The 56,231-nt window shown below is 55.9% G+C and carries 55 protein-coding genes (1 of these 55 running past the window's edge); 32 read left to right on the top strand and 23 right to left on the bottom strand.

Going from position 1 to position 56,231, the window contains the following annotated elements; genetic code table 11:
• Positions 1-454, bottom strand: partial view of an amino acid ABC transporter substrate-binding protein gene (locus ACQZ51_RS12680; protein ID WP_042616442.1) — the 5' portion only. The gene continues 320 nt to the left of window position 1, outside the view; 454 of the gene's 774 nt are visible here — the first part of the coding sequence; its start codon is at positions 452-454; its stop codon lies off the left edge, out of view.
• A gap of 347 nt (positions 455-801) precedes the next feature.
• Between ACQZ51_RS12680 and minC the strand changes: the two genes are divergently transcribed.
• Genes minC through minE form a run of 3 tightly spaced genes read left to right on the top strand, consistent with a single transcriptional unit; the run spans position 802 to position 2,635 of the window.
• A complete protein-coding gene (gene minC / locus ACQZ51_RS12675) occupies positions 802-1,533 on the top strand; it encodes a septum site-determining protein MinC (protein ID WP_448777676.1) in 732 nt (243 codons plus the stop codon).
• Positions 1,534-1,565: 32 nt separating this feature from the next.
• Complete coding sequence (gene minD, locus ACQZ51_RS12670) at positions 1,566-2,378, top strand: septum site-determining protein MinD (protein WP_042616440.1); 813 nt, start codon at positions 1,566-1,568, stop codon at positions 2,376-2,378.
• Positions 2,375-2,635 carry a cell division topological specificity factor MinE gene (minE, locus tag ACQZ51_RS12665; protein ID WP_042616439.1) on the top strand — a complete coding sequence of 87 codons (261 nt, stop codon included), beginning with the start codon at positions 2,375-2,377 and terminating at the stop codon, positions 2,633-2,635. The genes minD and minE overlap by 4 nt, the downstream gene beginning before the upstream one ends.
• A gap of 58 nt (positions 2,636-2,693) precedes the next feature.
• Here the strand turns inward: minE and ACQZ51_RS12660 are convergent, their stop codons facing one another.
• Positions 2,694-3,899 carry an MFS transporter gene (locus ACQZ51_RS12660; RefSeq protein ID WP_448777674.1) on the bottom strand — a complete coding sequence of 402 codons (1,206 nt, stop codon included), beginning with the start codon at positions 3,897-3,899 and terminating at the stop codon, positions 2,694-2,696.
• Positions 3,900-4,013: 114 nt separating this feature from the next.
• On the opposite strand from ACQZ51_RS12660, the gene ACQZ51_RS12655 reads away from it, so the two are divergent.
• On the top strand, positions 4,014-4,859 hold the full coding sequence (locus ACQZ51_RS12655; RefSeq protein WP_448777672.1) for an AraC family transcriptional regulator: 846 nt from the start codon (positions 4,014-4,016) through the stop codon (positions 4,857-4,859).
• A 4-nt stretch (positions 4,860-4,863) separates the two neighbouring features.
• Here ACQZ51_RS12655 and ACQZ51_RS12650 read toward each other — a convergent pair whose 3' ends face one another.
• The gene (locus ACQZ51_RS12650; RefSeq protein WP_448777671.1) at positions 4,864-5,763 is read right to left on the bottom strand and encodes a choline sulfate utilization transcriptional regulator; all 900 of its coding nucleotides are present in this window, start codon (positions 5,761-5,763) and stop codon (positions 4,864-4,866) included.
• Positions 5,764-5,856: 93 nt separating this feature from the next.
• Here ACQZ51_RS12650 and ACQZ51_RS12645 point away from each other — a divergent pair, with 93 nt between their 5' ends.
• Both ACQZ51_RS12645 and betC read left to right on the top strand, forming a co-directional pair.
• Positions 5,857-6,810, top strand: coding sequence for a choline ABC transporter substrate-binding protein (locus ACQZ51_RS12645; protein WP_448777669.1), 954 nt, complete (start codon positions 5,857-5,859; stop codon positions 6,808-6,810).
• A gap of 15 nt (positions 6,811-6,825) precedes the next feature.
• Positions 6,826-8,340, top strand: a complete 1,515-nt coding sequence (gene betC / locus ACQZ51_RS12640; RefSeq protein WP_448777667.1) for a choline-sulfatase — start codon at positions 6,826-6,828, stop codon at positions 8,338-8,340.
• 506 nt (positions 8,341-8,846) lie between these two features.
• Here the strand turns inward: betC and ACQZ51_RS12635 are convergent.
• Together ACQZ51_RS12635 and ACQZ51_RS12630 are read right to left on the bottom strand one after the other, a co-directional pair.
• Entirely contained in the window at positions 8,847-9,851 is a 1,005-nt protein-coding gene (locus ACQZ51_RS12635; protein WP_448777665.1) for a methyl-accepting chemotaxis protein, read from the bottom strand.
• Positions 9,852-9,992: 141 nt separating this feature from the next.
• On the bottom strand, positions 9,993-10,256 hold the full coding sequence (locus ACQZ51_RS12630; protein WP_448777663.1) for a PAS domain S-box protein: 264 nt from the start codon (positions 10,254-10,256) through the stop codon (positions 9,993-9,995).
• A 63-nt stretch (positions 10,257-10,319) separates the two neighbouring features.
• On the opposite strand from ACQZ51_RS12630, the gene ACQZ51_RS12625 reads away from it, so the two are divergent.
• The gene (locus ACQZ51_RS12625; protein ID WP_448777661.1) at positions 10,320-12,152 is read left to right on the top strand and encodes an ATP-binding protein; all 1,833 of its coding nucleotides are present in this window, start codon (positions 10,320-10,322) and stop codon (positions 12,150-12,152) included.
• Positions 12,149-12,859 (top strand): response regulator transcription factor, encoded by a 711-nt coding sequence (locus tag ACQZ51_RS12620; RefSeq protein WP_448777660.1) that lies wholly within the window; start codon positions 12,149-12,151, stop codon positions 12,857-12,859. Before ACQZ51_RS12625 ends, ACQZ51_RS12620 begins: the two co-directional genes overlap by 4 nt.
• Before the next feature lie 8 nt (positions 12,860-12,867).
• On the opposite strand, the gene ACQZ51_RS12615 is transcribed toward ACQZ51_RS12620, so the two are convergent.
• From ACQZ51_RS12615 to ACQZ51_RS12565, 11 genes are all read right to left on the bottom strand, one after another.
• The gene (locus ACQZ51_RS12615; RefSeq protein WP_448777658.1) at positions 12,868-13,431 is read right to left on the bottom strand and encodes a hypothetical protein; all 564 of its coding nucleotides are present in this window, start codon (positions 13,429-13,431) and stop codon (positions 12,868-12,870) included.
• 170 nt (positions 13,432-13,601) lie between these two features.
• Positions 13,602-15,422 carry an IucA/IucC family protein gene (locus ACQZ51_RS12610; RefSeq protein ID WP_448777656.1) on the bottom strand — a complete coding sequence of 607 codons (1,821 nt, stop codon included), beginning with the start codon at positions 15,420-15,422 and terminating at the stop codon, positions 13,602-13,604.
• Positions 15,419-16,024: a GNAT family N-acetyltransferase gene (locus ACQZ51_RS12605; protein WP_448777654.1), complete on the bottom strand. Its 606-nt coding sequence runs from the start codon at positions 16,022-16,024 to the stop codon at positions 15,419-15,421. Before ACQZ51_RS12605 ends, ACQZ51_RS12610 begins: the two co-directional genes overlap by 4 nt.
• A 13-nt stretch (positions 16,025-16,037) precedes the next feature.
• The gene (locus ACQZ51_RS12600) at positions 16,038-17,225 is read right to left on the bottom strand and encodes an MFS transporter (RefSeq protein ID WP_448777653.1); all 1,188 of its coding nucleotides are present in this window, start codon (positions 17,223-17,225) and stop codon (positions 16,038-16,040) included.
• Positions 17,225-18,547 (bottom strand): lysine N(6)-hydroxylase/L-ornithine N(5)-oxygenase family protein, encoded by a 1,323-nt coding sequence (locus ACQZ51_RS12595; protein WP_448777651.1) that lies wholly within the window; start codon positions 18,545-18,547, stop codon positions 17,225-17,227. Before ACQZ51_RS12595 ends, ACQZ51_RS12600 begins: the two co-directional genes overlap by 1 nt.
• A 280-nt stretch (positions 18,548-18,827) precedes the next feature.
• Positions 18,828-20,063 carry an MFS transporter gene (locus ACQZ51_RS12590; RefSeq protein WP_448778321.1) on the bottom strand — a complete coding sequence of 412 codons (1,236 nt, stop codon included), beginning with the start codon at positions 20,061-20,063 and terminating at the stop codon, positions 18,828-18,830.
• A gap of 2 nt (positions 20,064-20,065) precedes the next feature.
• Entirely contained in the window at positions 20,066-22,447 is a 2,382-nt protein-coding gene (locus tag ACQZ51_RS12585) for a TonB-dependent siderophore receptor (RefSeq protein WP_448777650.1), read from the bottom strand.
• Positions 22,448-22,557: 110 nt separating this feature from the next.
• On the bottom strand, positions 22,558-23,508 hold the full coding sequence (locus ACQZ51_RS12580) for a FecR family protein (RefSeq protein WP_448777649.1): 951 nt from the start codon (positions 23,506-23,508) through the stop codon (positions 22,558-22,560).
• 77 nt (positions 23,509-23,585) lie between these two features.
• Entirely contained in the window at positions 23,586-24,095 is a 510-nt protein-coding gene (locus ACQZ51_RS12575; RefSeq protein WP_448777647.1) for an RNA polymerase sigma factor, read from the bottom strand.
• 426 nt (positions 24,096-24,521) lie between these two features.
• Complete coding sequence (locus ACQZ51_RS12570; RefSeq protein ID WP_448777645.1) at positions 24,522-24,737, bottom strand: hypothetical protein; 216 nt, start codon at positions 24,735-24,737, stop codon at positions 24,522-24,524.
• Between the two features lie 25 nt (positions 24,738-24,762).
• The gene (locus tag ACQZ51_RS12565; RefSeq protein ID WP_448777643.1) at positions 24,763-26,721 is read right to left on the bottom strand and encodes a hypothetical protein; all 1,959 of its coding nucleotides are present in this window, start codon (positions 26,719-26,721) and stop codon (positions 24,763-24,765) included.
• Between the two features lie 334 nt (positions 26,722-27,055).
• On the opposite strand from ACQZ51_RS12565, the gene ACQZ51_RS12560 reads away from it, so the two are divergent.
• The 4 genes from ACQZ51_RS12560 (at position 27,056) to ACQZ51_RS12545 (ending at position 30,758) form a co-directional block, all read left to right on the top strand.
• Positions 27,056-27,472, top strand: coding sequence for a DUF4174 domain-containing protein (locus ACQZ51_RS12560; RefSeq protein ID WP_448777642.1), 417 nt, complete (start codon positions 27,056-27,058; stop codon positions 27,470-27,472).
• A gap of 287 nt (positions 27,473-27,759) precedes the next feature.
• Positions 27,760-28,737 (top strand): TRAP transporter substrate-binding protein, encoded by a 978-nt coding sequence (locus ACQZ51_RS12555; RefSeq protein WP_448777640.1) that lies wholly within the window; start codon positions 27,760-27,762, stop codon positions 28,735-28,737.
• Between the two features lie 121 nt (positions 28,738-28,858).
• Positions 28,859-29,473 carry a TRAP transporter small permease gene (locus tag ACQZ51_RS12550; protein ID WP_448777639.1) on the top strand — a complete coding sequence of 205 codons (615 nt, stop codon included), beginning with the start codon at positions 28,859-28,861 and terminating at the stop codon, positions 29,471-29,473.
• Positions 29,474-29,477: 4 nt separating this feature from the next.
• Positions 29,478-30,758 (top strand): TRAP transporter large permease, encoded by a 1,281-nt coding sequence (locus ACQZ51_RS12545; protein ID WP_042618760.1) that lies wholly within the window; start codon positions 29,478-29,480, stop codon positions 30,756-30,758.
• A gap of 149 nt (positions 30,759-30,907) precedes the next feature.
• On the opposite strand, the gene ACQZ51_RS12540 is transcribed toward ACQZ51_RS12545, so the two are convergent.
• Positions 30,908-31,348, bottom strand: a complete 441-nt coding sequence (locus tag ACQZ51_RS12540) for an RbsD/FucU family protein (protein WP_448777637.1) — start codon at positions 31,346-31,348, stop codon at positions 30,908-30,910.
• A 355-nt stretch (positions 31,349-31,703) separates the two neighbouring features.
• On the opposite strand from ACQZ51_RS12540, the gene ACQZ51_RS12535 reads away from it, so the two are divergent.
• From ACQZ51_RS12535 to ACQZ51_RS12470, 14 genes are all read left to right on the top strand, one after another.
• Positions 31,704-32,765 carry an ABC transporter ATP-binding protein gene (locus tag ACQZ51_RS12535; protein WP_448778319.1) on the top strand — a complete coding sequence of 354 codons (1,062 nt, stop codon included), beginning with the start codon at positions 31,704-31,706 and terminating at the stop codon, positions 32,763-32,765.
• 61 nt (positions 32,766-32,826) lie between these two features.
• Complete coding sequence (locus tag ACQZ51_RS12530; RefSeq protein WP_448777635.1) at positions 32,827-34,488, top strand: sugar ABC transporter substrate-binding protein; 1,662 nt, start codon at positions 32,827-32,829, stop codon at positions 34,486-34,488.
• Positions 34,489-34,577: 89 nt separating this feature from the next.
• Positions 34,578-35,687: a carbohydrate ABC transporter permease gene (locus tag ACQZ51_RS12525; RefSeq protein WP_448777633.1), complete on the top strand. Its 1,110-nt coding sequence runs from the start codon at positions 34,578-34,580 to the stop codon at positions 35,685-35,687.
• An 11-nt stretch (positions 35,688-35,698) separates the two neighbouring features.
• Positions 35,699-36,622, top strand: coding sequence for a carbohydrate ABC transporter permease (locus ACQZ51_RS12520; RefSeq protein ID WP_192064589.1), 924 nt, complete (start codon positions 35,699-35,701; stop codon positions 36,620-36,622).
• A gap of 8 nt (positions 36,623-36,630) precedes the next feature.
• The gene (rbsK, locus tag ACQZ51_RS12515; protein ID WP_448777631.1) at positions 36,631-37,551 is read left to right on the top strand and encodes a ribokinase; all 921 of its coding nucleotides are present in this window, start codon (positions 36,631-36,633) and stop codon (positions 37,549-37,551) included.
• A 230-nt stretch (positions 37,552-37,781) separates the two neighbouring features.
• Complete coding sequence (locus tag ACQZ51_RS12510; protein WP_448778317.1) at positions 37,782-38,753, top strand: sugar phosphate isomerase/epimerase family protein; 972 nt, start codon at positions 37,782-37,784, stop codon at positions 38,751-38,753.
• A 90-nt stretch (positions 38,754-38,843) separates the two neighbouring features.
• Entirely contained in the window at positions 38,844-39,908 is a 1,065-nt protein-coding gene (locus tag ACQZ51_RS12505) for a sugar ABC transporter substrate-binding protein (protein WP_448777629.1), read from the top strand.
• Positions 39,909-39,966: 58 nt separating this feature from the next.
• Positions 39,967-41,493 carry a sugar ABC transporter ATP-binding protein gene (locus tag ACQZ51_RS12500; protein WP_448777627.1) on the top strand — a complete coding sequence of 509 codons (1,527 nt, stop codon included), beginning with the start codon at positions 39,967-39,969 and terminating at the stop codon, positions 41,491-41,493.
• Positions 41,494-41,509: 16 nt separating this feature from the next.
• Positions 41,510-42,487: an ABC transporter permease gene (locus ACQZ51_RS12495; protein ID WP_042618768.1), complete on the top strand. Its 978-nt coding sequence runs from the start codon at positions 41,510-41,512 to the stop codon at positions 42,485-42,487.
• Positions 42,484-43,359 carry a MurR/RpiR family transcriptional regulator gene (locus ACQZ51_RS12490; RefSeq protein ID WP_448777625.1) on the top strand — a complete coding sequence of 292 codons (876 nt, stop codon included), beginning with the start codon at positions 42,484-42,486 and terminating at the stop codon, positions 43,357-43,359. Before ACQZ51_RS12495 ends, ACQZ51_RS12490 begins: the two co-directional genes overlap by 4 nt.
• Positions 43,356-44,243 carry a ribokinase gene (locus ACQZ51_RS12485; protein ID WP_448777623.1) on the top strand — a complete coding sequence of 296 codons (888 nt, stop codon included), beginning with the start codon at positions 43,356-43,358 and terminating at the stop codon, positions 44,241-44,243. The genes ACQZ51_RS12490 and ACQZ51_RS12485 overlap by 4 nt, the downstream gene beginning before the upstream one ends.
• 406 nt (positions 44,244-44,649) lie before the next feature.
• Positions 44,650-45,141, top strand: coding sequence for a TRAP transporter small permease (locus ACQZ51_RS12480; RefSeq protein WP_448777621.1), 492 nt, complete (start codon positions 44,650-44,652; stop codon positions 45,139-45,141).
• On the top strand, positions 45,138-46,418 hold the full coding sequence (locus tag ACQZ51_RS12475) for a TRAP transporter large permease (RefSeq protein ID WP_192064582.1): 1,281 nt from the start codon (positions 45,138-45,140) through the stop codon (positions 46,416-46,418). The genes ACQZ51_RS12480 and ACQZ51_RS12475 overlap by 4 nt, the downstream gene beginning before the upstream one ends.
• 32 nt (positions 46,419-46,450) lie before the next feature.
• Positions 46,451-47,431, top strand: coding sequence for a DctP family TRAP transporter solute-binding subunit (locus ACQZ51_RS12470; protein ID WP_448777619.1), 981 nt, complete (start codon positions 46,451-46,453; stop codon positions 47,429-47,431).
• A gap of 222 nt (positions 47,432-47,653) precedes the next feature.
• Here ACQZ51_RS12470 and ACQZ51_RS12465 read toward each other — a convergent pair whose 3' ends face one another.
• Positions 47,654-47,839 carry a hypothetical protein gene (locus ACQZ51_RS12465; RefSeq protein ID WP_192064546.1) on the bottom strand — a complete coding sequence of 62 codons (186 nt, stop codon included), beginning with the start codon at positions 47,837-47,839 and terminating at the stop codon, positions 47,654-47,656.
• Here ACQZ51_RS12465 and ACQZ51_RS12460 point away from each other — a divergent pair.
• Both ACQZ51_RS12460 and ACQZ51_RS12455 read left to right on the top strand, forming a co-directional pair.
• Positions 47,817-48,500, top strand: a complete 684-nt coding sequence (locus tag ACQZ51_RS12460) for a GNAT family N-acetyltransferase (protein WP_448777617.1) — start codon at positions 47,817-47,819, stop codon at positions 48,498-48,500. The two genes, ACQZ51_RS12465 and ACQZ51_RS12460, sit on opposite strands and share 23 nt — an antisense overlap.
• 21 nt (positions 48,501-48,521) lie before the next feature.
• Entirely contained in the window at positions 48,522-49,148 is a 627-nt protein-coding gene (locus ACQZ51_RS12455) for a histidine phosphatase family protein (protein WP_448777616.1), read from the top strand.
• A gap of 43 nt (positions 49,149-49,191) precedes the next feature.
• Here ACQZ51_RS12455 and ACQZ51_RS12450 read toward each other — a convergent pair whose 3' ends face one another.
• Both ACQZ51_RS12450 and ACQZ51_RS12445 read right to left on the bottom strand, forming a co-directional pair.
• Positions 49,192-49,356: a hypothetical protein gene (locus ACQZ51_RS12450; RefSeq protein WP_155398925.1), complete on the bottom strand. Its 165-nt coding sequence runs from the start codon at positions 49,354-49,356 to the stop codon at positions 49,192-49,194.
• 219 nt (positions 49,357-49,575) lie between these two features.
• Positions 49,576-50,091 (bottom strand): cupin, encoded by a 516-nt coding sequence (locus ACQZ51_RS12445; RefSeq protein WP_448777615.1) that lies wholly within the window; start codon positions 50,089-50,091, stop codon positions 49,576-49,578.
• Positions 50,092-50,253: 162 nt separating this feature from the next.
• Here ACQZ51_RS12445 and ACQZ51_RS12440 point away from each other — a divergent pair, with 162 nt between their 5' ends.
• Positions 50,254-50,562, top strand: a complete 309-nt coding sequence (locus tag ACQZ51_RS12440) for a hypothetical protein (RefSeq protein ID WP_448777614.1) — start codon at positions 50,254-50,256, stop codon at positions 50,560-50,562.
• A 24-nt stretch (positions 50,563-50,586) separates the two neighbouring features.
• Here ACQZ51_RS12440 and ACQZ51_RS12435 read toward each other — a convergent pair whose 3' ends face one another.
• The gene (locus ACQZ51_RS12435; RefSeq protein ID WP_448777613.1) at positions 50,587-50,826 is read right to left on the bottom strand and encodes a BrnA antitoxin family protein; all 240 of its coding nucleotides are present in this window, start codon (positions 50,824-50,826) and stop codon (positions 50,587-50,589) included.
• A gap of 256 nt (positions 50,827-51,082) precedes the next feature.
• Between ACQZ51_RS12435 and ACQZ51_RS12430 the strand changes: the two genes are divergently transcribed.
• Complete coding sequence (locus ACQZ51_RS12430; RefSeq protein WP_448777612.1) at positions 51,083-51,217, top strand: hypothetical protein; 135 nt, start codon at positions 51,083-51,085, stop codon at positions 51,215-51,217.
• Between the two features lie 969 nt (positions 51,218-52,186).
• On the opposite strand, the gene ACQZ51_RS12425 is transcribed toward ACQZ51_RS12430, so the two are convergent.
• A complete protein-coding gene (locus ACQZ51_RS12425) occupies positions 52,187-52,795 on the bottom strand; it encodes a TetR/AcrR family transcriptional regulator (RefSeq protein ID WP_173999187.1) in 609 nt (202 codons plus the stop codon).
• A 110-nt stretch (positions 52,796-52,905) separates the two neighbouring features.
• Between ACQZ51_RS12425 and ACQZ51_RS12420 the strand changes: the two genes are divergently transcribed.
• Both ACQZ51_RS12420 and ACQZ51_RS12415 read left to right on the top strand, forming a co-directional pair.
• Entirely contained in the window at positions 52,906-54,117 is a 1,212-nt protein-coding gene (locus tag ACQZ51_RS12420) for an MFS transporter (RefSeq protein WP_448777610.1), read from the top strand.
• A 446-nt stretch (positions 54,118-54,563) separates the two neighbouring features.
• Positions 54,564-55,298, top strand: a complete 735-nt coding sequence (locus ACQZ51_RS12415; RefSeq protein WP_448777608.1) for a hypothetical protein — start codon at positions 54,564-54,566, stop codon at positions 55,296-55,298.
• A gap of 148 nt (positions 55,299-55,446) precedes the next feature.
• Here the strand turns inward: ACQZ51_RS12415 and ACQZ51_RS12410 are convergent.
• Positions 55,447-56,231, bottom strand: a 785-nt coding sequence (locus ACQZ51_RS12410; protein WP_448777606.1) for a GGDEF domain-containing protein, incomplete at its 5' end; no start/stop codon positions are given.

Raw genomic sequence — 56,231 nt, 5'->3', positions numbered from 1 at the left:
AGTTGCTGCTCAGCGATTGCGCCGACTTCTTGCCTTTCAGATCCGCAAAATCCTTGATGTCGGTGTTTTTCTCACTGACGATCAGCACGGCCTTGGAGGCAATGTAGGGCTCTGAAAACGCATATTTCTGCTTGCGCGCTTCGGTAATGCCAACCTGATTGATGACCGCGTCATAACGCTTGGCATCCAGACCAGCGATCAGGCCGTCCCATTTGCCTTCCACGAATTCGGCTTTCACGCCAAGCTTCTTGGCAACGGCTTCGCCAATTTCCACGTCGAAACCAACAAGCTTGTTGGCTGCATCGTGGAACGTGAAGGGCGCGTAGGTGCCTTCGGTGCCGATCTTCAGAACGCCTGCGGACTTGATCTGGTCAAGGTTTTCGCCTGCAAAAGTCGGTGCGAACATTGCAGCATTGATTGCCGCAGCGGTGGTGATTGTCTTGAGCCAGTTCATGATGTGCCTTTCAGGATTTTCTTGTGATGTCTTCTCACAATTCCTGCCCGTTTAAACGGCAGAAAGACGCAAAAAGATGCAGCTTTTTGGAATATTTTTCTAACGTGTAACCGCACCTAACCTAACAGCCGATGGGAGGGCTCATGCGAGTGAGGAAAGCTGTCATCGCTTGCAACAAGCGAAAACAGAATCACATGGAATTTCAGCACTATGCCCGCTTTTTGGCTGCGTTAAATCCGGCGTTGTCAAGGCTGTCGTGGGGTTAATTTCAGTGGTGCGAAACAGGGCTTGTTAACCATTTGTTAACCGTATCTACGCTACCTAATATCAATGATTTGTTTACCAAGATGACCAAAGTGCTAACAGACACCTCACGTTCAATCCGTATCAAAGGCCGCTCGTTTCTTGCGGTCGTGCTTTCGCCCGAACAGCCTTTGGATAACTGGCTGGAGCGGCTTGACGATCTGGCAGCACGGTCTGCCGGGTTCTTTCTGTCGCGCCCGGTTGTGCTGGATGTGGCGGAGTTGAAGCTGGACAAGGCCGGGCTGAAAGCTTTGCTGGCAGAGCTTTTCGCCCGTAACGTGGCCATCATGGGCATCGAGGGTGCGCGCCCATCCATGGTCGAGCCTGGCATGCCGCCAGCGTTGAAGGGTGGTAAGGCCGCCTCGGATGTCGAGCCGGTCTCGCTCGCCACCGTCGAGGTTGCCGATGAACCGGTCCGCCCGGCGGTGACGGAAATCCGTAGCGTGGTGCAGTCGTTGATGATCAGCGAACCGGTCCGCTCCGGCCAGTCCATCGTCTTCCCTGAGGGTGATGTGACGGTGGTTGGGTCGGTGGCATCGGGTGCAGAGGTTATCGCGGGTGGCTCAATCCACATTTATGGCGCCCTCCGTGGCCGCGCCATGGCCGGTTCCCTCGGCAATGCTTCTGCGCGGATTTTCTGCAAGAAGCTGGAGGCAGAGCTGCTTGCCATCGATGGCGTCTACAAGGTTGCTGAAGATATCGATCCGAAATTTCGCGGTCAGGCCGTCCAGCTCTGGCTGGAAGATGACACGATCAAAGCGGACAAACTCAAATAAGCCGCATGCGGCAAAGCGAACAGGAGAGCAGTATGGGGAAGGTAGTTGTCGTTACGTCCGGCAAGGGAGGCGTGGGCAAAACCACATCGACTGCCGCGCTCGGTGCAGCGCTGGCACAGAATAACGAGAAGGTCGTCGTCGTGGATTTCGATGTCGGTCTGCGCAATCTCGATCTGGTTATGGGTGCGGAACGCCGCGTCGTGTATGATCTGGTCAACGTCATCCAGGGTGATGCGAAGCTTACCCAGGCGCTGATCCGCGACAAGCGCCTCGATACCCTGTTCTTGCTCCCGGCCTCGCAAACACGCGACAAAGACAATCTGACGCCTGAAGGTGTCGAATGGGTCATCGGCGAACTGAAGAAGCATTTTGACTGGGTCATCTGCGATAGCCCTGCTGGCATCGAGCGCGGCGCAACACTTGCCATGCGCCATGCGGATGTGGCCGTTGTCGTTACCAACCCGGAAGTCTCGTCCGTGCGAGATTCCGATCGCATCATCGGCCTGCTGGACTCCAAAACGCTCAAGGCTGAACGCGGCGAGCGCATGGAAAAGCACCTGTTGCTGACCCGTTACGATTCGGCGCGTGCCGAGCGTGGCGATATGCTTAAGGTCGAAGACGTGCTGGAAATCCTGTCCATTCCGTTGATTGGCATCATTCCAGAAAGCATGGACGTTCTGCGCGCATCCAACGTTGGTGCCCCGGTTACGCTGGCCGATGCCAAGTCACCGCCAGCCATGGCGTATTTTGATGCGGCCCGCCGTCTGCGTGGAGAAGACATTCCCATGACCATCCCTGGCGAAAAGCGTGGCATCTTCGCCAAGTTCTTCGGGAGGGCCGCATGAGCATTTTCAACCTTTTCCGCAAACAGAAATCGGCACCTCTTGCCCGGGAACGGTTACAGGTTCTGCTTGCCCATGAACGCAACGGCGCTGGCAATGAGCTGGTGGCCCTGCTGCGTGAGGAAATTCTCGCCGTTATAGCCAAGCACGTTCAGATTGATAGTGACAAGGTTCACGTCAAGATGGACAGCGACGAGCATGTCTCCGTGCTGGAAATCGATGTCGAGATCCCCTTGGCCGCGCATCTGCGCGCAGCCTGATACCAGAGCATAAACAAAAAGCCGCCCGGATTTCCATCCGGGCGGCTTTTTCGTGTCTTTACGCTGCGCGTTTGCGGCTTGGCAATTGCGGCAGGAACACCGTCAGCAGGCCCAAAAGCGGCATGTAGGAGCAGATGCGGTAGACGAACTCAATGCCTTCCCGGTCGGCAAACACGCCCAGAACGGCCGCACCAATGCCGCCGAAACCGAAGGCAAAGCCAAAGAACATGCCCGCGATAAGCCCCACGCGCCCCGGCACCAGTTCCTGCGCAAACACCACGATGGCCGAAAACGCGGAGGAGAAGATGAAGCCAATCAGCACGACGAAAACGATGGTCCAGGCCAGATTGGCATAGGGCAGCATCAGCGCAAAGGGTATCACGCCAAGGATCGAGAACCAGATCACGACGCGAGAGCCGAACCGATCACCAATCGGCCCACCGAAGAACACACCCGCTGCCGATGCGCCGAGGAACAGGAACAGCAGCAATTGTGCATTCTGCACAGAAAGTCCGAATTTCTCGATCGTATAGAAGGTGAAGTAGCTGGAAAGGCTGGCAAGATAGGCGTTCTTGGTCGCAGTCAGAATAATCAGCACCAGCAATGTCAGCATCACCGTGTTGCGCGGCAAAGGGAGGGCGCGGCTCACAGGCGCACGGCCCGCAGTGCTGCGGCGGTGGCGGCTGTACCAAACGCTGACCCATGACAGCACGGCAAATCCCACCAGCGCAATCAGCGAAAACCAGCTGAGGCTCTGCTGTCCCATTGGTAGCACGATGAAGGCAGCCAGAAGCGGCCCGATGGCCGTGCCCGTATTGCCACCCACCTGAAAGAAGGATTGTGCAAGCCCGTGGCGACCGCCGGAGGCCGAGCGCGCCACGCGCGATGCCTCAGGGTGGAAAATGGCCGAGCCGATACCGATCAGGCAGGCGCCGATGATCAGAACCGAGAAGCTGTGGGCATAGGCCAGCGTAAAAAGCCCCGCGCAGGTGGAAAGCATAGCAACCGGCAGAGAAAACGGCATCGGCCATTTGTCTGTTGCAATGCCCACTGCAGGCTGCAACAGCGAAGCTGTTACCTGAAAGGCAAAGGTCAGCAGGCCGATCTGGACGAAATCCAGCGCGTAATTTTCCTTTAGCAGCGGGTAAAGCGATGTCAGCAGAGACTGCATGATATCGTTCAGCATGTGGCAGAAGCTAGCCGCCGCTATAATGGAAAAGGTCGTTTTTTCAGCAGAAAAGCTCGTGCTGCTCACACTCGCCATGGGGTTCTCTCCAGATGTCATGCACGTAACGGCAATTTTAATTTTGGCCCTTGTACCCGCATTGTCTGAGGCCTGCTTTTGTGCTGTGGTCTAGTTTTTACGCGAGTGGGCCAAATGAGTGATGTCGGTGCAGAACCTCTGAGTTCCGTGCGCGGTGATGAGCATGACCTGATGCTCGATTTCATCGATGGCAATAATGAATCCCTGCTGGCCCTTCGCCGGCTTTATGCGGAAGGCTTCAAAAGCCCCGTTCACTCGCATCGGAAGACACAGCTGTGGTTTGCCCGAAGCGGTGTCGTCATCGTCAGCTCGGGCGATGGCCGATGGATGCTGCCGCCGGGCCACGGCCTCATTATTCCCGCAGGCTTGCTGCATTCAAGCGAAGTCATCAGCGAAGTCGAAATGCACTCGGTCTATGTGCATCCTCACGTTATCAATCCGGCCAGACCCCGCGTGGTCGAGGTGACGGTGCTCGCGGCAAATCTTATTGCGGAACTGGTGCATGATGAGGATACCAGACGAAAGGGTGAGCGCAGACGCGCATTGGTCATGGAACTGCTGATGGATGAAATCAGCCAGTTGCCAGAAAAGCCGCTGGGTCTTCCCTTTCCCTCGCACCCCAGCATCGCCGCCCTCTGCCGCCATTTTCTCAGCGCCCCCGCCGCCAATGCCAGCATTGATGATTGGGCGCAAACGCTGGGCATGAGCCGCCGCACATTCACACGCGTATTTCGAGCGGAAACCGGCGTCAGTTTCGTCACATGGCGCCAGCAAGCCTGCATTTTCGCCTCTCTGCCGCGCTTGGCAAGCGGAGAAACCGTCACGAATGTCGCGCTGGATGCGGGCTATGAAAACGTCTCTGCCTTCACCACCATGTTTCGCCGCATGCTCGGCAGCTCCCCCAGCGCCTATCTCAAATCCTCAGGGATGCGGCAGGTTAAGGAGCCGGTGTTGTCATAGCTAACTATTGTGGCGGTGCCAGCCCATGCAGCCAGTCGGCGAGTTTCAGCGCCGCTCCTTTCCTGTCTTTGCAGCCCACCAGCCAATATCCTCGGTCGGGCGCTTGCAGGGTTGGCCCAACGCCAACAAGTGCACCACTTGCCACGAGGTCGTCCACAAGTCCCCCCCACCCCAGCGCGATGCCCTGCTTGCCAATGGCCGATTGAATGACAAGCGAATAGGTGTTGCAACTAATATCACCCCGGCCATGCTCCGGGGCTCTAGCCACGCCCATGTTTGCAAGGTAGCTCGACCAGTCGAACCACGTCGATGACCAGGAGCTCTCCAGATGGATGAGCTTCATTCCGGTCAATTGGTCGGGCGTGACCCCGTTAGGGTTCCCGTCAAGAAAGCCCGGCGCACAGATCGGTCTCACCCGTTCGGGCACCAGCAAGGTTCCGTCAACCCCGGCATCGGCGCGCGAGCAGAAAACCACGAGCACATCATCGTCGGTCGCAGGATGGCGAGGCGGGTTCTGGCTTGCGGTGATCTGGATATGGATGTCGGGAAATTGCGCCCTGAATTCCTGCATGCGCGGAATGAGCCAGAGAGACGAGAAAGCATAATCGGTATGCAAACGAACGGTGGGTCTCGAAACGCCCTTGATTTCGCCAGCGAGCGAATCGATCTCCAGCACATGCCGGCTGACGACATCGTAAAATCGCAGGCCCTCCGGCGTGAGTTCCACCCCCCGGTGTTGCCGTTTCAAAAGCCGGATGCCCAGCTCATCCTCTAGCCGGCGGATTTGATAGCTCACCGCTGGCTGGGTCAGGCCCAACTCCTGCGCGGCGGCCGTCAGGCTTCCGCGTCGGCCAATAACCTCCAGCATCCGCATCCATCCCAGGTTGATAGGGCGCTCTGCCATAAGGATTCCTTTTATTAGCTATCAAAAATTATCCGCTTCACGGCAAAGATCAATCCGTTGTTCATTGAAAAATCAGAAATAGGAGAGGTGGCAATGAACAAACGTTCGCGTATTGGGCAGATAACGTCAGGCATTCTCTTTCTTGCCGCATCCTGCGCCAGTCCTGCACTGGCGGCCGATGCCCCTGAATGCAAGACGATCCGCATGAGTGATCCCGGCTGGACGGATATCACTGCCACCAATGGTGTCGCTTCCGTCGTGTTGGAAGCACTCGGATATCAGCCGGATATCAAGACCTTGTCGGTGCCCATTGGATACCAGTCCATGAAAAACGGGGATATAGACGTGTTTTTGGGCAACTGGATGCCCGCGCAGAAATCCTTCGTGGATGATCTCAACGCTGCCAAGGCCGTTGAAGTCATCGGCCAGAATCTGGAGGGCGCCAAGTTCACCCTCGCCATTCCTTCTTACATGGCAGAAAAAGGCATCAAGGACTTTGCTGATCTGGCAAAGCATGGCGATGAGTTCGAAAAGAAAATCTATGGCATCGAGCCGGGCGCGCCTGCCAACCAGAACATCCAGAAGATCATCGCGGATGAGAAGTTTGGCCTGAAAGGCTGGGAATTGGTCGAGTCGGGGGAGCAGGCGATGCTGTCTCAGGTTGATCGTGCGGGCAAATCCAAGAAGGGCATCGTCTTTCTGGCCTGGGCACCCCACCCGATGAACGAAAAATTCTCCATCGAGTATCTCTCGGGCGGCGATGATTATTTCGGGCCGAACTTCGGCGGTGCGCAGGTTTACACGCTGGCCCGTACCGGATGGTCGACGCAATGCCCGAACGCCACGGCTCTGCTGAAAAACCTGAAATTCGATGTCAGCATGGAAAACAAGCTCATGGGCGAAATTCTGGATGGCCAGACCGCGACGGATGCTGCCACAGCGTGGTTGAAAGCCAATCCGCAAGCCATCGACACGTGGCTTTCCGGCGTTACCACGCTGGATGGCAAACCCGGTGTGGACGCTGTAAAGGCTTCAGTGGGCCTTTGATTTCAGGATAAATACATGGCGCGTCAGAATATACTCGTCCTCATGGTCGATCAGTTGAACGGAACGTTCTTTCCTGATGGGCCTGCGGATTTCCTCCACGCGCCGCATTTGAAAGCATTGGCAAAGCGCTCCGTTCGCTTTGCCAATGCCTACACGGCAAGTCCTCTCTGCGCCCCTGCGCGGGCATCCTTCATGTCCGGACAGTTGCCAAGCCGCACGCGGGTCTATGACAATGCCGCAGAATTCGCATCGGATATCCCGACCTATGCTCATCATTTGCGCTCTGCGGGCTATTACACCGGCCTGTCCGGCAAGATGCATTTCGTCGGGCCCGATCAGCTCCATGGCTTCGAAGAGCGGCTGACGACGGATATCTATCCTGCAGATTTCGGCTGGACGCCGGATTACACAAAGCCTGGGGAGCGGATTGACTGGTGGTACCACAATTTAGGCTCTGTCACGGGCGCGGGCGTGGCGGAAATCACCAACCAGATGGAATATGACGACGAGGTTGCCTATCACGCAACCCGCAAGCTCTATGACTTGTCGCGCAGACTGGACGACCGCCCCTGGTGCCTCACTGTCAGTTTCACCCACCCCCATGATCCCTATGTGGCAAGGCGGAAATATTGGGATCTCTATGAGAATTGCCCGGCTCTGGACCCGCAGGTTGAGGCTCTGCCTTTTGTGGAGCATGATCCGCATTCACAAAGATTGCTGGAGGCCTGCGATCACAGCGCATTCGATATAACGCCCGAACAGGTCCGGCGGGCACGGCAGGGCTATTTCGCCAATATATCCTATGTGGATGACAAGATCGGCGAACTTCTCGATGTGTTGAAACGGACGCGGCAAGATGAAGACACGATCATCGTTTTCCTGTCGGACCATGGCGACATGCTGGGAGAGCGTGGCCTGTGGTTCAAGATGTGCTTCTTCGAAGGATCTGCACGCGTGCCCTTGATGATCGCTGCGCCTGGCTGGAGCGCAAGGCAGGTTGAAACGCCCGTTTCCACGCTGGATGTAACGCCGACCTTGTGTTCGCTCGCGGGTCTGGACATCACATCGTTGAAACAATGGATGGATGGTGAGGATTTGTCCGGGTTGGCTCAGCAGACAGAAGGGCGCAGCGCAGTGCCCATGGAATATGCGGCCGAGGGTTCGGTGGCCCCATTGGTGGCGATACGCGACGGGCGCTACAAACTCACCATTTGCGAGCAAGACCCTCCGATGCTGTTTGATCTCGAAACCGATGCGCATGAGCGCAACAATCTGGCCACTGATCCGCAATATGAGGCCGTGCTCGCATCCATGATGGCGCTAATAAATAACCGCTGGGACCTCGGCATATTCGATTCGTCCGTCCGCGAAAGCCAGGCCCGCCGCAGCGTTGTCTACCAGGCACTGCGCAACGGCGCCTATTATCCCTGGGACTACCAACCCCTCCAGAAAGCCTCCGAGCGTTACATGCGAAACCACATGGACCTCAATGTTCTGGAAGAAAACCAGCGATATCCCAGAGGCGAATGATGAGAAAAGCCAAAATGGCGTTGCCCAACTTTGCCAAATGCGCTATCCAAACCGCGAAATGTCCACGTAGCTCAGTAGGATAGAGCACAGGATTCCTAGTTATCAATTGGGGGCTGCACAACGAAAGTGTGTAGTCGATTTGCTCAAATTCGGGGAACGCTTCGCTGAACTCTCAGCATGCCAATCCCGAGCCAAGCTTCGGAGAAATCCGTTGAAGGTGTAGAGACTGGATGGGCAACACCTAAAGGCTTCGGCCCATGGTGAAGGGACAGTCCAGACCACGAACGCCCTCGGGCGGCGGTTAAAGCCGAAGTGGTATGAATCCTGGGGTCGGAGGTTCGAATCCTCTCGTGGACGCCATCTCTCTTCAAGGCCCAACTTAGCGGGCGAGCCGATTCCGATTACGCTCATCGGCACTTTTGGTCGGGCCGTTGATGAAGCGGTTCTACGCGATGGATTTATGTCTCCACCGCGTAGAAATGTTTAAATTGCAGGATGTCTCCCGCTTAAGCTGCGCGGTCGGACCTGTATTGACCGGCTTGCCTGCTGCCTGCATTTCGGCTTTGGTCGCCTAGATTAAACTGGCCGATCATGCTCGCCAGCTTCGTCGCTTCGCTGGCGAGCGTTGACGCGGCAGCACTGCTTTCCTCCACCATGGCGGCATTTTGTTGCGTGGTTTGATCCATGCTGTTGACCGCGCCATTGACCTCCAGCAACCCTGTCGACTGCTCGCGCGCGGCGGTGGAAATTGTTACGACATGGTCGTTGATTTCAACGATCTGCTTGCTGATGTTGCGCAGGGAGCCGCCCGTGTCGGACACGAGCTTGACGCCGGTCGATACTTCGGAAGCCGAATTCTGAATCAGCTCCTTGATCTCCTTGGCTGCTTTCGCTGACCGCTGTGCGAGTTCCCGCACCTCCTGAGCGACAACGGCAAAACCTCGGCCGGCTTCCCCGGCACGGGCCGCCTCAACACCAGCATTCAAGGCCAGCAGGTTGATCTGGAAGGCAATCTCGTCGATGACACCAATGATGTTGGAGATCTTCGAGGAGGAATCCTCGATCCGGCTCATTGCTTCAACGGCTTGAGCCACCACATCTCCGCACTTTTCGGCATTGTTTTTGGCAGAGCCAGCCACTTCACGTGCTTCCTGGGCTCGCTGCGCAGACGAACTGACATTCGCGGTAATTTCCTCCAGCGCCGCTGCCGTTTCCTCCAGGCTTGCCGCCTGGCTCTCGGTTCGCTTGGACAGAGCACCGACACCTTGACCGATCTCCCTCGTGCCCTGGTTGATCACATCAACACTGACGAAGATTTCCTTGAAAGTGTCGCAGAGCTGGGAAACTGACCGGTTGAGATCATGCCGAAGAAACTCGAATTCAGGCGCGAAGGGTTCTGTCAGCACGAAGCCGAAATCACCCGAACAGAGACGCTTCAGAGCGTCGCCGAGTGAACTGACTGTCTGCACCCGGCTGGTGACATCGGTGGCGAACTTTACGACCTTTACCACCTTGCCATTGATATCGAGGATCGGGTTATAAGAGGCTGAGATGATGACCTCCTTATCTGACTTGGTAAAGCGCTTGAACTCAGCCGCCTGGTAGCGGCCTTCGCGCAGAGCGGCCCAGAACGTCTTGTATTCTTCCGAAGACTAATGGGTCTTGTCGACGAAGATGCTATGGTGGCGGCCAATGATCTCACTTTGGGTATAGCCCATCAACTTGGTGAAGTTCTCGTTGGCACTAACGATCTGGCCATCCACGGTAAATTCGATAATGGCCTGTGCGCGGCCTATGGCAGCGATCTGGGCTGTGTAATCGAGATTGAGCAGGCGCGCTTTGGCATCCGCCCATTCAACGACGAAGCCAACGGTTTTGGCGCCCTGCTTCAACGGCGTCACGAGCAGATCGAACACACGTGTTCCGACGGTAATCGTCGCGCTGCGGCGTTGTTTTAGCGCCGCCAACATGTTTCGTTGATGAGACGGATTTTTGTGGAAGACATCGATATTGCACCGATCAGCGACGCAACGCTGAATTTCGGCAATTCCTTCTTCAGGTCACTTTCCGCCTCTTTAAGGAGCTCGACAACTGCGGGATCCATGTATGTGATGTTCAGTCCCGCATCCGCTATCATCACATTGGCCTGCAAGGCCAGCAGGTCGGAATGGAGCGCTATGAAATTAAGGCGGTTTGACTTCACTATGCGGCTGGTCTCGGCATTCGCAGTTCTGGCGGTTCTCATCGTGTCCCAAGGCGTTCTCAATCGTCACATTGCCAACCAGGCGGAACAACAAGTCCTTCGTGGTCGCTATGCGGGAGATCTGCTTTCCGGCTTGCTGGAGCTTTCCGCCACCAAGCAGAGGCTGCGGGCCTGGTCTTTGAGAACGCTGATCGGCGCGCCACACATACCGGGCGATGGCGAAATGCTGCGCGCGCATATGGCTGAAATCATCGAGCAGATCAGGCAAATTAGCAAGGATGCGCGCGAGTTTGATCGCTTGGCGGGTGCCTCCACCGATGATGACGATGTCCGTGACGAGGCCCTGCAGCTTATCTCCGACAGCGTCATCGCGCTGAAGCCCGCCATCGAAGACATCAGATCCCATACGGGCGCGGATGATGCGCGCACCGCGTGGGCCTCAATAGAAATGGTTTTTGATCAAGGGGCAGGGCGAGACCTGCGCGAGGTGCTCAACAACACGATAGTGAAAGAAAGGTCGCAGCTAAGCGTAAAACGTACGAACGCCGATCTCGCGCTCTCACAACTCAATCGCGTCCTCGCGGCACTGACACTCATCATCGCGGTGATCGGCATGGGGCTTGCCTATGTCGTCGCAAAGGCCATTCGCCGTCCATTACAACAGATGTCAGAGGGGGCAAAAGCCTACGAGGCCGGTCACTTGGAGCATCGTATTCCGGTAACGACATCAGACGAGTTCGGCGTCTTTGCCGCCAGCATCAATCGTATGGCATCAGAGCTTTTGCTTCGTAGAAACGAAGAGGCCAACCAAAGGGTCGTTCTCGAGCAGCAGGTCAAGGAACGCACGGCTGCTCTGGAAGATGCCTTATCACGGTTGCGGGCTTCGGAGGGGCGTCGTCGCAGTCTGCTGGGCGATATTAGCCACGAATTGCGCACGCCCACCACTGCAATTCGTGGCGAAGCTGAAATCGCTTTGCGCGGCCAAAAAGCGGATGATGATTATCGCGCATCACTCCGGCGGATAGGGCAGGCCGCGAGCCAGATGGGAAGTCTGATTGACGACCTTCTGATGATGTCGCGTGGCGAAGACGAGACATTGGCGCTCTCCAGGGAGCCGGTCGATATTGCAGGCCCGCTTGAAGAAGCTCTTCTAAGCGCGGCTGCCCTGGCCAATCAGAGAAAGATCACAATCACCACGGATATTGAGGATACGGAAATGATTGTGTCCGCAGACCCGTTTCGCATACGGCAGATCATCGCAATTCTGGTCGATAATGCCATTCGTTATTCACCGCCGAATGGTCAGGTCCATGTTAGGTCCAGTGGCACGGCAGGCGCGTGGGAACTGGTTGTCCGGGACCACGGAATTGGCATCGAAGCCGATGCCCTGCCGCATGTTTTCGAACGCAATTTCCGCGGCGCCAATGCAAGGCTTCACCGCCCTGAAGGCACGGGCCTCGGCTTGTCCATCGCCAGACATTTGACGTCCGCCCATGACGGCACGATCTCGCTCGAGAGCGACAGCGAGCAGGGAACCACAGCCACGCTTCGCTTGCCGTTGGCGCACGTCCCAGCCGTCCTTGAACTCGTCGTGGAGAAGCCCAAGTGAACATACTGGTGATAGAAGACGATCCAAGAGTGGCCGATTTTCTGGAACGTGGATTGCGCGCCGAAGGCTACAGCGTCACGGTTGCCAGGGATGGCCCGAGTGGCATCGAACGCGCGCATGATTTATGGCACGCATGGCGCGACACTGGTTCAAGCGGCGCTATCTTGCTTGATGTCATGCTGCCAATCATCAACGGCTCCGATGTCTGCCAGACGCTCCGCGCCAGTGGCGTCTCGGCCCCGATTTTGATGCTGACGGCGCTGGGTTCTGTGAATGATCGCATTTCAGGATTGCGAATGGGCGCTGACGACTATCTCGTCAAACCGTTTTCGTTTGAAGAACTGCTGGCACGGATAGAGGCGCTGATGCGCCGCCCCGTCGACTTGCGTCCGCTTGAAACAAAGACCTTGTGCGTCGGGCCGCTGGAACTGGACCGGGGGTCTATGCGCGTGACCGTCGAGGGAAGTGAGATATCGATGACCGCCAAGGAGCTTGCGCTTCTGGAGCTGTTCATGTCCACTCCCGGCAGAGTATTGAGCCGGGAACGAATTTTGGCGAATATCTGGGGCGCAGGCGAAGATCCGCTGACGAATGTCGTGGATGTCTATGTGCGACGCCTGCGGGCAAAGATCGACCGGCCTTCAGACAGTTTATCCTGCATCACGACTGTGCGTGGCATCGGTTATCGTCTCGAACAAGGCCGGTAGGTGCTGCATTACTTGGGTGAATAAGGCAGCGAAGAATGATGCTGAACAATACGGATGGTACCTTGGTCATCCTTTTTGAATGTCCATGATTTATCGACCTTCGTTACTTTTCCGTCCTTATCGGTAAAGGAGACATTGCCAAGCGTGGCCGCAAACTCACCATCAAGAAGAATGGCGGCGTTCTTCACGTCGACTTCCCGCCAACCCTTCAATGCAAACCCCGTATCGGAAGGGTATTTCGGGTTCTGACCGACAAAGTAGGAGAGCGCTCCCTCGCGGTCGGTACGGAATGTCTGTGGCTCCTGCGTCAGCGTCGGCTTGAAGAGCACTGGACCCAACTGGTAGCCATAGGCCGCATCGATCACTTTCCCGGCCATTTCCTGCGCCGATTTCACGCCCTTCTCCTCATATTCGCGTGAAATCGCAACCAGCGCTTCGCCCCAGGCTTCCTGGGTCTTGATGACTTCAGTCTCGGTGATTGTTCCGTTGTGAATCTCGACGGCGTTCACGCCACCGGCCGTCATGAGCAGAGCAGTTCCGGTCACGGCAGTTGCCTTGGCTATCCAGCGCATATGTATATGTCTCCTGTTTGATTGCTCATTGCGAGCGACAACAGGACTATGCGTTTCTTCCCTGAAGCAGGCATGGCTGCTTTATGAATGGATGATGGATAGAAGATTACGATTGCGCTCGCCCATCTCGCCATGTCCGAGGTGGGCAAGCGCGTGGCGAGGTTACGGGCCTAGCGGAAGCGCGCCAGCGGATTTTCCAGTTCGCCAATATATTGCAGGCTATCTTCCGGGTTCAGCAGGTCCAGCATTTGCTGGTTGTTGTTCAGCTGCAATCGGTTCAGGCAATTGCGCACGAAGCGCTCTGCGAAGAAATCGTAGCGTTGGTATTTGTCCGCATAGGCAGGATGTTCGGCCTGATAAGTGCGGAAGCATTCCGCAACCAGGCTCCAGAAGCGATCTTCATGCAACGTATCCGTTTCATGCAATGTTGCGGAGAGATACCGGAAGAAGCAATCAAACACATCGGTGAAGATGCAGTTCGGCTTCATCTTTTCGTCCAGCGTGTAGGATATCCGCGCTATCTCTTCTGGCACCTCGATTGAGCCATTCAGGATGCCTATCTCTTCTCCAATATCCTTCATGATGGCGCGCACCGGCACATTGTCTTCAAGGACGAGAATGAGATTTTCGCCGTGCGGCATGAACGCCAGATCGTAGCGATAGAAGCAATGAATGAGGGGCGCCAGATAGGCCTTCAGATAGGCCGCTATCCAGTCTTGCGCATCAAGGCCCGAAGCGGCGATCAGTTCCGCCACCAGCGAGACGCCTTCCTTGTCTCTATGCAGCAATGCCGCCATCGTCATGATGCGCTCGTTGGCGCGCAGGCGCGGCAGAGGGCTTTCGCGCCAGAGTGCCGAGAGCATCTTCTTATAGGGAGAATCCAGCTTCAGTCCCTGATCGTAATAGGGATAGTGGTAGCCGATGGCAGCGACTTCGCGCAGAATGCTGAAGCCGTTCTGGCGCAGATAATCGTCAGCAGAAAGCAGGTCATCAAGCCACTCGTTGATAGCCGGTGTCGTCCGCATGTATTTGGGTGACAGGCCACGCATGAAACCCATATTCAGAACGGAAATTCCGGTTTTAACATAGTGCTTGCGATTGTCCGTCGTGTTGAAAAAGGTTCTGATCGACTGCTGGGCATTATAGGTGTCGCTGCCATAGCCGAGGCAGACGATGTAGCGCCGTGCCACATCGGCAGCAAAGGTGATCGCGAGTTTGTTGAACCATTGCCACGGGTGCGCCGGCATCAACCAATAATCATCCGGGTTGAGACCAAGTCGGGTGAGACGTGTTTCAAAGCTCTGCAGCGTTGCTTCATCCAGCTCTCCGCCGATCAGGCTGGCATAGTCCAGTTCCGTGACAGAAGTGAAGATCGCCCGCTCCTTGCTCACGGCCAGCCATATGATCTGGACTGGGTGCGCGGCTTCCGGCGCGTAGAGGCGATAATCAATGGCGTCAAAGCCGATACGTCCATTGTTGGCAATAAAGGTCGGATGCCCCTCCGTCATGCCAGCTTCGATTGTCTGATAATCGGCCACGGCAAGCTGTCTGGAGGGGATATGTCGCTCCTCGCGTTTGTAGGATGCGCCATAAAGTGTCGTGGACACCTCCTCCAGATAGGTCGGCAGCATGGCTTCCTTGATGCCCAGCGTCGGCGCGAATTCGAGGATAAGAGACAGCGCATCCAGCGGTGCGGGCTCATCCGCAATCGTTTTCTCGATGGTGTCAGGATTGATCGACCAATGGTCCAGCGCCAGTCGTCTCGCCTTGAAACGATAGGCGGTCGCACTTTCCGTTTCGGGGCGCACCTCGTAGAGCCCCCAATCGCCTTCACTCGAAATCAGCTTGGGGGAAAGGAGAAGCTCGTGGGAAAACTCTGCCAGCGCCTTATGCACGAGATGTCTGTTGACGTCCTCCCACACAAGCGGCCCGAGATGTGCCGATGCTTTTTCGGGAGAAAAGGAAGGCGTTGGGAACGCGGAGATATTCATGCGTTTATGTCCTGTTCGAGAGTTTTGTAAAAATCTTGGCGCGTGGCGAAAGACAAAAGAGCCGTCTTTTCCTCAAGCTCGATGGTGCGTGCGCTGACGAAGCCGACTTTGCGATTGAGCTCGTGGACCTTTTCGTTTCGAACATCCGGCTCCACCACAAGCCGCTTGATGAGCGGATTGACGAAGTGGAAGCTCAAAACCGTGCGGATGATGCCAAGCGTGAAGCCGTTGATCTTTCGACGCGGTGGCGCGACCAGAAAATGCATGCCCCAGTCGCCATCGTCGACGGCATAATGCTTGCCAACCTGATCATGGCGGGGATCGTAGGACTCGACGACAAAGGCAGGCTCGCCTTCAAAAAAACCCATGTAACTTGCGGCATGACCGCTGGCATTGAGCATCGCATAGAAGGAAGCGACTTCACTTTGTGAATAATGTCCCATGTTCCAGAAACGGGCATAATCGCGCGTGAACCAGTCATGCAGCTTTGCGCTATCGGCTTGCGGTTCAAGCGGTGAGAGCGAGAGCTCGCCGATCTGCGCATGGTGTTGCGTGAAGACGACCGGACGTTTCGTTGTGATTGAGATTTGTGTGTTGAGCATCGTAATCCCCTTGTCAGGCGAGATGTGGGCGGGGGCTGGGTGAACCGAGGCTTGCCCTTAAGGTCGCTCGGTAGAGAAGCAGCGTGGCCAGCACGACGATTGCGGCGACGGCAAACGAAAGACCTTCCCCAAAACGCTGTGTCAGCATTCCGCTGACCAGGGCAGCCAGCATCACGCCGCTGTTGCGCGCAATGTTGAGAAGGCTGAAGCCGGATGCGTAGTGTGCCTTCTGGGCACGTTCGAAAAACAGGGCATCGAGGCCAATGGTCACCCGATAGAGGCCAATACCATAAATGATCCGGCCGATGATGATGCAGGCCTGGTCAGGCACAGCCTGTATCGCAAGACCAGCGCTGGTGAGAACCAGACCGGTTTCATTTCGCCGCCAGACCTGCGCTGCACCGCCGCGCCAAAACCCATGCGCCAATATGGCGACAGCGACGATGCCGGGTATGGCGTAGACGAAGCCTGTCAGGTTTTGAACGGCATTGCCCGCCACGGTCTGCCACCACACCGTCATGAACGGCATCGACAGGTAGAATCCGAAGTAATAGACGAACATCACAGCGAGAAGGGAGGTGAAGTTTTTCCTCTCTTTGGGCGTCACCGCGATGAGGCCTTTGTCATCTTCGCGGCTGGATTGGCGGGCGCGGGCCACGGATGCTGTTTTGAGCAAGACAGCGCAGATTGCCGCCTGAACAACATCACCCAAACCCATGATGACATAGGGCAGGGCATAGCCATAGGAACCAACGATATGTCCACCCGAGACCGCACCAATGATGCCACCAAAATGGACAATGACGGCCAGCGCACCGATTGTCGTGGCGTGCTTTTCCACCGGCTGCATGGCAATGACGTAAGGGTACATCAGCAGGTAACTTGCCTTGAAGCACACCATCACAATCGATGAGACCCAGAAACTGGCAATGTCCGTTGCCATGTAGCACGCGAGGCTGAAACCGGCAGCGGCGATCTGCGTCCAGATGAGGACGGCAATCGTGTCACGTCGTTTCGCAATGGCAACCCAGGCCGGAAACGAAAGCATCACCGCGAGCGATATCGACGCAAGATATGCCCCGACGGTCAATGAGGATGAAATACCGAAGCGGGCCGCGAACAATTGTGGATAATACGGCAGTAACATTGTGTCACTGACAACGGCGATGGCTGTCATCACCAGAAGAGCTACCCTGAGCATCACGCCACCACGCGTGCTGATTTGACGTCGCTCAGGCCACGCGCATCAAATGTCTGGAACGCCGTGTCCTGCTCAATTGCATAAACCTCGTAGCCCGCAATTTCACGCAGGATCGTCGCGTTTCGCAAGCAGGCCATGCCGAGGTCCGGCGCAACGAAGCCGTGGGTGTGAATATCCAGGTTTTGAACAAAAACCTCGTTTCCTGCATGATCCACCGCATAATTGGCACCGACATCGAGCCTGCCTTTGCTGTCTCGCCGTAGGCGCTCGGAAATTCCGCCCAGAAGCTCCGGCTCCTTGTAATCGTATCCGGTGGCCAGAATGACGGCATCCGTCTGGAGCGTGAATGTAATATCCTGTTCCCGCTGCCGAAACTCCAGCGAAAATTCCTGACGTCCGGGTGCGTGGTGCGCATCGATCAGCTCGCTATTGGGAATGAGATTGGTCTCGACCCGTCCCTTCAGGCTTTTGCGATAGAGAAGGTCATAAATGTCCTTCAAAAGGCTGGCATTGATGCCTTTGAAAAGCGCCGACTGCTCGTACAAAACCCGATCGCGCGTTTCCTCTGGCAGATTGTGGAAATAACGTGCGTAATCAGGGGATGTCATTTCTAGATTGAGCTTTGTCAGGTCCAGTGGAAAGAACCGTGGCGACCGCGTCACCCAGTCGAGGCTATAGTTGTGGTTGTCGATCTCAGACAGAAGATCGTAATAAATCTCGGCGGCGCTCTGGCCGCTCCCCACGATCACAATGGATTTGCGGGCCTGAAGCTGCTTCTTCTGCGCCAGATAGTGTGAGGAATGGGTGATGTGCTGAGCCAGCTTTTGGCAGCAGGCAGGTATCGATGGTGATGTTCCCGTGCCCACCACGAGCTTGCGGGTTTCTATAGTTTTTATGCCGCCCAAACGGTCGGCAACCGTCAGCCTGTAGGTGGCCGCTGCCTTATCGTATCTCACATCCTTCACTGTGTGACCGAATTTCAGATTGTCGAGTTTGGCCGCTGCCCATTGGCAGTAAAGATTGTATTCGTTGCGCAGAAGGAAAAAGTCTTCCCGTGTGTAAAACGAGTAAATCTTTCCCTGCTCTTTGATATAATTGAGGAAAGTGAATGGGCTGGTGGGATCCGCCAGAGTGACGAGATCACCCATGAACGGCGTCTGCAAGGTTGCGTTCTCCAGCAGCATGCCGGGATGCCAGTTGAAGCCCTGGTTGCGGTCGAGGAAAACAGACCGTAGCCCAGGCACCGGCGTGGCAAGGCAAGCCAGGCCGAGATTGAAGGGCCCAAGCCCAATGCCGGTAAAATCGTAAATTGTAGTGTCCATTGTCGCCTCCGACGTCGGTGATCGTTATCGTAAAGATGATAAAAAGAATCAACAATTAAATTAGCAAATTTTTGCAGGTAAAAAATATATATCAACCCATTGGCTGGCCTGGAAACGCCGTATGCATATTTCGTGATATAAAATTGTATATCAATGTGTTGAGTTGAATTTAGAGCGCGGCTTCGCGCATGCACGCATCGTGCAATAAAAATATTTTTAATCACCACCGAAAATAAGCAGCATGCAAAGAAATGCGAAGCGAATACAACCTAAGGAAGTATCAAGATGGTGTCGCCAAAGCCGCATTTCGTCTCGAAAGCAGCGCGATTGCGGGCACGGCGATGGCAGATACGCCAGCGGCAAACAGAAAGGCGGTATGGTAGCCGAAACGCTCGGCAATTGCGCCTGCGCCTATTCCACCGGCCATGCTGACAATGCCGTCCATACATTGGAACAGTGTAAAATCCACGCCGGCTTGTCGCGGGTCAGACCAACCCATGAAGCAGGCATATAGGGCAACGAAACCAATCGACATCACGCCTGATGAACTGGTGATGGCAACCGTCATGACAACCCAATCTGCGATATCGCGGTGAAGGCTGAAGGCCGCAAAGGCACAGAGCAGAATTGTCTGCGCAGCAATCGATAAGACAAGCACGCGCGACGAGCCGTAAAGGCGCACCAACAGCCCCCCCAGAAGTGCTCCGCCGAAGCCCACGATCATGCTTCCGGCACCATTGAACGCACCCATTGTTGCGAGATCGAAGCCGTAATCGATGAGGAAAGGCCCCAGCATGGCAAGGCCCCACTTTTGTGCCGCAACATAGATCGCAGCGATGAGGAGGCCGGTTCTGATATGCGGCTTGGCGAGTGCGTGACGGATAGATGGCGTCTGGTCGCGGGTCTCAACAGTTGCTTTGGCGGCAGGACCGAAAACGAAGGGCAATGCCAGCAGAACCACGAGGACCGCCATGACCAGTGTCGCACTTCGCCATCCGTACCAATCCACAAGAACAAGGAACAGCCCGGCTCCGATGGCCGAACCAAGGTAAGAGCCGCCGACCTGAGCGGCGTTTGCCCAGCCATGGTGTTCAGCCGAAAGCGTCTCGACGGCATAGCCATCGCAGGCGATATCAACGGTCGCTGTCACGACAGCGACGACAAAGAGGATGGCAATGGCGGTGCTGACCGGGGAAGGACCAGTGAAGGCGAGGATGACGAGACCGCAGGCGCAAATCCCGACGCCCGCGCCAACAATGATCCGCGACCTGTTTTTGCCTACGCGCGGCAGGCGGTATCGTTCTATGAAGGGCGACCAGAGAAACTTCAAAGCCCATGGCAGAACGATCAGGTACAATAGGCCGATCTGGTCTAGCGGAAGACCGGCGGTTCTCAATACCGCCGGAAGCCCAAGAAAGGTCAGCCCTCCGATCACACTCTGCCCGACATAAAGACCGCCCACCGCCGCGAAGACGGAGACCTGTGAGGGCTTTATGTCGGTCGGGGCGGTCGGCATCATCAGAAGTTGTACTTGACGCTGGCAACCACTTTACGACCCTCGTCGAAGTAGCAGAAGCCGGTCGTGCACACTTGATTGACTTCGTTGAGAAGATTGGTTGCGTTGACCTGCAATTTCACACCCTCCATCGCGTCATTCAGCTTGCCGAGATCATAGCGAACTGCGGCATCCACAAAGGTCCGGGCTCCATTGTTGAAAACCGGGGTGTGAAAATCATTGCCGAAGCTGGAACCGACATAACGTACGCCTGCACCCAGGCCGAGGCCCTCCAAGGCACCGGATTGCACCTCGTAATCAACCCAAAGCGAAAACATGTGATATGGGCTGGAATTGAGCTGTCGACCCACAGTCTCGGGTGTCAGCTTGGTGATTTTGACGTCATTATAGGAATAACCGCCCGTCAGGCTCAGGCCGTTGTCCAGCGAGGCTGTTACTTCAAATTCCACGCCCCGCGAGCGCATGTCTAACTGCCGCAAGACATTGAGGCTGGTGGCTGAGTCATAGGCATAAACAGACGCATTTTCCTGGTCGATATCGAAGTAGGCGGCAGAAATCAGAACATTCTGGTCCGGCATTTCGTATTTCAAGCCGACTTCATATTGTTTTCCAAGGGTCGGATCCGCCTGGGATGATCCACCGCCCGATGAAATGATGACGCCCGGGTTTGCCACATAGGACGTACCATAGCTGACATAGGGCATGATATTCCACGGTGTGACATAGCCAATCGAAGCCCGCCCTGTCGTCTCGCTGTCGTTGCGCGAGTAGCTCGCACCCCCTGCCGAATACTCGCTGTCATGCCAATCATGACGCAAGCCAAGGCCAATGCGCCAGGCATCGATCTCGATTTGATCCTGAACATAGACACCGACGGCATTCTGCTTCTGGTTCTGGAAAACGGTAATGTCCGGAACATATGTGAAATTGCTTGTGAATGGAGCCACGCCGTATCCCTGGCGCGAGTCATATTCCATGTAGCTGTAGTCGATGCCGCCGATCAGCTTGTGCTGTACAGCACCTGTTTGAAACTCAGCCTCCAGATAGGTATCTGTCGCCAGACCCTTATTGTCTTCATAGACTAGGCCGGGCACGCCACCAAAAGCGTATTCCTGTCTTGTGGAAAGATCTGAGTAACGAAGCTTGTGATGCAGGGTAACCGCGTCTGTCAGATCATGCTCAAGTTCATAGCCGATCCGCCATTGCTGCTGTGTAAAATCATTGAAGCGGGCATCGCCACCATAGACCGGCGTTGCACCGTTGGCATCGTTGATATAGCCCCAGGTACCACCCGTCGTCGAATCCATATATTCTCCGAGAACGGTGAATTTGGTTCCTTCGTCCGGCTTCCACGTCATTGCAGGCGCGATCATCACACGATCATCCTTGACCGCTTTGATCTCGTTGCGGCCATCGCGCCCGACACCCGTCAGACGGTAAAGCACCGAGCCATCTTCCGTCACCGGACCTGACAGATCAAAGGCACCCTGGACACGGCCATATGATCCATATTGCAGCTCTACTTCACGCAGCGTTTCTTCGGTCGGTCGTTTGGAGATGATATCGACAATGCCGCCAGAGCTGCTGGCGCCATAGATTGAGGCGGCTGGGCCGCGCAGAACGGCCAAGGCCTCCACGCCATAGGGCTCGATACGGAACAGGCCGTTTGGGCTGCTGATCTGGCGCAATCCGTCGCGAAACACGCCGGTATATGTAAGCTCGATGCCACGCAGCTTGAAAGCATCGAAACGGGGTTCTGCTCCATACTGGCCGCCGCGCGCGCCTGGCGTATAGCGGATCGCCTCGGTCACATTTTGCGGTTGCCGATCATCCAGTTGTTTCCGGCTGACGACAGATACCGACTGCGCGGTTTCCGCCACCGGCGTATCCGTCTTGGTCGCACTGCGACCGGATTTCGCGACATAACCCTGCGTTTCGACAACACCCGGCACACCACCCGTGCCGGAGCCTTCGACAATGATGGTTTGAAGCACTGTCGATCCATCATTGGCGACACCAGGCTGCTGCGCGGTGGTGGATGGATCGAAAATACGCACGGTGTTTGCGCCCGCCATGGTGAAACTCAAGCCGGAACCGGCCAGAAGCTGGGTCACCGCGGCTGACACGCTCAGCCGTCCCTTAACGCCTGCGGTCGTCTTTCCGCGCGTGATTGTGGAGGGGTAGAGCATCCGCAGATTGGCTTGACGACCCAGTGTCAAGATGGCGCTTTCGAGGGGGCCGGCGGGAACCGACAGTGTCGCGGCTGAAGGTGCCGAAGCCTGCGCCTGCGCGCGCGTCGTTGCCACCATTGTTGCCATCGAAAGGCCGATCATCGCCGTCGTCGCCAGCCACAGCCGCTTACGTGCCCGCTCTTCCAAAATCATTCTCGTGTCCCCTAACGCCTGCTCAACAAACGCACCGCGCAAGCGCGCAATGCTCTCTGTTGACCTAGAGTGAGAAGAGGTGAGACCTCCTGACGTGTCTTGCGAAAAAATTATCGCGAGCGAACAAGCACCATCATTCCGGAGAGCTTCGTGACGTTGACGGGAAGGTTGCTTTCCAAAATGCGCAACGCCTGATCGGTGTCGTGAAGATCGAAAATGCCGGAGACGCTCAAGTGCGCCGCCTCATCGTCCAGTACGAGAATTTTGCCATGACGGTATTGTGCGAGGATTTGAAGCACCTGTTGCAGCGACTGGCCGGAAAATACGAGCTTTCCTTCACGCCAGGCCGTGTTGTTGGCCACATCTTGGCGGGAACGGACGATAGCTCCCTGACCGTCCATCGTCACCACATCGCCAGCTCCCAGCCGCGCAGTGCCGGACGTTGTTTTGACCTCGACCTCGCCTTCCTCAACCTGCACCTCTTGTGGCAAGGACCCGTTGCCGGCGCGCACGGAGTAATGGGTTCCCAGCGCCTGCGCCATCAAGCTGTTATTATCGACAATGAAAGGACGTTGCGGATTTTTCGCCACATCGAAGAAGGCTTCGCCACGCAACAGGATGATGCGTCGTTCATGGGCCGAATAGTGCGTTTCAATAGCGGTGTCGGAGTTGAGGCTGATCTGTGTGCCATCTTCCAGCGTCACGATGCGGGTCTCGCCCACGCCGGTATAATGAGCGGCCTGGAGCCTATCGATCAGGCCTGCTTGTCGAGACAGGATGGCCGTCGCCCCCAAAAGACAGAGAAGACAGAGTGTCGTCAACGCAGCGCGACGCGACTTCGGGGCCTGACGAGAAGGCGAGGTGATCTGGACATCACGCATGTCGCCCCAGAGCGCTGCCATGTCCGCATAGGCATCTTGGTGGGATGGATCTGCCCTTAGCCAATCCTGAAATGCCTGATGATCCGAAGGCACTGCATCGGCCGACTGCATGCGCGCCACCCAAAGCGCTGCTTGTTCGTCAAGTCCCGCTTCGGTTCTGTCGCTTTTCTTGTCACGCATAGAAGATCGCCATTCTCAATCAGGTTCCAGTCAGCATCCTTATATATTGAGTGAAAAACATGCGAGCGCCTGACCTTCTAGAGGCTGTTTATTTTTGCCCTTGCCTGACGGCATTGCAGCAACGCTTTTATAATATGCTTTTCCACCATGTTGCGGGATATGCCCAGCCGCTCTGCGATCTCGCCATTGGGCAATCCGTGGATACGACTGAGGACGAAAACCTCCTGGCAACGTTTGGGAAGAGCACCTATTTCATGGGCCATCAGGACCAGATGCTGGCGACCGGTGACGATCTGCTCCTGATCCGGCCTGTCGCAGGCAACTCCGAGCCCATCCTCTAACGAAACTAGCAGCGGTCTTTCGCGCGACTGTCTGATAACAGTCAACCGGGCAACGGACTTTGCAATCTGAAAGAGATAGGCCTGCGGGTTTTCGATGGACGCCGTCTTGGGGACCTGCAAAACGCGCAATGCCGTTTCTTGCATCGCATCCGCCGCATCTTCACGATCTCTCAGGCAGTGGCGGAAGAACCGCAAAAGGCGGTTGCTCTCCTCCGTTTTCAAAAGATGCAACAACGCTGTACTCATGAGCCGACAACATCCAACAGCTTTTTCGTCCATCACCACAACGCTGGTTGCGATGTCCGACACGAATTTAACATGACTAATTTCGTCATGTTAATGGAGTGAACGCACCAGGGCCAGACCAAAAAAACGTAGGATGCGGAAAAGGCGGGACAATATTCAAGGCGCTGCGGCCAAATTGCACAGGCGCAAGCCCCAGTTGCATACAGAAACCAGCTTCACAGTGCATGAGAATGAGCTCAAAAATTCTTACATAACAACAACGGTTCATGCTGGTTCGCACGACCCTGTCATTTGTGCAGTTGAAAAGAGCTGAGTTTCTTATGGTGCGGATGCCAGTACCGAAACAGGCGCGGTGTACTGTAATCCAGCAGACCGAAGCGACTGGTGAAGGGCTTACTTCTCAGCCCTTCACCCAGAACTGGATGATTATTCCATATGACCAGCAGCGACATCGCTGGCTGATGCTATCGAAATGGCGACGTCAACGCCCTTAATAACCGATGCTCCGGCTGCGCGAAGATCGACAACGTTCTTGAGATTTCCGGAGGTAGGTTCCGGTAGACGTGTGACCGTTCCAGCATCGATATCTACAACCCAGAGACCTTGCTTATCCGCCACGCCAAGCACTACTACGTTTGCCATTTAAATAATTTCCTTCTTGGAATAACTAAAAACCGGCTTTTTTTAAGCCTTCGCGGTAAATATCCTTTTGCCATTGTTCCTTGAAAGGAACGATGGCCAGCCAGTTATCAATATCGAATTGAGGGTTCGATTCAAGAGCCCGCCGAACGAAGAAACGAGACTTTTTTTCGTCCCCAAGCATGGCCCAACTTGCGGCAGAAAGCCGATCAGCAAGGTCGCCGTCCACCATCCTTTCGATGTAGCCGAGGGCATCATTGAACTTGCCGAGGCTATAGCTGGCTCCTGCTGCGGTCCACAAATACGAGTCAGGGCCAAGGGGGTTCAGCTCCATCGCACGTTCGAGCTTTTGCAAGGCAAGATCTGGTCGTGAAAAATGGTTCAATGTGTCGGCATGGTCGGCGATAATGTCTGCGTAATGGGGGCTCAGCGTCTCCGCCACTTCCAGGGTCCTTACGCTTTCTTCAAGTTCACCCATGAGAAGCTTTGTAACGCCGAGTTCCCGGTATCCATCTGCAAAGTCACGCCGAGCGTCGATCGCACGCGTGGCGTATTCCGAAGCGGTTTCCAGCAGGTCCATATCTCCGCGCGCGGTGAGAAGCCATTCCTTTGAGTAGGTGCGTGCAATAGCACTCAAGGCCGGGGCGAAGTTTGAGTCTTCCTGTAAGGCGCCCCTCAACTCCTTTCGCGCACGGCGCAGATTTGGAAGCGTCAGTCGATTGAGATAGTGGCGGCCGATAAGATATCGGTGATAGGCAGCCGCGCTTCGCTCAAAATATGGACGGGTGATCTGATGGCTTTCAATTCGTCCGGACACCGAAAGTGTAATTTGCCGCAACAGGTCGCGACGGCGGTCTATCAGGTTGAGGCTTTCGAGGTTGTAGCGCTCAGCCCAGACGATTTCGGAGCTGTTGACATATGTGAGCTGAACAAACAGCGATAGGTCGCCATTCTCCAGACTGCTCAAACGGGTGTCCAGAACATAGGTGATGTCATAGCGTTCAAACACATTTGGCTTGTCTTCAGATGTTTTGCCGATCCGAACTGCTGTATGAGGGGCAATGATCTCAAGGCTATTCAGGGCGCAGAACCCGATTGTAATATCCTCGATCAACGACGATGCGACCACGGCGACCATCGGATCAAGATGGTGGTGCGTGGGAGGTAGCAAGGCGAGGCGAGGAACGGCGCTTTTCAGGACTTCTTCGGGCTTGATGAGCGCGTCGAGAGCGGTTGTGTCCGATGCGGAAAACTGCGAGACCCCTTCATTCTTGCCGACGGTTTCTGCAGCATCTGTATCGGACCCAGCGCCTAGATAAGCTAGGCCCCGGGAAAGTGACTGTTTCCGTTGCTCAAGGTGTTTCCGAAAATACTCAACTTCCTCCTCTGCATTGAATATCTGCACAAGGAATTTGAGCGTATCTGGATTTTCCGGCTCCGTATGAAAGATGAGAATCGCGGCATTTTTAATGATCTCCTCTTCCTTGGGTGTTTTCGCGGAGTTCGACGTTTCCTTCAACAGTCCCTTAAGAAGGGCGCTGTGGTAGATTTTGCGCTGTATCAGCCAAACATCATACTCGCGACTTTGGCAGTTCACAGCTGCAAGGAACGTCCGGTTGAAAAGCGCAACAAGCCGTCCGAGCCAGGTGAGGGGGGCTTCAGAATCCGTCTTGTGAAGCGAGAGCAGATCGCAGGCGACCGTCGTTTGACCAAGAGAGATTGTGCTGCCCGTAAAGGAGAGAAAATCCGCCCCAAGCTCTTCCTGCCGAGATTTGATTCTCGAAATGGTCGAGCGCAAGTTGACGAGCGAAACTTCCCTGTTCTCATCACCCCATAAAAACTGCGCCAATGTCGTACGATGAGCAGAACCCTCAGGTGCTGTTAGCAGATAGGCCAGGATCAAGAGACCCTTTTCCGGGAAAGAAACAGCTTCGTCCTGCGAATCGAAGAGCTGTAGTTGGCCAAATGTTTGCAGAGAAAACGTCATGTTTAATGCGCCCAAGCGACACCGATTAACTATCAATGTTGTGTATAAGGATTTTTCCGATAACTGGAAGTATCTTGTTTGTCGAAGCTTGCCCCGGATCTGTTCTGTATCGAATTGCAGGTTGCGATTTTATGACATGCAATCTCTGATCGCTTCGTCATCCGAAACGTTCCAGTGGAATACTGCCCTCGTGGTCGCCAGCAACCTGCATCCGCTTTACTGGCGCTGGTCTTGCGGGCAGCAATCCGGTCCAAGCAGGTGCTAAAACACCATCGTGATGACAGAGCTCGGCCAACTTCGCGTATAAATAAGAGATCAACGGGAGGTCTGTCATATGAAACGAATTCTCATAGCGTCTCTCATCGCACTCTCCTCATCACAGGTGTTCGCAATGGATAGCCTCAAAGATTTCGCCTGGAAGAACCGTGTCGTTCTAGTGTTCGGCAGCGCGGTTGATCAAACGCTGCTTCAGCAGATTGAAATACTCAAGCGCCAGAAGGCCGAGCTTGACGAGAGGGACATGGTCGTCATCAGGGTTTCCGATGGCGAGGCCCGCGCAGTCTATGGCGACGCTCCCGCCCTGAAATCAGCGGATTTGAGGACGGATGCTGATATCAAAAATGACGGGTTTCAGGTCGTTCTCGTCGGCATGGATGGCGGCATCAAACTTCGTAGCGAGAAGGTCGTCAGTGATGTCGAAATGTTCGACCTCATAGATCGTATGCCAATGAGACGCGCTAAGCAAAACTGAAGCCACAGATGAATAGCTTTGACGGATTTGTCGCACATTTCAACAATTTGAAGTGGCAAGCTCCCCATTCTCCGACGCCTCGATGACATATGAATAACCCCTAGTCATCATATATCTTATACTTAGAGATATGTTGACACGATATCTGAACAACAGTATGAAATTTCCCAGCCGATGGAGGATTGGCTGACTGCTCCAAATAGAAGCTCTTTGCCGGCGATTTCGCCGCTGCTTTTCGATGGGGAAATCGCAGCACCGGCGAACCTGTTTTCGCCATGGGAGGGGAAATGTCTTATATCACCAAACTGCTCACGGGCGCCGCGCTGGTGTCCACACTCGCACTCAGCTCGGCGTGGGCGCAAACAGTTCTGAAGTCGTCAGACACCCACCCAGACGGGTATCCAACCGTAGAAGGTGTGAAATACTTCAGCCAACTGGTAAAAGAACGCACTAGCGGTCGTTACTCAGTTGAAATCTACCATTCCGCACAATTGGGCGAAGAAAAAGATACAATCGAACAGGTCAGATCGGGCGTTATCGAGCTCAATCGCGTTTCGATGGCACCGTTCAACGGAACTGTGAAAGAATCCATCATTCCGGCTCTGCCCTATATTTTCCGTTCAGAAGACCATATGCACAAGGTTATGGACGGCCCTATCGGTGAACAGATCAAGGCTGCTTTCGAGCCTGCTGGCCTGGTGGCCCTGGCCTTCTACGACTCTGGCTCACGCTCCTTCTACAATTCCAAAAAGGCGATCAAAACGGTTGCAGACATGAAGGGCCTGAAATTCCGGGTCATTCAGTCCGACATTTTTGTCGATATGGCCACTGCGCTCGGCGCTAACGCAACGCCTATGCCCTATGGCGAAGTCTATTCGTCTGTCGAGACAGGCGTGATCGACGGTGCTGAAAACAACTTCCCAAGTTACGATACCGCAAAGCACTATGAAGTCGCCAAGTTCTACTCGCTTGATCAGCACACGATCCTCCCGGAGGTCTTCGTCATGAACAAGATGGCGTTCGACAAGCTGACTCCAGAAGATCAGGCCATCTTCAAGCAGGCCGCGAAGGACAGCGTAGCCAAGCAGCGTGAGCTGTGGGCCGCAAAGACTGCCCAGTCGCGTGCGACCATCGAAAAGGCGGGCGTGGCTGTCAATGAAGTCGAAAAGCAGGGCTTCATCGATGCAATGAAACCGGTTTATGAAAAGCACGTCAAAGACGACGTATTGAAAAAGCTTGTCGCCGACGTTCAGGCTACCAAGTAAGCCGAGAGAACACCCTGCCTTTCAGTTCAGCAGGCAGGGTGTTTGTCGAACCTAACTGCCATCATTCCAGATATTTTAGTCGGGCCCTTTCTCAGCATCAGAAGGGTCAGGAGGCATCTTCATGTCTACCCATCTCAAATCGAGCCTCCCCATTCTAACGAAACTGAACACGCTGGTTCTTTACATCGCGGGTATCGGCCTTGTTTGCATGACCGCAATCGTCGCGTGGCAGGTTTTTTGCCGGTACGTGCTGAACGACTCCCCAAGCTGGAGCGAGCCGGGCGCCGTCATTCTCATGAGCTGGTTCATCTTTCTAGGTGCCGCCGTGGGTGTGCGTGAGAACAACCATATGGGCTTTGATGTCCTTTTATATGTTCTGCCAAAAGCCGGTAAGAAATGGCTGCGGATGATTTCGGACATCGTCATCTTTGCCTTCGGCATTGGTATGATCTGGTACGGCATCAGCTTGGTTATGTTGACCTGGAACACCATCATGCCAGCGCTCGGCATCTCAGGCGCGTGGGATTATGCACCCCTTGTGGGCGGTGGGGTATTGATCTGCATTTTCGCCCTGGAGCGCATCATCGCTCGGGCGTTGAACCTGCCGGTCGACGAAGCGCTTGATGAGATGGCGCCGACGGAAATCGCAGTCGAACTCGAAAACATCGCAGATGTTCGCAAAGACGCGGCCGATCTTGCCCACAAAAACTCATCCAACGTCGTGAAGGGGAAATAACACGATGGAACTCTGGATCCTGTTTGGCAGCTTCACGCTGCTGATGTTGATCGGCACGCCAATCGCATTTTGTCTTGGCATTTCCAGCCTGGCGACAGTCGCCTATATGGGCTTGCCGCCGCTAGTGGTTTTCCAGCGGATGAATTCCGGCATGAGTGTCTTTTCCATGCTGGCCATCCCCTTCTTCATCTATTCGGGCGATCTCATGGTTCGCGGAGGCATTGCCGGGCGCATAGTGGCCTTTGCGGCATCGCTCGTCGGGCACCTGCGCGGTGGGCTCGGCCAGGTGAACATTGTCACATCTACATTGTTCGGCGGCATTTCGGGTTCTGCCGTGGCTGAAGCCGCAGCGGTCGGTGGCTTGATGATTCCGCAGATGAAGGCGCGCGGTTATGGTGCCGATTACGCCGTCAACGTCACCTCGATGGCAGCATTGATTGCACTCCTGCTGCCGCCATCCCACAATATGATTATCTACTCGATTTCTGCGGGCGGCAAGATTTCCATTGCCGACCTGTTTACCGCCGGCGTCATCCCCGGTCTGTTGTTTGCAGGCGTGCTGATGATCACCGCTTATATCGTCGCCAGCAAACGCGGCTATCCAACCGAACCCTTTCCAGGCTTCATGGTCGCGCTCCATCTTCTGGCTGCCGCCATTCCCGGTCTGCTGCTCATCGCCATCATCTTTGGCGGCGTGCGTTCGGGAATATTCACTGCAACGGAAAGCTCCTGCGTCGCTGTCATCTATGCCCTGCTTGTCACCACGCTCATCTATCGTCAGCTCAGCTGGAAGGACTTCGTTCACGCCACCATGGGCGCTGTGCGCACAACCGCCATGGTTCTGCTCATCATCGGCTGCGCCGCGGCATTTTCCTGGCTGATGGCGTTCCTGCGGGTGCCAACCACGCTCGTTATCTGGATGCAGACGCTGTCTGACAACCCCATCGTGATCCTGTTGCTTCTCAACGTCATCATGCTGGTTCTGGGCACCTTCATGGATATGGGCCCGACGATCATCATCACGACGCCGATCTTTCTCCCCATCGCCACCGCCTATGGTGTCGATCCGGTCCATTTTGGGGTGATCATGATCCTAAACTACGGCCTTGGCCTCAATACGCCCCCCGTTGGTGGTGTGCAGTTCGTGGCCTGCGCTGTCGGCAAGATTACCGTCTGGGAGGCAATGCGATCGATCTGGCCATTCTATGGTGCGGGCATCGTCGTGCTGTTATTGGTGACGTATATTCCCGCCCTATCACTCTGGCTTCCTGCTGCGTTCAAATAGGGCATACGTCACGGATGAAACCATGACGGACTGCAACATTCGGCAAGCAGAAAACTGCGCTGGTCTGAAAAGCAAATACACCTACGGCTGGCACATCATCGTGCCAGCTTGATGCGATTATATACCCTTACTCCTCGACCTGACGTCGCTTAGATAACTCCCTTGCTAAAAATGAAGCAGCCATATGGTCCGGGATCTGATGTTCGCACAATCGCGAAGGATTTCTTGGCCGCCTCGTAAAATGCGAAACGCTCCAGTGCCTCAATTGTAACAGGCCGATTTTCAGCCCGATCAACGACATTCTGCATGGCTGCAAAAATCGGAACCTGGCCCTCTGCGTCGCCAACGACCTGCATGCGCTTCACTGGTGCGTCGACGAAAGTGTCCAGCGGGAAGAGCTTCAGGATCGCTTCGGCAGTGCGCTCGAGGCCGCAGCCGGAAACATCGATCAGGCGGCCAAATGTCGTCTGCCGGGCAATGGTTTGGGCCGGGTGGTTGATGTCGCATAAAACCAGCTGATCTCCATGTCCCATCAGCATGAGGGCATGGATCAGCTCAGCGTTGATAATAGGGTCTATCCCTTTGAGCACTGCTTTCTCCTCCCGGGATTGGCAAACGTCTTCTTCACGATTTAACGCGATTTTGTAATGCTGACAATCAGCTCAGAAGAAGAATGCCCCGAACTTGCGCCCCAATCACCTGATTTATCAATCATTGCTGATATGCGCAGCAGTTTGTCCGGTCTAAATTGATGCTTTCAGAAATATCTGGGGCTTTGATGGTGCGCCAGTTTACAACGGTATAAATATATGTGAAGTCTCATGAACGGATGACGTCTTTCCAAGGATACATGTTTGGCAGTGCAGCGAGGAGCTGCACCCGCTGGCGGACAAGGAAGGCGCAATGTCGCGAGGAGTGCGCGGCACCGTGGGAGGAGAAACGCTTTTGGCATCGATGAATATCGTCAATGTCGGAAAGGCCTATGGTAGCCTGACGGTGATCCATGGCGTTTCCGTTGAAATACCCGACGGCGAGTTCGTCGTTCTGGTGGGGCCGTCTGGTTGCGGAAAATCAACGCTGCTGCGCATGGTCGCGGGGCTAGAGCCGATCACGTTCGGAGATATCCAGATCGACGGCAAGGTGGTCAACGACCTGCCACCAAAAGACCGAGACATCGCGATGGTGTTTCAAAGCTACGCGCTTTATCCGCACAAGACCGTTGACGAGAATATGGGTTTCGCACTCAAGATGCGGGGTGAGACCAAGGCTGATATCGATGCTCGTGTCCGCAGAGCGGCCGAGATCCTCGACCTTGTCCCCTATCTCACGCGCTACCCCCGCCAACTTTCTGGCGGTCAGCGCCAGCGTGTTGCCATGGGCCGGGCAATCGTTCGCGATCCCAAGGTGTTCCTGTTCGATGAGCCGCTGTCTAACCTCGATGCCAAGCTGCGCGTGCAGATGCGCGCTGAGATCAAGGAATTGCAGCGGCGCTTAGCCACGACCATGATTTACGTGACGCATGACCAGGTGGAAGCCATGACCATGGCCGACCGCATCGTCGTGCTGCGTGATGGCCGTGTCGAGCAGATCGGTTCACCCCTGACGCTCTATGATAAGCCCGCCAACACCTTCGTTGCCGGGTTCATCGGGTCTCCGTCCATGAACCTCATCAAGGGACACATCCGTAGCGCCGCAGAACCCTATTTCGAGACGGACGACGGCATCCGCCTGCCACTTTCGCGTGTGCCTGAAGGTTTTGACGGCAAATCTGCCTTTTACGGCATCAGGCCTGAGCATTTCACGCTGGGTGGCGCTGTTGAGGCACAGGTTACGGTGGTGGAATCAACCGGCTCGGAAACGCAGATCTTCGCCAAAATCGGGCAGCAGAAGATCATTGGTGTGTTCCGCGACCGGGTGGATGAGCCCGCAGGCGGTACGATCGCGATGACGCCAAATATTGCGCTAGTCCATCTCTTCGATGGAGAAAGCGGGTTGAGGCTGGACTAGAATTTCTGGTCGCCACCGTGAGGAGACGGTGACGACGCCAAATCAACGGGAGGAGAACCGCATGAAAGTCAGCGATTTCGAGAGAATGATGGCGATCGGCCTAAGCCGCCGCGCCATGTTGAAGACAGGCGCAAGCCTTGGTGCCGTAGCGGCTGCGGGCAGTATGCTCGGCCCGTTCGGTGCGGCTTACGCGCAGGACGCATCCTTGCGCACGCAGATTTTGCAGGTGCCGGGTGTCGGTAAGGGCTCCCCAACCGATGCCGATTGGCAAAAAGTCGGCGAGATGTGTCTTGAAGCCACCAAGAAAACCGTCAAGCAAGGCGAATTCGCCGGTGTCGAGCTTTCCTTCATGGGGCTGAACAACCAGAACCTCCACAACGTTCTGTTCCGTGGCTTTCTCAAGCCCTGGGAAGACTACACCGGTGCCAAGATCACATGGATCGATCTGGCGCAGGCCGATTATAACCCACGTCTTCAGCAGGCCATTGCCACCGGCACTGTCGATTTCGACCTTCTTGAAATGGGCGCGCCGTTCGAAGGCGATGTCTGTGGCAGGGGGCTGGCTTCTGAAATGCCGGACTGGGTCAAAACCCAGATCGATATGGATGATTACGTCGATTACCTGAAGGCGCCCGTCGGAACCTGGGATGGCAAGACCTACCGCGTTTCTGTCGATGGCGATTGCCACAACTTCAACTATCGCACGGATTATTTCACCGACCGGGATTTGGCCAAGGCTTGGAGAGATGAAGGCCATAAGGGCGAGTGGGGCGTGCCGAAGACATGGCAGAAGGTCCAGGAAGTTACCAAGTTCCTCAAGGGCAAGAAGATTGGCGGCACAGACGCTATTGGCTATCTCGATTCGCCAAAGGCATGGGGCGGTTTTGGCTTCTACTTCCTCGGCAGCCGCGCAACGGCTTATGCCAAGCACCCGGATGACAAGGCCTGGTTGTTCGACACCGATACGATGAAGCCACGCATCAACAATCCTGCCTGGGTGCGCGCCATTCAGGACGTGATCGACGCATTGCCATCGGAAGCGGGGGATCAGCTCAACGCCGATCCAGGCACGGCGGCATTCCAGCAGTTTTTGGCTGGCACCGGCTCAATGGTTTCTTGGTGGGGTGACGTGGGTGCGGCAGCACGCACCAGCGATACATCCGTTATCGGCGAGACCATCGGCTTTGATATTCTGCCGGGTTCTGATGATGTCTATAACGCTAAGACCGGCAAATGGGACACGCTTGCCAGCGGCCCCAACTATGCGCCGAACATGGCCTATCTCGGCTGGGGCGTCTATGTCATGGCACGGGTCGATAGCGACGAGAAAAAGAAAAAAGCTGCCTGGAGTGCGGCAGCTCATCTTGGCGGCAAGGATATCGCGCTGTGGACCGCTGCCTATCCATCCGGCTTCCAGTGCTATCGCAAGAGCCAGTTCAACATCAAGGAATGGGTTGCAGCGGGCTACGACGAGGCCTTCATCTCGAGCTATCTCGCGTCACAGTCCAACTCCTACAACCACCCCAACGCTGCCATCGAGCCACGCATACCGGGTATTTTCCAGTATTACAGCGTGGCGGAAGATGAACTCGCCAAGGTGTTTGCCGGACAGGCCACGGCACAGGCAGGGGCAGATGCCATTGCCGCTGCCTGGGAAAAGATCACCGACCAGTTGGGCCGAGAAAAGCAGATCGCGCTCTATAAGGCGTCTCTCGGTGTGTGATGCCTGAAACCATTGTCTCAGGCGGCACAATCACGTGCCGCCTGAGCAAAGACCGATTGAAGACGGCTTTCCAGCCTTGAGGTTTGCCCATGTCGCATACGATAACGCCAGCTTTGCAGCCCGTGGGGCAGGCGCCTGTTCAGGCAAGTGCTGCAAAACGCGGCAAGCTTTTGCTGGTGGCCGCTACTATCCTGCTTTTCACCGTGCTCGCTTTGCAGATATCCGACGCTGCGGGCTGGACCGCGTTTGGTCTCGTCAACTGGCAGCCGCTGCTCTATGCTTACATCATCTGGGCAACGTCGCTTTGCGCCGCACAGATATTGATCCGCGGCGAGGCGGGCCAGCGGGCCGCCTTCGTGCTTCCGGCGGTTCTGTTCACCGTCGCCATGGTCGTGTTTCCGACTGTGTTCGGCCTCTACATCGCCTTTACGGATTGGAACCTCAGCGCCGCTGCCGGTCGCCGTTTCAATGGTCTCGACAATCTGCGCACCCTGTTTGCAGACCGGTATTTCTGGAATGCCATGCTAAACATGGTCTTCTATGTTCTGTCGGTTCTGGTGCAATATGCCATCGCGTTTGGATTGGCGCTGCTGCTTAACGCTGAAATCAAGGCGCGCAAATTCTTCCGCGTCGCTTTCCTGCTGCCGCTGATGCTGAGCCCCGTTGCTGTCAGCTGGATGATCGGCAAGTCGTTGATGGAATATCGCTTCGGCCCGGCCGCCACGCTTGCGCGCCATCTGGGCTGGGATAATCCGGCTTTCTTCTCCACGCCGTGGCTCGCGCGTTCTTCGATCATGGCCATGGATGCCTGGGTGTCCATTCCCTTCATGATGATCCTGCTGCTTGCTGGCCTTCAGGCCCTGCCTTCTGAAATCAAGGAAGCCGCGAAGGTGGATGGCGCGTCCGGCTGGCAGAGTTTCAAGGAAATCACCTTTCCGCTCATGCTGCCGGTCAGCATCACCGTCATCATCCTGCGCATCATCTTCCAGCTCAAGCTTGCCGATATCGTCATCAACGTTACCGCTGGTGGGCCAGGTGGGGCGACGGATACCGTGTCGAGCTTTATCTTCCGCGAATATAGAGACCGCTCGAATGTCGGCTATGGCACAATGCTTGCGGAATTCTATCTCGTCATCATCATCATTTTCGTTGCGCTCATCCTCAAAGGGGCGAGCCGGTGGATGCAACGCGACAATTGAGGCTGAAGCTCATGGCAACACAGGTTGAACCATCCACGACACGGCCAAGCCTCTGGTCGCGCCGTCCGCAGTTTTTGACCAGCAGTCTGTTGATCTATGCGGCGCTGGTCTTCTGGGCGTTCGTCTCGCTGTTTCCGATCTACTGGACGATCACCACATCCTTCAAGACGGCTGTGAATGTGACGCAGGGGCACCTCATTCCCTTCGTGGATTTTACACCGGACTGGAAAGGCTGGCGCTCCCTAGGTCTTTCACCGGATACGATTTTTGCCCAATCCACCGTTCGGGATGAATTTATCCGCCGTTTCTACAACAGCATCGTCGCATCCGCTGGGGCGTCGTTCCTTGCAGTGGTCATCGGCTCACTGGCAGCCTACGGCCTCAGCCGTTTTTCTTACAAGTTCCTCTGGATGAAGAACAAGGACATCTCCTTCTTCTTCCTGTCGCAGCTCATCCTGCCCCCGGTCGTTCTGGCCATGCCGTTTCTGGTTCTTTACAAGCACCTGATGCTCCTCGATACGCTGGTCGGATTGATCCTCGTCTATACGCTGATGGTGCTGCCGATCGTTATCTGGATCATGCGCGACCAGTTCGACACGATACCGGTTGAGCTCGAGCAGGCTGCGCTGGTGGATGGCTGCTCCATCTGGGGTGCCTTCATGCGCATCGTTCTGCCCATTGCGCTTCCCGGCATGGTCGCGGCTTTCATTCTTTCCGTCATCCTGTGCTGGAATGAGTATTTCTTCGCAGCCCTTCTGACGAGTTCGAATGCCAAGACCTTGCCGGTCATGGTTGCAAGCCAGACGGGGTCGCAGGGCATCAACTGGTGGTCCATGGCAGCTATTGCCACAGCGGCCATCATGCCGCTAATCCTTGTTGGCGTTTTCCTTGAGCGTTACATTGTGAAGGGCCTCACCGCAGGCGCCGTAAAATGAGGTCTGGTATGAAGTCTGGCGTTTCCATCCTTGGCATTTTTGTTGCTGATACGGCCTATCTCGCGCCGCGTATGCCAGCCATAGGCGAAACCATCACCGGCAGCGGCTTCTCGGTAGGTCCGGGTGGAAAGGGTTCCAATCAAGCGGTTGCCGCAGCACAGGCTGGTGCCGACGTCACGTTCATCTCGAAGATCGGCGAGGATACTTTTGGTGATCTCGCGCTGAAAACTTACGAAAAGGCCGGCGTCCGCACAAAAATCACTGTTCTCGACCACCAGCCGACAGGTGCTGCCTTCATCTACGTCAACGACAAGACGGGTGAAAACGCCATCATCGTCTATCCAGGGGCGGCAGGCCTGATCGATGTTCATGACGTCGAAGAGGCGCGGGACACGATCACGCAGTCAGCAGTCTTCGTCACGCAGCTGGAGCAACCTGCAAGTGCCGCGCAGCTTGCGCTAGAAATTGCCCGTGCCGCAGGCGTCACGACCATTTTCAATCCGGCACCGGCGGAAGCGTTTCCAGACGAGATCTACCGTCTCTGCGATTTCATCATTCCCAACGAAACGGAAGCGGAAACGCTCGTCGGTTTTCCAATCGATACGCTTGATGATGCCAAACGCGCGGGTGACATTTTGCTGTCCCGAGGTGTCGGCGCGGCCATCATCACGCTCGGTGCGCGTGGTGTGTTGTTTCATGCGCCGGAACGGTCCGTGCACGTACCTGCCATTTCATGCGGTCCAGCCATCGATACAACCGGAGCCGGAGACGCCTTCGTTGGTGGTTTTGCAGCCGCACTTTCGCGGGGTACAGACCGGCTAGAGGCCGTGCGGTTCGGATGCGCGACAGCCGGTATTGCCGTGACACGGCGCGGCACGGCTCCTGCAATGCCGACGCTTTCTGAAATCGAGACCGCAATGGCGCGCTGACGTCACCGAAACACGGTGCCGTACTGAAAAGACTGCATTTGCCTGACCATGCGTGACTGCCGCACACCCGGCGGCACGCTTTCGCACGTCTGTAGATTGCGCAACGTTTCAGAAAAAACTGCATCTTCAAGCCAAATTCATGCGATGCGCATCATATTAAGCTTTACAAAAACATTTTAATTTGTGAAGTTGTCTCAACAACGATCGAAGTGAGCAAGACCGTGACCCCATTGAAATTCGCCACCCGACTGAATTCCTTTGCCTCCAAGCCTGCTGCCGAGTGGCCAGATCTTTCCGGCAAGCCGACCATGTTGCAGATGGCAAAACGTGCTGCGAAGGTTGAGGGTCTGACGGATCTCGACCTCAATTATCCTGACCATGTGGCCGATGATCCAGCACTTCTTGCACGGCAGATTGGTGATCTTGGCCTTTCGATCAACGGTTTTGCCATGCGCTATTACACGAACCCGGCTTTCAAGATTGGTGCTTTCACCAATCCAGACGCTGCCGTGCGGCGTGAAGCAATCGATCTGACGAAAAAAGGCATCGACGCCGCACGTGCCGCCGGCAGCAATCTGATGACCTTGTGGTTGGGGCAGGATGGTTTCGATTATGCTTTCCAGGCCGACTACCACACACTTTGGCAATACGAGATTGATGGAATCCGTGAAGTTTGTGCGCATGACCCGGATTGCCTTGTCAGTATCGAATACAAGCCCAACGAGCCGCGTTCCTATAGCCTGATGCCAGATTGTGCGACCACGCTTCTGGCCATCAAGGATGTGGACATGCCCAATCTGGGCGTAACGCTGGACTTCGCCCATGTTCTCTATGCTGACGAACAGCCTGCTTTTGCCGCCGTCCTGATTGCTCGCTACAGCCGCGTGCTTGGCGTGCACCTCAACGATGGTTACGCCAAGCGCGACGATGGCCTCATGGTTGGCGCTGTTCATACCCAGCAGACGATCGAGCTTCTGCGGCAGATCCGCAAGGACGGTTATGATGGCGCCATCTATTTCGACACTTTCCCTGACATGACGGGCCTCGACCCCGTTCACGAATGCGAAGTGAACATTCAGACCGTGAAGCGGATGCTGAAAATCGTTGATCGTATCGAGCAGGATAATCGCCTGTCCGGCGCGGTAGAACGTCAGGACGCTGTCTCAGCCCAGGCGGTCATTCAGGAACTCATGCTCGGCTGAAGCCATACCGCTGACATTCTCGAAATTTGAACCTTTCACCAAAGGCACGCCGAAGGCTTGCCGAAAATCACACCATCCGGGAGGAAACCGATGAAAACCTTTTTGAAAACGACCGTAGCTGCCGGTCTTGCCGCCAGCTTCCTGTTCAGTGCCGCTTTTGCGCAGGAGCTTGCACCGCTCAATTCGGACACGGAAAAGGACCGTATGGACTGGTCGCAGCTTGAAGCCAAGCTTGGCCCATTCCCCAAGCTGCCCGAGGGCACGAAGGCCGGTGCGGTGTCCAAGACGCTGACCAATGAATACTGGCGTTCGCTTGGGCTGGGATACGAAGACTTCGGCAAGAAGCTCAACGTTCCCGTTGCCTATCAGGCTGCTCAGAGCGAGGGTGACCAACTGGGTCAGTTGACGATTGCAGAAGGTATGATCACGCAAGGCTATAACGTGCTGCTCGTATCGCCGCAGACGGATGCCAACCTGCAGCCGGTTATTGAACAGGCGAAGGCTGCCAAGATTCCCGTGGTCAACGTCAATGACGCCGTCATTCCGCAGGCCGAGCATTATGTCGGCAACGTTCAGCGTGACAATGGTGTGCGCGTCGCCAAGTGGTTTATCCAAAACCGTCCAGAAGGCGGCAAAGTGGCCATTGTTGAAGGCCAGGCCGGGGTGTATGCCGCCGTGCAGCGCACCGATGGCTTCAAGTCTGCCATCAGCGAAGGCGGCAAGTTCAAGGTCGTGGCCAGCGTTCCCGGCAACTGGGATCGTCAGACATCGTATGATGCCGCAACCAATATTCTGAACCAGCACCCTGATCTGATTGGCTTTTATGCCAATAATGACGGCATGGCGCTGGGCATTGTCGAAGCCGTCAAAGCCGCCGGGCTTGCGGGCAAGGTCGCGGTTTTCGGCACGGATGGTATCTCTGATGCTTATGCATCGATCAAGGCAGGCGAACTCACCGGCACCGTGGATAGCTTCCCAGTTCTGACAGGTGAAGTCGCACTCGAAACCGCGTTGCGTCTCGTTGCTGGCCAAAAGCTGCCGCGCGTTGTTGCCACACCTCAGGCCCTCATCACCGCAGATAATCTAAGCCGCTATCAGGGCGAGGGCGTCGATGTGCGCGCCGTGCTGATGGAAGATGCCAAGACTGCCAAGTAATGCGTGGTCAGGGGAGGCCGGTTCTGCCGTCCTCCCCGTCAGCCTGAGAGGTGGAACGATGACGCCACGACTGAGATTCGAGACGATTTCCAAGAGTTTTCCCGGCGTCAACGCGCTGACGGATGTCTCCTTTGACGTTGCCCCCGGCGAGATCCACGGACTTCTCGGCGAAAACGGTGCGGGCAAATCCACGCTGTTGCGCATCCTGTCTGGCGTGTTTCGCCCCACATCTGGTACGGTCTTCGTTGATGGAGAGGCGGTTGCCTTCAAGAAGCCGATGGACGCACGCGCTGCCGGTATCGCGATGATCCATCAGGAGCTTCAGCAGGTGCCGCATTTAAGCGTCTCCCAGAACATGTTTCTCGGCCATTCGCTGACCCATATGGGCGGCATGTTCGTGTCCCGTCGTGAGCAGGAAGCCCGCGCTGCGGAAGCCCTGTCGATGATCGACAAAACCATTGATCCGTCCGCGCCGATATCGTCGCTGAAGGTCGCGCAGCGTCAGATCGTGGAAATCGGTCGCGCGCTTCTCGACAAAGCGAAGGTCATCGCCATGGACGAGCCGACCTCAAGCCTCACGCCGAGCGAGTTCGATCGTTTGGCAGAGGTCATCGCCAGCCTGTCGCAAAGCGGCGTTTCCATCATCTATGTTTCACACAAGATGGATGAGGTGTTCCGCATCTGCCAACGCTCCAGCATCATGCGCGATGGCAAGCTGGTGGACATTGTCGATCTTGCCAAGGTCTCGGAAAAGGACGTGATCGCCAAGATGGTCGGTCGCGAATTGATGCAGGAAGAGCATAATTCTTTCGTCACCGACACCGTCAAGCTTGAAGCCAGAAACCTTTTCTCAGCCACCAGAATTCGCGATGTGTCCTTCACCTTGCACAAGGGCGAAGTCCTCGGCATTGCCGGTCTCGTCGGCTCCGGTCGCACGGAACTGTTGCGCCTGCTGGCGGGTGCCGATCGCTTGAGCGCCGGATCGATCAGCATCGACGGCAAGGAGCAGAGCTTTGCCAATCCGCGTGATGCCATTGCCGCCGGCATCGGGCTGGTGCCGGAAGAGCGCAAACGTGAAGGCATCATCCCTCTTCGCCCCGTTGCCACCAACATGGCGCTGGCGTCCCTCGGCAGCTTCTCGTCCGGTGGAATGATCAGCAATTCCAGGCTGCGTGCCACGGCAAAGGATCTGTTGAAGCGCGTCAATCTCCGCCCCTTCCAATTGGATCGCCCGATCCGCCTGTTCAGCGGCGGCAACCAACAGAAGGCCATCATTGCGCGCTGGCTGGCAGCCAAGTCGCAAATTCTGCTGTTTGATGAGCCGACACGCGGGATTGATGTCGGGGCCAAGTCTGAAATCTATCATCTCATTGAAGACCTCGCACGCGAGGGTCATTCGATCATCGTTGTCTCTTCCGAGCTTCCGGAGGTCATACGCCTTTCAGATCGTGTGCTGGTCATGCGCGAAGGGCGGATTGCCGCGACCCTTGAGCGTGATCAACTGAGCGAAAGCGCGATTGTCGCGCATGCCATTCCAGGGGCGAATGCCGACGCGGATGACGCGCGCATTGCGCGGCCCGTGTAAACTGACAGGACAACCCATGACCAGCACTTCCAACGCACCCGCCAACTCCGCCCCGGCCTTCCGCCGCTTCTCGTTTTCGCTGCGCGATGCCGGAACGCTGATCGGTCTTATCGTCATCATGGCAGTATTCGCCGCTCTCGTTCCGGGCTTCCTGTCAGAGAGAAACCTCGTCAATATCCTTCAGCAATCCAGCATCAATGCGTGTCTGGCGCTTGGCATGACGCTGGTCATCATATCAGGCGGTATCGATCTGTCAGTTGGCCCGACGGCTGCAATTTCCGCCGTTGTCACGGCCAGCCTTCTCGTGGCTGGCACGCCTATCCCGCTCGCCATTCTCGCAGGTCTGGGTGTCGGCGTTCTCTGCGGTTTCATCAATGGCGGTCTCGTTGCCTATGTCGGGCTGCAACCCTTCATCGTCACGCTCGGAACGCTCAGCACATACCGCGCCATCGCGCTGATCTATACGGGCGGTAACCCGGTTCTCGGTATCCCCACAGGGTTCCGGTCACTCTTCAACGGCAATCTGTTCGGCATCCCTACACCGGTTCTCATTGTTGCAGTCGTTGCCATCGCCGCCTGGATCTTGCTTAAGAAGACGCCGATTGGCGAATATCTCATGGCTGTCGGTGGCAATGAGGAAGCTGCCTATGTGGCAGGCGTTCCGATAGCGCGCACGAAGATCACGGCCTATGTTATTTCCGGCGGTCTGGCCGCTCTTGCCTCGCTCATCCTCATCGGTCGCCTCGGTGCTGCCGAACCCATTCTTGGCAACCTGTGGGAGCTCGATGCCATCGCAGCGGCGGCCATCGGCGGCGCGTCTTTGATGGGCGGCAAGGGCAGCATTCTCGGTACGATCCTCGGTGCCATCATTCTGGGTGCCATGCGCAATGGTTTGACGTTGATGAATGTTCAGGCCTTCTATCAACTGCTCGCCACTGGCCTTATAATCCTCATCGCCATGATGATTGATCGTGCGACAAGGGGAAGAGAATGAATTCCGAAAGCTTCGACACAAAGGCAGTTGGCCCGCGCATTCGCATGATGATGCCCTTGCTGACGCCCCTCGAAGCGAAGGTTGTTGATACCGTCTTCGCCATGCGCGATTTCAGCGATGAGACATCGCTGAAACAGATTGCGGATGACGCTGGCGTCTCGGAAGCCATGGTGGTCAAGATCACCAAGAAACTCGGCTTTTCAGGCTACCGCGATTTTCGCACAGCCGTGTGCCAGTATAATCGTCAGCCGACTGCGGAAATGCACCAGGACCTCTCCGTCAACGATACGTCGCTAGAGATCGTCCAGAAGGTTTTTCGCACCTCAATCAATGCCTTAGAGGAAACGCTTTCTATTCTGGATATGGAAGCCTTCGACAAGGCAGCCGACCTCATCCACAGGGCAAAGCATCGGGATTTCTACGGCGTCGGCGGATCGGCGCAGATCGCGCGGGATGTCTCTCACAAATTCCTGCGCATCGGCGTTCGTGCATCCGTGTTCGATGATGTGCACATGATGCTGATGTCTGCGGCGCTTCTGACGGAGGGTGATATTGCCATTGGCTTTTCCCACTCCGGCAACACCACCGCCATCATCGAAGCGCTCCAGATTGCAAGGCGCAACGGCGCGCAGACGATTGCGGTTACCAATTACAACTCGTCTGCCTTGGCGCAGGCTGCCGATGTCGTTCTTTGCTCCACAGCGCAGGGTTCGCCCCTGATGGGCGAAAATGCCGCTGCCCGTATCGCTCAACTGAATATTCTCGACGCTGTCTTCATGGCGGTCGCGCAGCGTGACTATGAAGCGGCGGAACGCAATCTTGATCGCACCATGGCCGCCGTCAAATCCAAACGGAAAGATAGACTTTCATGACATCCCCCGCCCACGTCACCGTCTTTGGCAGTCTGCATTACGATATCGCCGTCATGGGCCCATCCCGTCCCCGCAAGGGCGAGACGGTCACCGGCACGTCCTGGCATCCCAAAAGCGGCGGCAAAGGCGGAAATCAGGCCGTGTCTGCGGCCCGCACCGGCATGCCGACTTCGATGATCGGGGCCGTTGCAGACGATGATTTCGGCCGGTTTCTGCTGGCCAATCTGGAACGCAAGGGCGTTAATTATACCCACGTCCGGCGCGATGCCGCCCGATCCACCGGTATGAGCGTCGCCATCTTTGATGATGAAGGCGATTACGGCGCCGTTATCGTCTCCGGCAGCAATCTCACGCTTGGCGAAGACGATGTCGCATCGGCTTCAGATCTCTTGGCAAAGACGTCGCTGCTTGTTCTCCAGAATGAGATACCCGATGCTGCAAACGTCATCGGCGCAAAGGCCGTGAAGCAGGCCGGTGGCCGCGTTCTCATCAACGCCGCACCAGCCAGAATGCTCTCCAGCGATCTTCAGCCGCTCATCGATATCCTCGTCGTTAACGCCATCGAAGCGGAAATGCTCGCAGGCGTTCCCGTGGTGGAAACTCTTGATGGCGCACTGGAAGCCGCGCGCAAACTTGCCAAAGTGTTTCCAGAGGTGGTCGTAACCGCTGGCGGTTCGGGTGTTGCCTATTCCAAACATGATGGACAGGAAATCGCGATAGACGCCGTCAAGGTTAAGGTCGAAAGCACGCATGGCGCTGGCGATGAGTTCATCGGTGTCCTCGCCGCCGAACTTGCATCTGATAAATCCATGAAAGACGCTCTTCTGGCAGCCAATCTCGCCGCCGCCACGCTCGTCAGCACGCCGGAAGCAGACCGGACCTGATAAATCCCTCTGACGCCATCTTCATTGCAAATCGCTCTGCAACGGCATGGCGTTTCCCGCTCCTCGACCAAAGGTCAGATAGAGCGGATGGATGGCGGAAGCCTCTTCTCGAAAATCGCAGTGTTTTCCGGTAGCTCGCTTCCTTGCGTTTTTCGTTAGTAAAATCAGATATTTCACAGATACAGCGACCCGTTAAGTGGCTAGATTTTCTAGCTGCCGTTGAATTCGCAGGCCTCAGAATTTGATCGCTCATCAGGGGGCGACAACCTCAACAACTCACCGCAACTTCTCGCAGCAGACCGCTTGACGCTGTCGAATGTTAACGATAACAATTTCCGACATGTGAGTGGAGTCACTGCTGCTGTCCGATGATGACGCGGCTGGGAGAAATTTTGGGAGGAGTGCCATGGGCCGGCTTTTGTCGTTTCTTTGGACCTGGATTGATATTCTGATGGCGGTGTTGATGCTATCAATGATCACGCTGGTCTTTACCAATGTGGTCATGCGTTATGGCTTTTCATCCGGCCTGCGGGTCTCGGTTGAGCTGTCCCGGCTGGCATTTGTCTGGATCGTCATGATCGGTGCCGTGTCTGCATTGAAGCGGAGCGAACATCTGGGCATGCCGGAAGTCGCCGAGAAGTATTTTCCCCGCGGGCTGCCTTGGCTGAACAGGCTGAGCTGGTTGGTGGTGCTGGGCACCTCCATGATGCTCGTCATTGGTTCGTGGCGGGTTACGGTATCCAATTGGGTCAATATCTCGCCCCTGACCGGTTTGCCGCTGGGTCTCTTCTATCTTTCAGGTGTGGTTTCCGGCGTCGCAATGGTGGTGATTGCAGTCGTGCGTCTCGTCAATCCGGCCTCCGGCCATTTGGCTCGCCATGACGGAGACGTGGCATGACGCTTTTCATTTTCATTACGGTTCTGATCGTCGCCATTCTGCTCGGCATCCCGGTCGCATTTGCGCTGCTTCTGTCGGCTGTGGCGATGATGCTTCAGATGAATCTGTTCAGCGTAGACATCCTGGCGCAGTCGCTCATCAATGGTGTCGACAGTTTCACCCTACTTGCCATTCCTTTCTTTCTTGTCGCAGGCGAAGTCATGTCGCGGGGCGGCCTGTCCGCCCGTATTGTCGGGCTCGCCATGACACTGGTCGGCCATCGCAAGGGGGGGCTTGGCTATGTTGCCATCTTCACCTCCATCGTGCTGGCTGGCCTGTCGGGTTCGGCGGTGGCAGATGCGGCGGCACTTGTCTCCATCCTCTATCCGATGATGAAGAAGGCGGGTTACCCGCAGGAAACCAGTTTGGGCCTGCTTGCGTCTGGCGGTCTTATTGCGCCTGTCATTCCGCCCTCACTGCCGCTTATCCTCATCGGAGTCGCTGGCAACATATCCATCGGCAAGCTGTTGATCGGTGGCATCGTACCCGGCCTGATGATGGGTCTGACGCTGGTTGTCGTGTGGTGGTTCATCGTGCGCAAGGACAAGCTCGTTGTGATGGAAAAGGCGTCCTGGCCTGCGCGGGGCAAAGCGCTCAAGGAGAGTTTCTGGGCCCTGCTCTTGCCGGTCATCATCATCGGTGGCATTCGCAGCGGTGTCTTTACTGCCACGGAAGCGGCGGTGGTTGCAGCCGTCTATGCCATCATCGTGTCGATGTTTATTTATCGCGAGATGAAGTGGATCGATCTCTACCATACGCTGGTCGCTGCAGTTGGCACGACGGCCATGGTGATGTTCTTGGTAGGGGCTGCGATGGTCGTCTCCTGGCTGATCACGGTCGCGCAATTGCCGCAACAGCTCGCCGGGCTGCTGGAACCCTTCCTCGACAGCCCCCGCACATTGATGGCGATCATCATGATCATCGTCTTCATCGTGGGCACGGCCATGGATCTCAGCCCGACTGTGCTGATCCTCGTGCCGCTGTTCATGCCGGTCATCAAGATGGCCGGTATCGATCCGGTCTATTTCGGCCTGATGTTCGTCATCAACTGCTCTATCGGGCTCATCACGCCGCCGGTCGGCACTGTCTTGAACGTGATATGCGGGGTTGGCGGCACCACGATGTCGGCTGCCATGCGGGGGCTTACGCCCTTCCTGATTGCCTATACCGTGCTGCTGGCCCTGTTCGTGATCTTTCCCGAACTCATAACCTATCCGCTTCAGTTCATGTTGAAGTGAAGCATGCGACTTCAAACCTGGGAGGAACCTACATGCAGACATTCTTCAAATCTGTCGGGCTGTGCGCTGCGCTTCTCGTTAGCACCGCGCTGTCAGCCTCTGCCGAGACGCAGCTGAAGCTTGCCCATGCCGCACCGGAGGGCGATCTCCAGCAGACCATGTCGATCTATTTCAAGGAGCAGGTGGAGGCCCGCTCCAAGGGCGCGATCAAGGTCACCATATTTCCGCAAGGACAGCTGGGCAATGATGCCCAGATGATCGATGGCGCGCGGTCCGGCATCGTCGACATCACGATTTCCGGTCTCAACAATTTCACCGGCCTGGTACCGCAGGCTGGCGTATTCGAGCTGCCCTTCATTTTCCCGACGCGTCAGGTGGCCTACAAGGTGCTGGATGGTGAGATCGGCCAGGGCATTTCCGGCCAGTTTACCAAGCATGGCCTGACCGTGCTCGGCTATCCGGAAAACGGCTATCGCAACATCACAAACAATAAGGGCCCGATCCGCCAGCCGGACGATCTGAAGGGCTTGCAGATGCGGGTCAACAACTCGCGTGCATTGAACGATATGTTCGCGCTGCTGGACGCCAATCCGCAGCAGATCCCCGTAGCCGAGCTGTATACCGCGCTTGAAACCGGTGTTGTCGATGCGCAGGATCATCCGATCGGCATCGTCGTCTCGTTCAAGTTCAACGAGGTGCAGAAATATCTGTCGCTCACGCAGCACGCCTATTCGCCGCTTGCCATGGTGATGAACAGCGAGAACCTGAAGGGCATGAGTGCCGACGAGCAGAAGATCATCACCGAGGTGGCGAAAGAAGCCGTGGCCAAGCAGCGCGAGATGAATATTGCCAAGGAAGAAGGCATGATCGCGACGCTCGAGAGCGAGGGCATGAAGGTCAATCGCGATGTGGATGCGGCAGCCTTCCAGGCCGCCGTGCTCCCTGTCTGGGATGGCTTCATCTCGGCAAATGGCGATGCGCTGGTCAACCAGATCGTTGCCGCTTCCAAGTAAGCGCAGCAGTTGAACACATAGCAGGGCGGGGAGGAAAGATCCTTCCCGCCTTTGCTGTCTGGACATCCGGCTCAATGGCCGCTGATGAGTATCCGTGACAGCGGGAGACTGTTACCCTTTCTCGGTCAACGCGACAGACAAGCCACGTTTTGCCAGAAAATATCCCGCGCTGGCACCAACAATTCCACGGCAGCCTGCAAAAATCGCCTACCGCAACATGAATTATGCGCCGTGGTTCGCGTAATATATGCCGAAATTGACTGCCAGCATGATCAGCAACATGGCAGCTGTAGCCGCAATAAAATAAACCATCCGCTTCAGGAAGCTCCACGGCTTGTTCTTGCGGCTGAATGCTGCAAATCCGGCAGCGCCGATTGAAATGCCGATGATGGCAGGCAGTGACATCATTTTATTGTGCCTTCTGGTTGTTGCTTTCGATAGCGGATCAGTCATCCGTGTTTTAGCTATTTCCAAAATTGATCGCAAAAGTCAACATTCCAGGCATGAGACGAATAGACCTTTCCTGCAGATTGAATTTCGACAACGCAATGTGGTATCGGCAGATATGTCGAAGATTAAACTTTCCCGTGTCGTCCCCGCCGATGCACATGCATTGTTCGATGCCAATCGAAGAAGCGCCGCCTATCATTCTCCGTGGGTCAAACCTTTCATTGATCAAGACGGGTTCGATGCCTGGTATGGCAAAATGCTGACTGGCCCCAACATCGGATACGTTGTTCGAGAGGCCGAAACCGAGATGATTGTTGGTGTCGTTCATCTAAGCGAGATCGTCTGGGGCGTGTTTCGAAGTGCATATTTGAGCTATTACGGCACCGTGGACTTCTCCCGCAAAGGCTTCATGGCCGAGGGCGTAGCGCAGGTCTGCGGTCAGGCGTTCGATGAACTCGGCCTGCACCGGCTTGAAGCTAACATCCAGCCCGCAAACACCGCATCTCTGGCTTTGATCAAACGGGTCGGCTTCCATAAGGAGGGGTATTCTCCCCGATATCTGAAAATAGATGGCGAATGGCGGGACCACGAGCGGTGGGCCTTGCTGGCCGACACCTGAACATGATCGGCGAGATTATTGATGAGAAGTCTGTTCGTAGTCACCCACACCCAATCCCTCCACCACATCGAGAAAAAGGTGGGTGGCTGGTACGATACCGGCCTAACCGAAAAGGGTCGAAAGGACGCCGCGGCAATCGCTCTGGCCTTGGCGCATAAGGTCGCAGATGAGGAGGTAGAAATATATTCCTCTGACCTCCAGCGCGCCTCCCAAACCGGCGACGCCATCGCAAGCCGCTTCGGGCAAACGGTCACAACGACCAAAGCGTTACGAGAGATCAGCTATGGCGTAGCCGAAGGCAGGCCGCAGGAATGGCTGGATGCGCGCTATATACCGGCACCGGATAATGACCGGCTGGATCATCGTGGAAACATCGAGGAAGCCGAGTCTCGACGAGATGTTGCGCACCGGGTCTATCCGTTCATGGAAGCGATGTTGAAACGTGAGTGCCAAACGCAGATCATCGTCACCCACGGCTTCACCTTCAGCCTCGTCATCGCAGCCTGGATGCAGATACCTGTCGGAGCGTGTGGCTTTATGAGTTTCGCCGCACCCAGCGGCAGCATCACGCATCTGCGTCAGGACGATTTCTTTCGCAATCGCGCAATGATCAATCTGGCCGATGTCTCTCACCTGACAGAAAGCTGAAAGCGGTCGCCTCCGCACCCAGCAATCCTGCACCGCCTCCCGCCTACGTCGCCTGTCCAAGGTCTTTCAGCAAAGCCTCAATTTCCTGCGAAACAGGCACATCAGGCGGGCGGTCCAGCTTGGCCCTCTGGCGGTAGGATGGGCTCTTCACGTACCAGTCGATCAAGGCAGATGCCACTTCCACCGCTCTTTCGTCGGTTTTGCTCACGTCGTTTTCCTCACACCAGGCGGTGTGAAAACGGTCAATTTCTTCAAGGTCTTGAGAAGAAAGCAGGGGAAGAGCAGCGTTATCAACGCGAGGATCCATTTTGCACCGCATATGAGAAACTAAGCCAGTCGAAAACAACAAGCCTGATCGCTGTTTGTTCCGTCAGCCCATCACCCATCTTCGTGATAGCACCGTGCAAACCCTTTATTTGCAAGCCCATCAGCGCCGCATCGCGCTCCCAGCCGTCTCCTGCCACAGCGCGTTCAAACCACCAGATGAAGCCAGAACAGGATCGCTGTCTGGCCTGGGCAGCTCCGCAATCGTGGCCAGCATCGCCGCTGTCGGCGCAGCGCGCTGAATATCGGCACTTTGTCCGGGCGGATAGGCGCCAACAACCTGAAACTCTGGCGAGCTCTCAATGTTGCGATGCCCCGTTCCGGCAGGCAGTATCAGGCAGTCCCCCTGGCTAACATCCAGCACGGGCCCATCCGGCCCGCCGATTTGAAGCTTGGCACCCCCACGCCCAATGCCCAGAACCTCATGCGCATGGCTGTGATAGTGGTGATAATCAAAAACGCCGTTGCGCCAAATGCCCGTCCACCCGCAGGCAGCAAAGACAGCCTCAAAGTCAGCAGAGCCACCCGCCAAATCAATCTGCCGATAGATAATCACGGGAAAGTTCGGGTTGTTCGGCACCCAGTCGCTTTCGGGCAGCATAAAATGTTCAGTCCGCATGTCGCATCCTCACCCATCGGCCTTCGCAACGGCATCGCCTGCATCAGATAACCATCAAAGCGTGATGCGGTTCGACCACATGTAAAATGAAATGAAAGCCATCGCGAATTTCCGCCCCACCCAGGGTTGACGTATCAGGCGCGACTGGCATTTTCATGAAGCATGAGCCAGACGACAGATATAATTGGCGAACTTGTTCGAGATGCCAACCGCATGGAGCGCGTAGATGCGTCCCATAAACGCCACATGCTGCAGCGCGCCGTGGCAACGATAGAAGATTTGCGCGAAGCCGCAGGCATACCCAAAGGCCCCGGCCACGATACCCTTGCAGATATCAAGACAACGGCATCAGCGGCAAAACAGGGCTTGGCTGATGATGCGCAGCTACGGGAAACGTTTCTGCTGGCCGCCGGAATGATCCGAGACCTGCACATCGTCCTGGATAGCGGCACAAAGGTTTCCCTCGTCTAAAACCAGAAACGACGTGCCGCCGCCTCAAGCCTCCTTGTCGTCTGCCGCCAACAAAGTGGCCCGCAGAACATCGTTCATCCGCTCCTGCCAGCCGGGGCCATCTTCTTGAAAATGCGCCAGAACATCGCTGTCGATCTTTAAGCTCACCAGTTCCTTGGTCCCGGGAATAGCCCGTTTCTCCACGGCAGGTGCCGCGACCTTCTTTGGCGCAGAAAACAAGGCTTCGGCGGCGTCTCGTGGGTTTAGCGGTCTGCGGGGTGCCATGGGGTACTTTCTCGGTAGATGATGATGCGATCACTCGACGGATTATTTGTAATGACCGGCGTCCTGCCAATCATTCTATGGTGATCCAGATCGGTTGTCGATTCGGGCCTAATGTGGCCAGTATGTTTTTCGTTACGTTATCGTGCCTTTGTTCGGACGCTCGGTCATTCCGTTGAGCGTCAATTAGGCAAACTGGTATGATTCAGCTTTGGGGCAAGACCCCATCTCGCGAGCTTTAAGTACAGAGCCAAGAAACATGAGGCATGTGTTGGGCGCGGATATGCGCATGCAGGTGCGCAAGAACCGCTCTGAAGGAAGCAACCTGCTTGGCGTCTATTACGCACAGACCGGTGCCCATTTCAAAAAAACGTGGGTGGATCGCCCGGATTGAGGTGCAGGTTGAGGTCATGGGAATGACCATGCAACAAAAAGACGTCGTAAAGCTATCAGCCGGACGTTCAATATCGGCAAATATGGCCACGACGAAGCGAGACGACTGGCGGAAGAAGAGCGAATCCGCACGGTCCTTGCGGTTGAGAACGGCGACGAACCCGCTCTTCTCAGTCCCGACGCGCTCGCGCTCTATCGAAAATTGAGCAACACTGAAGACTGATAGTAGAAGCTACTATTTCTTGCTCGTCTTGGCGTCCAGGCGTTTGCCATCCGCTCGCAACTCACCTTTCGGTCAGACAAATCGATAAAGCGAATGCGCGTTATACCGAGCTCAGCGCAAAGATCGGCCACCTTGGTTTCGGACTGTCCCCGCGTTCTCCGTCTGATCCGCTTACCGTATATCTGTACCCTCTTTATGTTCTGGGGGTCATCATGCGTGCATCGGCACGGGAGGCCTGCTGCGAGTGCCCTCCAGAACAGAGACCGTTCGCCGAACTCGGCCTAAATCTGCTCGGAAGGCCGGAAAACCAGGCGTTTCCGGTTATCCAAGGTGAACGACAGACTGATTTGCGACTCAAGATCAACAACCACCGATAATTGGTACGGCTCAAATGCATTCGGCACCTTTGGCTCAAAAGAATATGCAACCGCTACTATTGCCGATTCGGTGGTTGTCTTCATCAACGGTTGCGTCTTGATTGAAAAAAAATATTTGGAGCTGCCAACCTCGAATTGGTTCCGTGCCACTGCTTCCTCTCAAGCACCACCTGCGCGACCCCGGTTGCTGAGAGAACGAAATTGATAAACCAGCGGGCGCCGTGAAGCGAAAAGCTTTTATATTTCAGTATTATAAAAGCTGACACCACTGGATCTCGGTTCGATTCCCATCAAGAGCTTAGCTAAACACAATTGGTTTGCAGTCGCCCCGAAGCAGTCATCCAGTACCGCCCCTTTGCCCAGGCCACTCTCACGTCGCCATGTGCCGATCCCATATCTGCATCAATGCTGTCACAGCTTCGTTGATATCGCCGCCATCAGCACCGTCCCGTGCTTCAAATGCGATACCCATCAGGAAGGTATGAAACAGGGTCGCCAACCCACGTACATTCGTGGTGCTGACAAGCTCTCCTCCATCGACTGCACGCCTGATGCAGGTTTCGATGCCCGCACGATTTCGCATCCGGTCGGCTGCGAGCACATCATCTACGTGACGATTTTCGGGCGCACAGTTGTTGGCCCCCAGGAGCATTAAGCATCCTGGCGGATGCGTCTTGTCGGTTTGCATCCTTGCGGAAAGCCTCAGAGCCGTCTCGATAGCTTCGCGTGGTGGCAGAGCCTCATTCTTTAGGCTTGCAGTTACGCGCCCGTAGGAGGCCTGATAGCGCAGGACGACCTCGTCGAAGAGGGCTTCCTTAGACCCGAAGGCCGCATAAAAACTTGCCGGAGAAATGTCTCCCATCGCGGCTTTCAGTTGATTGAGAGAGGTCGGCTCATAGCCCTGCTCCCAGAATAGGATCATCGCGGCATCCAGTGCCTTGTCTCTGTCAAACGCCCTTGGCCGCCCAGTTCGAGCCATATCGTGCCTCCGTGATTGATTCTGTACTATTCGATCCAGAATATCTTGCCAAGGGTGCTTGATGTCGATATCTGTATCGTCCGATCCATATATCGAGGTCCATGAAATCAATGAAAACTACCGAATCTGAAAAGGACACCCAACGATTGCCTGTTGCTGGGTTGCTGGCACTGGCGATGACTGGCTTTATTTGTATTCTTACAGAGACCCTACCCGCGGGGCTTCTGCCGCAGATCACTGAGGGTTTAGCCGTTTCTCCATCCCTTGCTGGCCAGATGGTGACTGTCTACGCCCTCGGTTCGCTGCTCGCGGCGATTCCTTTGACCATTGCCACAAGCAGTTGGCGGCGCAGGACAGTCCTGCTGTCCACCATCATTGGGTTTCTGATCTTCAACACTGTGACTGCGATTTCGTCCAACTACACACTCACATTGCTCGCACGTTTCTTTGCTGGCGTTGCCGCTGGTTTGGCTTGGAGCCTTTTGGCAGGCTATGCACGACGCATGGTCCCTGCACATCAACAGGGGAAGGCGATGGCGATCGCTATGGTAGGAACGCCGATCGCGCTGTCGCTTGGCGTGCCGATGGGGACATGGCTTGGTGCGCAGGTCGGCTGGCGAGCCGCCTTTTGGATCATGTCGATATTGACATTGATCCTGATCGGCTGGGTCATAATGAAAGTGCCGGACTATCCAGGCCAGAAGAAGGGCGATCGACTGCCCCTGCTTCGGGTATTTTCTACCCCCGGCGTTCGATCGGTCCTTTCCGTTGTCGTTGCATGGATGCTCGCTCACAACATTCTTTACACCTATATCGCACCCTTCGTTCAGTCGGCCGGGATGCGGGATCGGGTCGACCTTGTTCTCCTGGTATTTGGATTGGCCGCGCTCATCGGCATCTGGATGGCGGGAAAGCTGGTCGACCGTCACCTGCGAGCAACCGTGCTGACCAGTCTAGCCGTCTTTGCACTGGTATCCCTGCTTTTCGGGATCGTTTCGATGTTGCCTTGGGTGGTATATGGTGGCGTTGCCATTTGGGGCCTGACATTCGGCGGCGCCGCAACGCTCTTGCAAACCGCCCTGGCCGACACCGCGGGTGATGGTGCGGACGTTGCACTGTCGATGAACGTCGTCGCCTGGAATGGCGCCATCGCAGGTGGCGGAATCATTGGCGGTATCCTTTTGGATGCGTATGGGCCCACGGCGTTTCCCTGGGCGCTGACCGTTTTGCTGATCATCGCCCTTCTGATCGCTTGGTCCGGGCGGGTGCGCGGATTTACTCCAGGTGCACGGACCTCCAACGCAAAGGTGGGGGGCCACTGACGCTTCACGAAGACATGGATCGGTCCTATCGTTGCAGCGATGGGGCCGACACGACCGCGACCGAAATGCGGAGCCATGTCTCCCATTGGCGCGTAGTAACAACGGGTCAGCGGTTCGATTCCGTTCAAGGCGAATGCACTATTGGATGCCAAATCGTTGAACATCAGAGCACAGCAGTACCCCTGAATGACTAAAAGCGCAGTCTGTGAAGACCACGCCTAGCCAAATTCCGTTTAGACTCTCCAAGTGCCATGGTAAGGCCATGGGCTCGCAACACCATTGTGCCACCACTCAGCGAGTAGCTATGTTATAGGGAAAACAGACTCGCATTGCAAGGGGAAGCAAGTGTCCAGCATCACCAAGCGGCATGTGCCGACATCACAGCTACTGGGTGAATACCTGACATTCGTCCCCACCCCGCACAGGTGGATCACTTCAAGGCTGATATGCGCACCCTCAACCCCACCCTGTTGCGCGATAGTATCCGCGAAGGGGTTCAGGTCCAAGCTCTACAGCAGATACCCATACCTGAGCAGAGGCTGGTGATCCACAGGATCTATACCCGCAAGGTGAAAGAGTTTTCGTCGATCTATCCCTTCGTGTTCGCGGTGGAGAACGCTCTGCGCTCGGTGCTTGCCGATTATTTAGAAGAACGCTTCGGGCGGATGGACTGGTGGACGCTAATCCGCAATGCTCGGCAGAACGGCCAGACCTATACTGCCTTTCCCAACATTCTAGGTACGCCCGTCAATCCAGCTTTCGTGAAAGCTGTCTGGCGAGTTTTCGACAATATGGTCAATCAGCAGCATATCAACAATGCTACCGGAAACAACAAAACCGACGAGTTCTACTATTGCCTTACCCTGGGTGACCTCTGGTCGATTATGCAGGCGGATTGGCCCCTGATCCGCGACATGTTCGCCACGGACTCTGTCCTCGGCTTCAGTTTCACGAAAACCATGTTTAACGACACGATGCGCGTCATCAAGGAGACACGCAACGAGCTGTTTCACAGCAACCCGATTAAGGACCGCAAAAAGATCGTCGACTCCTGTGAGCGGATCCTGAACGGACTGCAGTTCCACCTCGGCGACTATGATCATGATCTTGGGGTCGCGCAATATGTGCGCGTGCCGGCGACCGTCGCCAGGGCGCAGCGCCACGTCATTCCGGCGCGCTAACAGACGGATGCGTTCCCGTCTTGCGCCGGAGGCGTAGCTTAAAGCGGAGGGCCTTAATTGCGTTTGGATACAGTGGTTTGTTCGGACAAGCCCGGCACACCGGTTCATATCCTTTCAAGGCACTCTCGTGCAAAAGCGCTACATTGAATCAGGACGCCCCCGTCGCCACTACCCGCAACTGATGATGCAAGGGATCGGCTCGGGGGTGCTGCTGCAATTCGTTTGGCCGTGCGGTCTCAACGCGATTCCGCCCAAGGGCTTTCGCGCGGTACAGCGCGCCATCGGCGCTTGCAAGCATCTCAGCGAGGTCGTGGCAGTCTGGTGCCGCAAGGCCGATACTGACGGTGGCCTGGGTTTTCAGGCCCTCTGCCCGCGCGGTTGCATTGGCGAACCGGCTTGCGATCGCGAAGCCGCGACTGAGAGCTTGGGAATGGTCGCACCGTGGCAGAAGCGCAGCGAATTCCTCACCGCCCAGCCGGACAATAAGCGCGTCGGGCCCCGCTTCTTCGCGGGCGGTTTCGGCGAACAGCTGCAAAACTTTATCTCCGGTTGGATGTCCATGACGGTCGTTGATCGCCTTGAAGTGGTCGAGGTCGAAGGCGAGCAGTGAGACGGGGTCACCATGCCGCTCCCGGAGGATCCGAGATGCCTGCTCAAAAAAGGCGTGACGGTTTGCAAGCCCGGTCAACTGATCGGTTTGTGACATCCGGAGCAGGTGGAGCTTTTCCTCCTCTCGAATAATCATCAGAAAGGACATCGGCATCGCTACCGAGTACAAGACGGCCTCGTACATCGTCGCCTTCCCGACGATGGAGATAACATCTTGCCCGTACTGTTGAAGGAGAACAGGGGCAATGAACGCTCGGCCAAGGTAGAACACGGCATGGAAGGCCGAGACCGCTACTGCGATCGGACGTGAGCGCAATCGTAGAA

The sequence above is a fragment of the Agrobacterium sp. CG674 genome (assembly GCF_053521645.1).
This window is presented reverse-complemented; position numbering and strand designations above follow the sequence as displayed.

What these genes read in the sequence shown, in the direction of transcription:
- minC (WP_448777676.1), top strand. Translation starts at nt 802, where the DNA reads ATGACCAAAGTGCTAACAGACACCTCACGTTCAATCCGTATCAAAGGC.
- minD (WP_042616440.1), top strand. Translation starts at nt 1,566, where the DNA reads ATGGGGAAGGTAGTTGTCGTTACGTCCGGCAAGGGAGGCGTGGGCAAA.
- minE (WP_042616439.1), top strand. Translation starts at nt 2,375, where the DNA reads ATGAGCATTTTCAACCTTTTCCGCAAACAGAAATCGGCACCTCTTGCC.
- ACQZ51_RS12660 (WP_448777674.1), bottom strand. Translation starts at nt 3,899, where the DNA reads ATGGCGAGTGTGAGCAGCACGAGCTTTTCTGCTGAAAAAACGACCTTT.
- ACQZ51_RS12655 (WP_448777672.1), top strand. Translation starts at nt 4,014, where the DNA reads ATGAGTGATGTCGGTGCAGAACCTCTGAGTTCCGTGCGCGGTGATGAG.
- ACQZ51_RS12650 (WP_448777671.1), bottom strand. Translation starts at nt 5,763, where the DNA reads ATGGCAGAGCGCCCTATCAACCTGGGATGGATGCGGATGCTGGAGGTT.
- ACQZ51_RS12645 (WP_448777669.1), top strand. Translation starts at nt 5,857, where the DNA reads ATGAACAAACGTTCGCGTATTGGGCAGATAACGTCAGGCATTCTCTTT.
- betC (WP_448777667.1), top strand. Translation starts at nt 6,826, where the DNA reads ATGGCGCGTCAGAATATACTCGTCCTCATGGTCGATCAGTTGAACGGA.
- ACQZ51_RS12625 (WP_448777661.1), top strand. Translation starts at nt 10,320, where the DNA reads ATGAGACGGATTTTTGTGGAAGACATCGATATTGCACCGATCAGCGAC.
- ACQZ51_RS12615 (WP_448777658.1), bottom strand. Translation starts at nt 13,431, where the DNA reads ATGCGCTGGATAGCCAAGGCAACTGCCGTGACCGGAACTGCTCTGCTC.
- ACQZ51_RS12610 (WP_448777656.1), bottom strand. Translation starts at nt 15,422, where the DNA reads ATGAATATCTCCGCGTTCCCAACGCCTTCCTTTTCTCCCGAAAAAGCA.
- ACQZ51_RS12605 (WP_448777654.1), bottom strand. Translation starts at nt 16,024, where the DNA reads ATGCTCAACACACAAATCTCAATCACAACGAAACGTCCGGTCGTCTTC.
- ACQZ51_RS12600 (WP_448777653.1), bottom strand. Translation starts at nt 17,225, where the DNA reads ATGCTCAGGGTAGCTCTTCTGGTGATGACAGCCATCGCCGTTGTCAGT.
- ACQZ51_RS12595 (WP_448777651.1), bottom strand. Translation starts at nt 18,547, where the DNA reads ATGGACACTACAATTTACGATTTTACCGGCATTGGGCTTGGGCCCTTC.
- ACQZ51_RS12590 (WP_448778321.1), bottom strand. Translation starts at nt 20,063, where the DNA reads ATGCCGACCGCCCCGACCGACATAAAGCCCTCACAGGTCTCCGTCTTC.
- ACQZ51_RS12585 (WP_448777650.1), bottom strand. Translation starts at nt 22,447, where the DNA reads ATGATTTTGGAAGAGCGGGCACGTAAGCGGCTGTGGCTGGCGACGACG.
- ACQZ51_RS12580 (WP_448777649.1), bottom strand. Translation starts at nt 23,508, where the DNA reads ATGCGTGACAAGAAAAGCGACAGAACCGAAGCGGGACTTGACGAACAA.
- ACQZ51_RS12575 (WP_448777647.1), bottom strand. Translation starts at nt 24,095, where the DNA reads ATGAGTACAGCGTTGTTGCATCTTTTGAAAACGGAGGAGAGCAACCGC.
- ACQZ51_RS12570 (WP_448777645.1), bottom strand. Translation starts at nt 24,737, where the DNA reads ATGGCAAACGTAGTAGTGCTTGGCGTGGCGGATAAGCAAGGTCTCTGG.
- ACQZ51_RS12565 (WP_448777643.1), bottom strand. Translation starts at nt 26,721, where the DNA reads ATGACGTTTTCTCTGCAAACATTTGGCCAACTACAGCTCTTCGATTCG.
- ACQZ51_RS12560 (WP_448777642.1), top strand. Translation starts at nt 27,056, where the DNA reads ATGAAACGAATTCTCATAGCGTCTCTCATCGCACTCTCCTCATCACAG.
- ACQZ51_RS12555 (WP_448777640.1), top strand. Translation starts at nt 27,760, where the DNA reads ATGTCTTATATCACCAAACTGCTCACGGGCGCCGCGCTGGTGTCCACA.
- ACQZ51_RS12550 (WP_448777639.1), top strand. Translation starts at nt 28,859, where the DNA reads ATGTCTACCCATCTCAAATCGAGCCTCCCCATTCTAACGAAACTGAAC.
- ACQZ51_RS12545 (WP_042618760.1), top strand. Translation starts at nt 29,478, where the DNA reads ATGGAACTCTGGATCCTGTTTGGCAGCTTCACGCTGCTGATGTTGATC.
- ACQZ51_RS12530 (WP_448777635.1), top strand. Translation starts at nt 32,827, where the DNA reads ATGAAAGTCAGCGATTTCGAGAGAATGATGGCGATCGGCCTAAGCCGC.
- ACQZ51_RS12525 (WP_448777633.1), top strand. Translation starts at nt 34,578, where the DNA reads ATGTCGCATACGATAACGCCAGCTTTGCAGCCCGTGGGGCAGGCGCCT.
- ACQZ51_RS12520 (WP_192064589.1), top strand. Translation starts at nt 35,699, where the DNA reads ATGGCAACACAGGTTGAACCATCCACGACACGGCCAAGCCTCTGGTCG.
- rbsK (WP_448777631.1), top strand. Translation starts at nt 36,631, where the DNA reads ATGAAGTCTGGCGTTTCCATCCTTGGCATTTTTGTTGCTGATACGGCC.
- ACQZ51_RS12505 (WP_448777629.1), top strand. Translation starts at nt 38,844, where the DNA reads ATGAAAACCTTTTTGAAAACGACCGTAGCTGCCGGTCTTGCCGCCAGC.
- ACQZ51_RS12500 (WP_448777627.1), top strand. Translation starts at nt 39,967, where the DNA reads ATGACGCCACGACTGAGATTCGAGACGATTTCCAAGAGTTTTCCCGGC.
- ACQZ51_RS12495 (WP_042618768.1), top strand. Translation starts at nt 41,510, where the DNA reads ATGACCAGCACTTCCAACGCACCCGCCAACTCCGCCCCGGCCTTCCGC.
- ACQZ51_RS12490 (WP_448777625.1), top strand. Translation starts at nt 42,484, where the DNA reads ATGAATTCCGAAAGCTTCGACACAAAGGCAGTTGGCCCGCGCATTCGC.
- ACQZ51_RS12485 (WP_448777623.1), top strand. Translation starts at nt 43,356, where the DNA reads ATGACATCCCCCGCCCACGTCACCGTCTTTGGCAGTCTGCATTACGAT.
- ACQZ51_RS12480 (WP_448777621.1), top strand. Translation starts at nt 44,650, where the DNA reads ATGGGCCGGCTTTTGTCGTTTCTTTGGACCTGGATTGATATTCTGATG.
- ACQZ51_RS12475 (WP_192064582.1), top strand. Translation starts at nt 45,138, where the DNA reads ATGACGCTTTTCATTTTCATTACGGTTCTGATCGTCGCCATTCTGCTC.
- ACQZ51_RS12470 (WP_448777619.1), top strand. Translation starts at nt 46,451, where the DNA reads ATGCAGACATTCTTCAAATCTGTCGGGCTGTGCGCTGCGCTTCTCGTT.
- ACQZ51_RS12460 (WP_448777617.1), top strand. Translation starts at nt 47,817, where the DNA reads ATGATGGCAGGCAGTGACATCATTTTATTGTGCCTTCTGGTTGTTGCT.
- ACQZ51_RS12465 (WP_192064546.1), bottom strand. Translation starts at nt 47,839, where the DNA reads ATGATGTCACTGCCTGCCATCATCGGCATTTCAATCGGCGCTGCCGGA.
- ACQZ51_RS12455 (WP_448777616.1), top strand. Translation starts at nt 48,522, where the DNA reads ATGAGAAGTCTGTTCGTAGTCACCCACACCCAATCCCTCCACCACATC.
- ACQZ51_RS12445 (WP_448777615.1), bottom strand. Translation starts at nt 50,091, where the DNA reads ATGCGGACTGAACATTTTATGCTGCCCGAAAGCGACTGGGTGCCGAAC.
- ACQZ51_RS12440 (WP_448777614.1), top strand. Translation starts at nt 50,254, where the DNA reads ATGAGCCAGACGACAGATATAATTGGCGAACTTGTTCGAGATGCCAAC.
- ACQZ51_RS12435 (WP_448777613.1), bottom strand. Translation starts at nt 50,826, where the DNA reads ATGGCACCCCGCAGACCGCTAAACCCACGAGACGCCGCCGAAGCCTTG.
- ACQZ51_RS12430 (WP_448777612.1), top strand. Translation starts at nt 51,083, where the DNA reads ATGAGGCATGTGTTGGGCGCGGATATGCGCATGCAGGTGCGCAAGAAC.
- ACQZ51_RS12425 (WP_173999187.1), bottom strand. Translation starts at nt 52,795, where the DNA reads ATGGCTCGAACTGGGCGGCCAAGGGCGTTTGACAGAGACAAGGCACTG.
- ACQZ51_RS12420 (WP_448777610.1), top strand. Translation starts at nt 52,906, where the DNA reads ATGAAAACTACCGAATCTGAAAAGGACACCCAACGATTGCCTGTTGCT.
- ACQZ51_RS12415 (WP_448777608.1), top strand. Translation starts at nt 54,564, where the DNA reads ATGCGCACCCTCAACCCCACCCTGTTGCGCGATAGTATCCGCGAAGGG.